This is a genomic window from Rhodoblastus acidophilus (genome assembly GCF_025961575.1).
GTDB classification, from domain to species: domain Bacteria; phylum Pseudomonadota; class Alphaproteobacteria; order Rhizobiales; family Beijerinckiaceae; genus Rhodoblastus; species Rhodoblastus acidophilus_C.
Genome location: NZ_JAOQNX010000038.1, coordinates 1 through 43526 on the forward strand (window position 1 = coordinate 1; position 43526 = coordinate 43526).

Consider the following 43526-nt stretch of genomic DNA (forward strand, 5'->3'; position numbering starts at 1 on the left):
GGTCTGGGGCGCGAACGCGCCGACGCCATGGTGCGCCTCGGCGACGTGGAGCGCGCCGGCGTGTCCTTCTCGCTCCATTCCGACATGCCGATGGCGCCGGGGCAGCCGCTGTTCCTGATGCATTGCGCGGTCAACCGCACAACCGCGTCGGGACGCGTCGCCGCGCCGGAGCAGCGCGTCAGCCGGCTGGGCGCGCTGAAGGGGGTTACGCTCGACGCCGCCCATTCCTTGCGCCTGGAAAACGAAATCGGCAGCATCGTTACGGGCAAACGCGCCAATCTCACCATCCTCGGCGACAATCCGCTGACGGTCGATGCGTCGGGGATCAAGGACATCGCCGTCTGGGGCACGGTGCAGGAGGGACGGGTGCTGCCGGTGAAATAGAAGGGCGGCTTGAACTTCACGCCGGGACGGTGAACGGCGCGCGGCCGCTGGCGAGGGCGTCGTCGAGCAGGTCGAGACGGTCCTGTCCCCAGAAAATCTCGCCGTCGAGCAGATAGCTCGGCGAGCCGAATACGCCGGCCGCCTGCGCGCTTGAAAAATTTGCGGCATAGAGCGCCGCGGCTTCCGGCGTTCCGGCGCGCAAAACCCAGGCGGGATCGTCGCCGCTTTCGCGCAGCGCGGCCGTGATTTCCTTGTCGTCGGCCATGTTGCGGTTCTGCTCGAAGATCGCGGCGAAGGCGCGGGCGATGAAGGCGCTGGGGTCGACCTCTTGCGCCATGGCGCAGATCACGTGGTCGGCGCGCGTGGGATCGAACGGCCAGAAACGCGGCCGCAGGTGAAAATTCAGGCCGCGCTTGTCACGCCAGCGTTGCAGCTCGACCATGCGATAGGCCTGGCGGAACGGATGGCGCTTGGGCAGGGGCAGGCCGCCGGTCTCCGGAAACAGCTCCATGAGAGCCACTGGACGAAAATCCAGAGCGAGCGCGTGTTTGGCCGCGAGCCGCAGCAGTTCGGAATGGCCGATATAGGCCCAGGGCGACAGCAGCGAGAAATAGACGGTCAGACGTCGTCCCATCGCATCCCCTTTCGAGATGCGGCAGTCTATCACTTCACCCGATGGAGCGGACAAGAAAAAGCCCGCTGGAGGCATGCCTCGAGCGGGCGCATTATGTTTGCATTCCAGTTGCCCTTCAGGCGGCGTTGGTCACCAGTTTCTGGTGGACGGCCCGCAGTTCCGCGATGGCCTGGTCGAGATCCGCGCGGCGCTCTTCGAGATGGCGCAGTTGCGACAGGACCATTTTCTCATCCAGCGCGAAATCGCCGGCCTTGGGTCCGCGTTCCTGTTCGGCTTCGAGCAGGTCGGCGATCTCGGTGAGGGTGAAGCCGAGATGCTTGCCCTTCAGAATCATCTGAAGACGCACTTTTTGGGCGCCGTCGTAGAAGCGCGCGCCGCCGCGGCGGATCGGCTTCAGCAGGCCGCGCTGTTCATAGAAGCGCAGGGCGCGAAGCGTGACGCCGTACAGGCGAGACACTTCTCCAATCGTGAGCATTTCCGGACTGTTAGCGTCCGCCTCGAAGGCGGAGCTGTGGAGCAGGGCGCTTGCGTTCATGGACGTGATCCTCGTGGTTATCGAATCGGTACGCGCTACACGTCAAGGTTGTACCGCAGGTTAATAGCGGTTGCAATCCCCTTTGGTAAGCATTTTCGCAAGGAGCCCGGAAATCCTGGGTTAACCGCTTGTTTACCCTAAACAGAGAAAGTTGCGCTGTAGGTTCGTCGATTGGCGCCGCTGGGGAAACCGCGAAGCCGGCGCGAGTCTCAGGCGGCGCGCCGGATTCTGTCCGGAAAACCAGAGTTTTGGGCGATGAGCAGAGCGGTACCCTGGAGCATAAAGGGCGTCGATTTCGACGCCCGCGAGGCGGCGAAGGAGGCGGCCCGCAGGGACGGGCTCTCGCTGGGCCAATGGATGAATCGCGCCATTGCGGAGCGCGCCGCCGAGACCGGAGCGGACGGTCAGGATTTCGACGCCGACGAGCGGCTGGAGGCGGTGGCGGCGCAGCTCGCGCGTCTGAGCCGGGAAGCCGAGTCAGGCGCGCGCGGGAAAAGCCAAGGCCGCGAGAGCCGCGACCCCGAAAGCCGCGAAACCGAAACGCGCGACCCCGAAAGCCGCGACATCTGGCGCGCGCCGGAGCGCGCCGAACCGCAGTCGCGCGAAGACCAGCCTGAGGAGCGCGCGGAGCCGCGTCGGCGCGCGTCCGACGATTGGCGTGATTCGCTTGCCGAGCCCGAACCGCGCAAGCGCCGGGCGCGCGCAAAAACCCGCGGCGCCGTCCGCGAGGCCATCGACGCCGAGGCGCTGCTGGACAAGGCCGTCGCCGCCTTCGAGAGCCGCACCGAGCGCGCCGAAGCCCGCGCCGCCCGCGCCTTCGCGCAGGTCGCCGAGCGCATCGACAGCGCCGAGAGCGAGCGCGTCGAAATGCTGACGCAGGTCGACAACCGCCTGGCCGAGCTGGAGACGCATCTCCGCAGGAAGCCGGATGTCGAGCCGCTGCGCGGCGCCCTCGGCCGACTCGAAACCCGCATCGAGGAACTGGCGCGCCGCGAGCCTGAGCCGCGCGACGACGAAACCCTGCGCAAACTGGATCGTAAATTGTCCAATCTCCTGTCCCGCGTCGAACGCGCCGAAACCGCCCCCGCCCCCGAGCGCGACGAGCATTTCGCCCGGCTCGAAAAAAGGTTCGACGCGCTGCTGGCGCGTCTCGACCGGCCCACGCCCGTTCGCACGGAGGCTGCGCGCGCCAACAGCCGGCGGCCCGACATGGAGCAGGCGATCGCCGAGATTTCGGCGCACCAGCGCGCGCTCGACGCCGCGCCCCGCGCTCCGCGCCCGCAGCCCGCGCCCGAAAAGGCCAGCGCGCCCGCCCCTGTGTTCGACGAACGCTTCGACGTTCTCGCGCAAAAGCTCGAGCGCATCGTCCAGGCCAGCGCCGCGCCGCAGGAGGATCGCCGCATCGACCGGCTGCAAAGCGGCATCGAGGCCTTGTCCAAGCGCATCGAGGACATGCGCGGCGAATTTGCGACGCTCAAGGCCGGCGCGCGCGACCAGGTTTCGCCTCAAGTCGAAAAGGCGCTCCGCGAGCTCTCGGTGAAGGTCGAGGCGCTGGCGAGCGTCGCCGCCGCGCCGAGCGCGCTCAAGGATGTCGCGGGATTGCGCGGCGAATTGTCGGGCCTGAGCCGTTCGCTGGGCGATCTCGCCCCGCGCGGCGCCGTCGCCTCGCTGGAAAGCGCCATGCGCGAACTGGCGAATCGCGTCGAGACCACCCGCTCCACTGTCGAGCGGGTCGCACAGAGCCGCGGCGGTCCCGATCCGGAGGATCTCAGCCGTCAGCTCGCGGAAATCAGCCGGGGGTTGAGCGACGTCGCCCCGCGCGGCGCCGTCGCCGGCCTGGAAGAGGCGGTGCGCGATCTCGGCGCGCGCGTCGACACCGCCCGCGAGATCATGGCGACCGCCAGCGAGCGCCATCTCGACGCCGCGCCGGATTTCGACGCGCTGCACCGGCGGCTGGCCGAAATCGCCAATGGACTGGGCGAGGTCGCGCCGCGCGACGCGGTGGTCGGGCTCGAGGAGGCGGTGCGCGACCTGAGCGGGCGCGTCGAATCGACCCGCGCCTTCATCGAGCGCGCCCCCGCCGGCGCCAGCGCCGCAGAAATCGAATCTCTGGGCCAGCAAGTCGCCGCGATGAGTCGTGCGCTAACCGATGTCGCGCCGCGCAGCCAGATCGCCGCGCTTGATCTCGCCGTGCGCGAGCTCGGCGCCCGGCTCGAGCGATCGCGCGACGAGGGTCTGCGCGACGCCGTGCTCGCGCCCATCGAGACGCTGGCCGCCGACATGCGGCGCGCGGTCGCCGAGATCGGCGCCTCGGCCAATCTGGACGGCGTCGGCCGGCAGATCGCCCAGCTCGAGGAAAAGATCGAGGAGTTGCGCCGGAATGGCGCCGAGCGCAGCGAATTCCTCAACGCCTGCGACCAGTCGGACGCGCTGCGCGTCAGCATCGCCGCGGCGCTCGAGCGGATGGAGCCGCTGGAGCGCATGGAGCGGCAGGTCGCGAGCCTCACCGATCGCCTCGAGGCCTTGTCGCGCCAGTCGAACGAGGTCCGCAACGCCCAGGAAAACGGGCTGGCGCGCAACGAGGCCAATTGGCGCGAGATCGGCTCGCGCCTCGACGATCTCGCCGTGCGCATCGACCGCGCCGCCGACCTGCGCCAGGACCCGCATCCGGGCGAGGAGCGGCGCTTCGACGAGATTTCGCGCCGGCTGGATTTCATGCATCAGGCGCTCGCCGAACGCATCGACGGCGCTTCGAGCGCCCCGCAGGGGCAGCCCGGCCTGGAGCCGCTGCTGCGCGCGCTCGCCGACCGCCTGGAAAACGCCATGGCGCCGCAGGCGGACGCGCGCGCCGTCGAGGCGCTGGAGCGCCAGATGGCGGAGGTCACCGAACGCCTCGAGCGCGGCGCCGCCCATGGCGCCATGCAATTGCAGCAGGCGCTCGCCGATCTGGCGGCGCGGTTGGAGGAGGGGCGCCAGAGCGACCGCGAGATCGCCCGCGACGTGGCGCGCGAAACCCTGCGCGAGGCGCTGGCCCATCTGCCGACCGCCGAAGGGCTCAGCGAGCAGGCCGCGCGGGAGATCGCCGACCTGCGCGAAAAGCACGAACATTCCGACCGGCGCGCCCAGCAGACGCTGTCGGCGGTGCACGAGACCCTGGAAAAAGTCGTCGACCGGCTGGCCATGCTGGAGGAGGACGTTCAGGAGACGCGCGCGGCGGTTCCGGCCGCGCGGGGGGACGCCGACCAGGCGGCGCGCGCCGCCGCTCCGTCGCCGCGCGCCGCCGCCTATGACTTCGACGATCCCGATTCCCTGCTGGTCGAGCCCGGCGCCGGACGGCCCGCCGCGGCGGGCCGCGCCGCGGCCGACGCGCTGAGCCTGAAACCCTCGCGCGACGACGAGGACGCGCTGTCGTCCGGCGCGAAAGGCGCCGCCAATTATATCGAGGTGGCGCGCCGCGCGCTTGCCGCCCGCGCCGCCGCCGACGCCCAGGCGCAGGCCGAGGCCCAGGCGCAGCGCGGTCCGCGCGGCGTCGGCGCCGCCGCCGAACGCGCCAAGGAAAAAATCGCGCGTCCGCTCCTGTCCGGCGAGAAGCGCGCCGGGGCGCGCCGGGGCATGCTGCTGGCCGCCGGCGCCTCCGTCCTCGCGCTCGGCGCGGTCCAACTCTACCGCATCGCCCTGGCGCCCGCCGACGTGCTGGCGCCGGTCGCGCCCGTGGCGGTCGACGTGGCGCCGGCCTCGCCGGCCGCGTCTTCGGCTCCCGCTCCGTCGTCTGTGGCCGCTCCGGCTGCGCCTGCCGCCCCGGCCGCCGCGCCGGCGCCCGACGCGTCCGCCCCCGCGTCGCCCCCGACCTTCTCGCCGCTGGCCCCCGCCAAGGCGCCGGGCGCCCGCACCAGCCTGCCCGATCCGCTCGCGGTCGGCTCCATCGGGCCGCGCACGTCCAATATGGCGGCGATCCAGGCCGGCGCGCAGGCCGCCAGCCTGCAGGAGCAGGCGGACAAGGGCGACGCCGCCGCGCAATTCGACCTCGGCGCCCGCTACGCCGATGGCCGGGGCGTCGACCGCGATCCCGCCGCCGCGCTGCAATGGTTCGAAAAAGCCGCCGCGCAGGGCCAGGCCCAGGCCGAATATCGGCTGGGCGTGATCTATGAAAAGGGATTGGGCGTCACCCGCGATGCGGCGAAGGCGCGCGACTATTACGAGAAGGCCGCCACCCAGGGCCATGTGCGCGCCATGCACAATCTCGCGGTGATCCAGGCTGAGGGCGTCGACGGCAAGCCCGACTATGCCGGAGCCGCGCAATGGTTCCGTCGCGCCGCCGAATATGGGGTCCGCGACAGCCAGTTCAATCTCGCCATTCTCTACGCGCGGGGCATGGGGCTGACCCAGAACATGACGCTGTCCTATGTCTGGTTCGCGGCCGCCGCGAATCAGGGCGACGCCGACGCGGCGAAAAAGCGCGACGAGGTCGGGGGGCGGCTGTCGGCCTCCGAATTGGCCGCGGCGAAGAAACAGGCCGCGGCGTTCAAGGCGCGCAGCGCCGATCCCGCGGTCAACGAGCCGCCGGTCGCCGCCGCGACGGGGCGCCCGCAGGCTTCGGCCAAGATTTAAGTCAGGTCAAAAATTTGGGGCCGCCTTTCCGAGGCGGCCCGTTTTTTCAAAAACTCAGCCCACGGCTTTTTCGTACTGGGCTTCGACATAGTCCCAGTTCACCAGATTGCCGAGCACGGTCTTGATGAAGTCGGGGCGCCGGTTGCGGTAGTCGATGTAATAGGCGTGTTCCCAGACATCGACGGTGAGAATCGGCGTCGCGCCGTGAATCAGCGGGTTTTCCGCATTCGGGGTCTTTGACACCGCGACCTTGCCGTCCTTGACCTCAAGCCACGCCCAGCCCGAGCCGAACTGCGTCACGCCGGCCTGCGCGAGATCGTCGAGCGCCTTCTCGACCGAGCCGAACGCTTCCACCAGGGCCTTTTCCACCTTGCCCGGGACCTTGCCGCCGCCGGCCGGCTTCAAATATTTCCAGAATTCGGCGTGGTTGTAGATTTGCGCGACATTGTTGAACACCGGCGCGCTCTTGCCGTGCGATCCCTTGATCACCTCCTCGATGGACTTGCCTTCCCACTCCGTGCCCTTGATGAGGTTGTTGGCGTTGGTGACATAGGCCGCATGGTGCTTGTCGTGGTGAAATTCCAGCGTTTCCGCGGACATGTACGGCGCCAGGGCGTCGTAGGCGTAGGGAAGGGGATCGAGCACAAAGGACATGTATTGCTCCTTAACGAGAAAGCGGACGTCTCAAGGTAGGGAGCGGGCGCGATTGAGGCAAGAATGAGGGCGCCGAAAGAAGCGGCCTGATCGCGCGCCGAGCTTAACAAATTTGCGGCTTTGTGCTCAATACGTGGTGTTTGAGTTGTCAAGAGAGGCGTCGCGCCGGTGAAAGTGGAACGCACGTTGGTCGCCCTGGGGCTCGTTCTGGCCGTCGCAGGGATCGTCGTCGCCGTCAACGGCTATGTTTACGTAAATGTCGATCGCGGGCCGCCCCTGATGATCTCGGGGACGTTGCTGCTCGGCATCGGCCTGACGCTCGCCGCGCTGGGCTTTATCTTGCGCGAGCTGCAAAAGATTTCCGCCGACGCGTCGAAGGCCGCCCTGCTGCTCGCCAAGGCCCGCAACGGCCTCGTCGCCGCCGAGCCGCCCGTGGCCGCCAAACCTTTGCCGCCGCTGTCGCCCTTCGAGCCGCCGGCCGCCGCGCCCGTCGCCGCGCCCTTGCCCAGCGAGCCGGAACCGGCGCCGGCCAAGATCGCGGAGCCCGAGCCCGCCCCGCCGAGCCCGGCGGACATGCTGCGGCGTCCGTCCTTTCCGCCGCCGCTCGCGCCGCGCCCGGAGCCGCCAAAGTCTTTGGCGTCTTCCCCCTTCTCCTGGATGCTCAAGCCCAATGCCGAAAAGCCCGCCGCCAAGGCGGAGGACGAGGATTGGCTCGACAAGGCGATCAGCGCGGAGGCCGAGACGGCGAACCGCCCCGGCAAGCAAGAGGAGACGCGCCAGGACGAGCCGGAGGCCTCGCCGGCGCGCGAGGTGCAGCAGGTGATCCGGCGGGAATTCGGGTTGAGCGCGGAAGAAGAAGCGCCCAAACCGCCAGCGCCCGAGCCGGCGCCGGAGCCGGAGCCCAAGCCGGAGGTCATCGGCAATTACGAGGCCCATGGCGCGCATTACACCATGTTCGCGGACGGCTCGATCGAAGCCGAGACGCAGCATGGCGTCTATCGCTTCGCCAGCATCGATGAGCTCAAGCGGTTCATCGAGGGCGAGGAAGAGGCGAAGGCCTGAGCGGTCCCGTCGCGCGAGGCGTTATGCGGCGCCGCCCTCGTCCTTCGAGACAGCCGCCATAGGGCGTTATAGACGCCCTATGGCGGCTTCCTCAGGATGAGGGCAATTTGTTGTGCCGTGTTTAAAACAGGCGGCGGTCAAGGCGGTCATTTGACCGCCTCTAGGGCGAAGGCGTAGCGCCAGGCGATGTCCTCGAGTTCGTCGAAGCGGCCGGACGCGCCGCCATGGCCTGCGTCCATGTTGGTCTTCAAAAGGATCGGGCCGCCGCCCGTCATGGTCGCCCGCAGCTTTTGCGCCCATTTGGCGGGCTCCCAATAGGTGACCCTGGGGTCGGTGAGCCCGGCCTCGATCAGCATCGGCGGATAGGCCTGGGCGCGCACATTGTCATAGGGCGAATAGGCGCGGATCAGGTCGAAAATCGCGGGGTCGCGCAGAGGATCACCCCATTCCTGCCACTCGACCGGGGTGAGCGGCAGGGTGTCGTCGCAGATCGTGTTGAGCACGTCGACGAACGGCACTTCCGCCAGTATGCCGGCGAAAAGCTCGGGGGCGAGATTGGCGACCGCTCCCATCAGCATGCCGCCCGCCGAGCCGCCCTCGGCGACGATTTTACCCGGCGCGGTCAGGCCGAGCGCGCAAAGATGGCGGGCGCAGGCGAGATAGTCCGAAAAGGTGTTGGGCTTGTCCTTCAGCTTGCCCGCCTGTTTCCAGCGGTCGCCCAACTCGCCGCCGCCGCGCACATGGGCGGTGGCGTGGATGAAACCGCGATCGATCAGGCTGAAAATGTTTTCGTCGAAGCGGTCCGGCAGGGCCACGCCATAGGCGCCATAGCCGTAGAGCAGCACAGGTCCGGGTTTTTGCGGACGATCCTTGCGCCAGACCAGGGCCAGCGGAATTTTTTCGCCGTCCGGCGCGGTCGCCCAGTCGAGCCGTGTTTCATAGCGCGAGGGATCGTGGCCGCTCGGAATGCGCATTTTTTTGACCAGTTTGCGTTCGCGGTCGCGCAGGTCGATATCGAAAATTTCGTCGGGATCGATCGGGGTCGAAAAGGTGATCCGCACGATCGGCTCGAAGAAATCGAAATTGCCTTCGAGCCGCAGATGGAACACGGGGGCGTCGAATTCGACCGCGAAGGCCGCGCCGCCCTCCGGCTTGGCCATCAGCCGGGGGCGGCAGGCCTCGCGCTCCAGCCAGGCCAGATGGTCGGCGAAGACGGTGGCGTTGAAAATCACTTTTCCGGGACGATGGGGGACCTCTTCACGCCAGTTGCCGCTGTCGAGTTCGTCGAGGCCGATGCTCAGGATTTTGAAGTCGAAGGCGCCGTCGGCGTTGGTGCGCATGTAGAGCCGGGTCAGGTTCGGCTCCACGTCATAGACGAGACCCGGACGGCGGGGCAGGACCTGTTTCGGCGGCGCTTCGGGGTTTTGCAGGTCGATCAGCCAGCTCTCGGAGCAATCGTGGTCGCTGAGGTTGACGATCGCATGCCGGCGCGAACGCGCGCCGCGCAGGTGAACGAACAGCGCCGGGTCGCTTTCCTCGAACAGGGTTCGGTCGTTGGCGGGGTCGTCGCCGATCCGGTGCAGGCAGATCGCGCTGGTGCGAAAATCGTCGTCGAGGCGGGTGTAGAGGAAGGTTTGCGAATCGCAGGCCCAGACCAATGTTCCGTCGGTGTTTTCAACGACGTCCGCGCCATCCGCGCCGGTGGCGAGGTCGCGCCAGGAAATCTTGTGCAGTTCCGAACCGCGCTCGTCGCGGCTCCAGGCGAGGAAGCGATGGTCGGGTGAATGCGCGGTTGCGCCCAGGCTGAAATAATCCAGGCCCTCGGCCTGGAGATCGCCGTCGAGGAGGAGGATTTCCTCCTTGCCCTTGCGGCAGACCAGAGGATGTTGGCCGTCTTCGCGAAAACGATTGTAGTAGAACCAGTCGCCGTCGCGGGCGGGCGGGTCCGAATCGGTCTCGTCGATGCGTCCGGCGAGCTCCTCCTCCAGCGTTTCGGCGAGCGGCGCCAGGGGCTTCAGCACGGCCTCCGCATAGGCGTTCTCCGCCTCGAGCACAGCGCGGATGTCCTTGGGCAGCACGTCGGGGTCCTGGAGCGACTCGCGCCAATTCGTCGCACGCAACCAGGCGTAGTCGTCGGTGAGCGTCTTCCCGTGAAATTCCGTTGCAGCAGGACGTGTTTCCACGCGGGGCGGCGCGATGTTCCGGCTTTCGGCAAAGGACGGCATTGTTTCGGTTCTCGACAGCGTTGAAGAAATGGCCGCGACAATGTCGCGATTCGGCTGATTCGCCAAAAGGCGCGCGCCGTGACGGCACAACTCGGCCGGCGAATATTTCGGCTCAGGTCATTCGCACGCAATAGCCGCGCGCCCAGGGCTTGACAGGACAGAAGATCGGGAAACCTTCCCGGCGTAGGCCTCATCATTCCTGTGGTTTATTTGCGAACCAGGCTGGAATTCTCTTGGTCTTCCGCGCCGCACAAACAACAACCGAAATAAATTCCCGAATGACCGAAAGAGAGATATTGCGCCTACCCTTTGCTTGCTCTATCTAGAAGAAGTTGGACGATATTCGCAGCAAGATCGAATCGTATTGGCGGCCTCGGGCGTCGCCATGGCCCCGTGCTGGGCGGTCTTCTCGAGAGAACTCTCGGTCCATCGCAAGGAAAGTTTACGACCAATGAGCGACGCACCCTCGAACAATTATATCGAACTGGCGGCGGACATCGTTTCCGCCTATGTCAGCAATAATTCCGTTCCCGCATCCGATCTGCCGTCATTGATCAACGATGTTCATTCCGCCCTTTTGCGCGTCACCAGCGGCGCGGCGCCCGTCATTACCGAGGCGCCCAAGCCCGCCGTTCCCGTGAAGAAGTCGATCACCAACGACTACATCATCTGCCTCGAAGACGGTAAGCAGTTCAAGTCGTTGAAGCGCCATCTGCGCACGCAGTACAATATGTCGCCGGAAGACTATCGCGAGAAGTGGGGCCTCGGCGCGGATTACCCCATGGTGGCGCCCAACTACGCCAAGGCGCGTTCGCATCTCGCCAAGCAGATGGGCCTGGGACAGCAGCGCCGCCGCGTCCGCTCCAAGTAATGCGGTCCAAGTAATTCGGTCCAAGTCATTCGGTCTGAATTTCGGACTGAAAGCCTGACGTCAAAATGGAGCGCGCTGCGCTCCATTTTTTTTGCGCCGTCTCGTTGTTTTACGCGCCGTCCTTCTTGGCGCGGGGCGCGCGCCAGGCCGGCGCGCGGTCGCCGCCGCGCAAGGTGTCCGCCGGTTCTTCGACGGCGCGCGCCGGGGTCATCAAACTGCTGGCCTTCGCCGCGAGCGCCAGGCAGGCCTCGGTATTGTCGCGGCAGGAGGCGAACGCGCGGTCCTTCGCCTGTTCGGCTCCGGCGGCGAGGCTGTCCCGCGCCGGCTGGGTCAGGCTCGCCAGGCTGACGCCTTCGCGATCGGAAATCTGGCTGACCACCAGACCGAGCCAGAACAGGCAGCGCAACAGGAACGACATTTCGCTCTCCCCGGACGAAGCGCCCGAACTTCAGGATGACGCCAGTCTAGCGCCGATACCTCGATATGAATTCAAAGCTTTTGCTCAAATTGCCGTTGCGCCTTTCACCCGGGATTCACCATCTGGCCGCAACACTTGGTTAACCATGATGGGAGAATGGGCCGCGGGAGCGCCGCCGCTTCGTGCGCGCGTTTAGAGTTCCCTTAGAGCCAGGGCGCAGATTGGCGGGACGAGGATCCAAATCCGCGTTTGACATCAGAGCGATCCATGCCGGTTTCGAGGCGCCACCCATGAGCGACCATCGCCATCCCCCCGCAACGGGCGGCCCTGCGCGCGTCGGAACGCGCGCCGCCGCGGAGGCCGCGGACTGGCGCCAGCGGCTGCTCGCCAATGTCAGCCACGAATTGCGCACGCCGCTCAACGCCATCATCGGCTTTTCCGAAATGCTGGCCAATGTCGACCTGTCGCCGCGGGACCCGGAGCAGCAGCGCGAATATGCGCGGATCATCAACGCCTCCGGCCAGCATCTGCTCAGCGTGGTCAACACCATCCTCGACATGTCCAAGATCGAGTCGGGGGTGTTCGCCATCGAGCCCGAACATTTCGACCTCGCCGCGCTGATCGATTTCTCCTGCGATTTGGTCAAGCTGAAGGCGCAGGAAAAGCGCATCGAGCTGCTGGCGGCCTGCGCGCCGCGAACCGGCGAGATCGTCGCGGACAAGCGCGCCTGCAAGCAGATCCTGCTGAACCTTTTGTCAAACGCGGTGAAATTCACGCCCGAGGGCGGGCGCGTCACCGTCTCCTCGCGTCGCGAGGGGGAGAGCGTCGTCATCAATGTCGCCGACAATGGCATCGGCGTCACGCCGGCCGAATTGCAGCGGCTCGGCGATCCCTTCTATCAGGCGCGCGCCACCTATGACCGGCCCTATGAGGGCGCGGGGCTTGGCCTGTCCATTGTGCGCGGGCTCGTGGCGCTGCATGGCGGCGCCATCAGCTTCGCCAGCGCGCCCAACGAAGGCGCGAGCGTCACCGTGCGCCTGCCGTTCGATTGCCGCGAGGCCCAGCGCGCCGACGCGCTGTCGGCGCGCATCGAAACCGTCTCGCGCCCCGAGGGCGCACAAAAAACCCGTTCGCTTCATTCCCATCATCAGGTGAAGAAAATTGCGTGAGATCGCCGCAGCCTCCGACTTCGATTTCGTCGCTTCCGAACCCGCTCCCGCCAAGCCGGCGCGCGCCTCCAAGACATCGCGCGCGAAAAAGGCGGGCGCGCCGAACTGGCTGAGCCGGCTGTGGACCTGGCGCACGCCGCTGTTCGGCGGCATCGCCTTCGTCGGCCTGTTGGCGGCGATCGGGGTCAACGCCATGTTCCTCCAGCACGGGCGCCATCCCGCCCCGCTGATGGGCTCGGTGCTGCGCATCGAACCGCCCAAGGCCGAACCGGCCCCGGCGCCCGCGCCGGTCGTGCGCGCCGAAGCCAAGCCCGCGCCGTCCGCCCTCGACGAGGTGCTTTCCGCTCCCGCTCCGGCGCCGCTGCAGAAGCCCGCTGCGGTGAAGCCGGCCAAGCCGGCGCCCGTGATGGCGGCGCCGCTCCCCGCCGCCAAGCCGGCGCCGGTCCTGGCGGCGCCGCTTCCCGCCGCTAAGCCCACGCCCGCCAAAACCGTTCAGGCCGCGCCCGCTCCGTCCGCCAAAGCTGCGGCCAAGTCCGAGGTCAAGGCTGGCGGCAAGTCCGACGCGATCGGCGCGCTGATGGACAAGTCGGCGGCGCCGGTTCCCGCCAAAGCCGTGACCTCGGCGCAGAAGGCGTTGAACAAGCTCGGCGCCCATGTTCCGGCGAGCGGCAAGTTCGACGACGCCACCCGCAAGGCCGTGGAAAAATTCCAGCGCGACAATGGCCTGCCGGTCACCGGCGAACTGACGCCCAAGCTGCGGCGCTTCCTCGCCTTGCAGGCGGGCCAGCCGGAATAGTGCGGCTTCGTTCCGACATCTGGGTTTCGGCCTATTTGCGCCGCTGCGCCGTCGAGGGCGCGGCGGCCTATTTGCGCCGGCGCGGCGCCGAGGCGGCGGGCGCGATTTTCGTCAAGATCGACCGGCTCGACGGATTATGCGCGCTTTTCGGTCCCGCGCCGCAGAGCGAGGTGGAGCAGGGGGACCGCCTGTTCGCCCGGATGCACCGCGAGGACTGGATCGACCCCGCCGACGCCGAGGCGCGGCTGACGCGCGAACAGAAATTCGATTCGGACCTGTGGATCGTCGAGATCGAGGACCGGCAGGGCCGGCATTTCTTGGATCTCGCGTGAGGCTTTACCCGCAGATCCAGACGAAGCCGATCGGCGTCGCCCGCCAGCAGGCGCCGACGCCATAGGGCCACCACCGCCCGCCATACCAGCGCCGGCCCGTCCCGTACCAGACGCCGCCGTAATAACGGCCGCCGACCCGATAGCGGCCGGCGACCGCGCCACGGCGAGCCACGGCGCCGCCACGGACCACCGTTCCACGGCGGACCACCGCGCCGCGGCCCGCATAGCGCATGCCGCCGCCGCCCCGATGGAAGCCGCCGCCGCGATACCCGCCAAAACCGCGTCCGCCGCCGCCGCGGCCGCGCGCCAAGATGATGTCGGACTCCGGCGCCGCGGTCACGGGCTGCGCGAGAATCGGCGCGGCCAGGACGGGAGCGATGTCCGCCGTCGCCAGGGCGAAGGCGAAGGCGAAAGAGGCGAATTTACGGACAAGCATGGCGCGACTCCGCTCGACAAGGATGCGGACGACGATACTGTAGGCGAGGGATCAGGCGCGATCACTCTGTCGTGAGTCCGGATCCGGCTCCGCGGCGTCCATGTTGCTGATCCAGGCGGCGAGCAACTCCCAGATCACCGCCAGCACGATCGGGCCGAGGAACAGGCCGGTGATCCCGTGCGACAGCGTGCCGCCGATCACGCCGATCAGAATCACCAGCATCGGCGTGGTGAGACCGCGCGCCATGATCAGCGGCCGCAGCACATTGTCGATCAGATTGACCGGGACCATGTAGGCCGTGAACAGCAGCGCCGTGCTCGTGTCCAGGGCCGACCAGGCCCACAGGATCGAGGGAATGATGATGACGCTCGGTCCGATCTGCACGATCGCCAGGACGAGGCAGGCGGAGGTGAGCAGGCTCGCGCCGGGGAAGCCGGCCATGGAAAAGCCGGCGCCGGCGAGCAGGGCCTGAAGCGCCGCTATGCCGACGACGCCGCGCGACACCGTGCGAATCGTCGAGGCGGCGAGGGCGAGCAGGCGTTCGCCGCGATCCGCGGCGAGCCGGCGCGTGAATTTCTCCGCCGCCGCGACAAAGGCGGGGGCTGGCGCGAACAGGAAGCCGGCGACGATCACGGCGGCGAAGAATTTGAGCATGCCGACGCCGGCGCCGGTGGCCATGTCCAGCAGGACCGAGCCGACCGGCTTGAGTTGCGGCGCGATCTTGGCGAAGGCCTCGCGCAGGTTGGTCGAGGCGAGGTCCCAGAACTGGTAGAGCGGTTCGCCGACGACCGGCCATTCCTTGACCCGCGGCGACGGCGAGGGGACCGTCCAGGTGTCGGAGCTGGAGGCGAGGGCGCGCAGGCTGTCGACCAGGTCGAGCGCCAGCCATGTGGCGGGGCCGATGATGACGATCAGGCACAGGAGCGTCAGCAGCGCCGCCGCCAGCCTGCGCCGGCCGCCCAGCGCGCGCACGATCCGTTCGTAGCCTGGATAGAGCGCCACGCACAGGATCACGCTCCAGATTCCGATGGTCAGGAACGGGCTGATCAGGACGTAGGTCCAATACAGCAGCAGGGCCAGCACGCCCAGCTTGGCGGCCAGTTCGGTTCCCGCGCGGGTCAGGCCGTCGAGGCCGGACGCATTTTGACCTTCAGCGCTCATGCCCGATCACCTCATGTCTGCGGATGGGCGGCAAGCCGCCCTCACGTTTTGGTCGCGCCGCGCGCGGCGAGATAATCGCGCAAATCCTTCGACGTGTCGGGCTCCGCCTGCGTGGCGCGCGGGGCTGGCGCGGCGCGGCGTCCCTGCTGGCGCGCCGCGCCGGCGGCCAGCCGGGCGTCGCCCGAGATCGCGCCGATCACGCGGGCGGCGTCGCGGCGCGGCAGGCTTTCAAACAGCTTCATGTTGCGGTCGAACGCCGCGCTCTCCATCGCCACTTTGGGGAAGGCGATGAGAAAAATGCGCGCCGCGATCTCGCGGGGCAGGCCCATGGCGATGAAGGCGATGGTCAGGGCGTCGCCGCTCTCCTCCTCGACCAGGCGGCGGGCGCAGAGCGGGTCGATGCCGATGATTTCCGAGAGCAGCAGCGCGAAGGCGCCGCGTTTTTGGCGCAGGGCCGCGCCTTCCAGCCGCGCGCAGGAGTCCGTGTCGAGCTCCGGCGTCGCGTCGGGGCGGCCGACCGCCGCGACGCCCGCCTGCCGGGCGCTGCGCAGCAGTTTTTCGCGCTGGGCGGAGTCGGCGGCCAAATAAAGCGGCAGGTGATCCACCCCCAGGTCGCCGCGCGCCAAAAGGGCGCGGGCGAGGTCGAGATCTTCGCGGCCTCGCGAAATCAGCAGACGCAGGTCCTCCATGGCGAGCGGCGCCGCCGCATTGGCGGCGAGCGCGCGCGCCACTTCGCGTTCGGGGCGTCCGGCGAGGAGGGCGGTGATCTCGCGGTCGAGATCGGCGCGCGCGGCGAGCGCGCAGGCCTGGTCGCAGGCGCCGCTAGCGGCGATCTGGCGCAATTCCGTCCAGGGGATCTGGCGGTTGTTGGTCAGCACCTCCTGGGCGGGCGCCCCGCCGCGCGCCTGGATGCGGCGCAGCACGTCCGGCGGCGCGTCGGGGCAGCGCGACAGCTTTTGCGCCACGATCCGGAGCGTGGCCTCGTCGGCGTCGTCGATCAGCCGGACGGCCATTTCCTGGAACAGCCGGATTTCCTGCGCGGTGTGGCTGGGATGCAGGACGAACAGGTCCGTGGTGACGCGCAGCAGCACCGGGCGCATTTCGGCCGGTTTGGTTTGTTCGGAGGCGGCGAGGTCGCGCAAGCGCGCGTAAATATCGGCGGGGGGCATGGCTCGATCCGCAAAATTCGGGATTCGTGGCGATGCTAGGCTGCGTTTATTGACACAACATTAACCATAAGCCTGTTTAATGAAGAAGTGTCTCAATTCGGGAACGAAGGGTTAACCCTTTCGGTTTTCGATGGATGCGCGCCGGAAAACGGCGCGGAATTTGCAATACCAACAATGAGCGGGGCGAATTCAACGACTGGCGCGCGCCGCATCAGCAGAGGAGCAGCGATGGGCCAGATTATCCCTTTTCGATGCGCGAGGCGCCGCCGCGCGCCGCCCCCGGCCGAAACGGCCTCCGGCCCCGGCGCGGAAATCCTGTTCTTTCTCGGCGTGCGCTATTGCCGGGATGAGAATGGCGGCAAACCTCAAAACGGCGGCAAGCCTCAAAACGGGGGCAAGCCGAACAGCCCGAATTCACGGACGCGCCGCAAGAAGCGGGCTTGAAAACTTCACAAATTCGCCTGTTGCGCCGTCATGAGGGCGGCTTTTCCTCTTTGCATTCGAATCCGGCGCGTTGCGCGCCAATCCCCTCCGCCTCGCCCTGGCGCAAGGCCAGCAGCCTGAACAGCGCAAATCCCTTTGGCGAGGGCGCCACCAGCCGCAATTCGTCCGCTTCCGCCGAAGCCCGCGCCGCCTCGTCGAGATCCTCGCGCGATTCGTCGATGGCGTCGGCCTGCGCCCGCGTGACGATCAGGATGTTGAAGCGCCCGTGCGGCGTCTGCGCGTCCGACCCCGAATAGATGATCGCGCCATTGTCGAGGCGCACCGACACCGACAGCGGATGATCGCCGTCGGCCTGGGCGCGCAGGCGCAGCGGGCCTTCGTTCAGATCGAACCGGCAGGCGGCGAGGAAGGCGAAGGGATCGGAAAACGGCGGCCCCGGATTGTCCGGCGTGGCGCGCGGCAGCAGTCGGACCTCGCCGAGCGGCAGGCTTTCGGCGAGGCGGCGATAGGCGGAATTGGGCGCGAGGCTCGGCGTCGCCAGCAGGGTGATCAGATGAACGGCGACCACGCCGAACACCAGCCCGAACCCCCAGGGGACCAGCGCGACCAGGCGATCGATGCGCTCCTCCCGCGTCTTCACGAGCAGGCCTCGCGGGAAATGGTCGGCAGGCTGAGGCCCTCATAGGCCTTGGACAGCGTGCTGGCGCCCGCCTGGTAGAGGCGCAGGGCCAGAAAGAAATTTGGGTCGTCGCCGAGCGGCAGCCAATTGCCCGGCCGCGCCTCGCGCGCCGCCTCGATGACGAAATCGCCGCTGCTCGACCGCAGCAGGCCGGCGGAGGTCAGGCCATAGCGATCCGCGACATTGGGCTGCGGCCGTCCATCGATCCGGTAGGCCGCGAGCGTCCACACCCGCGCCGGCAGGTCGGTTCCGGCGAGCCGGTAAGCGCAGCGCGAGTCGAGCGGGGCGCCCTGGTCGTCGGCGCGGGCGACGAACAGCAGGCCTTCGTTGACGCCCATCGGCGCCAGGCCTTCGGAGGCGATCGCCGCGCGCTCGTAGGGGTCGATGTCGGCGCCGCCGAGATGCGGCCAGGTGGTCCAGGGGCCGAGGCGCACGCTGTCGAACCCCGGCTCGCCGCGCAGGGCGTAGGCGGTGGCGGCGAGTCCCAGTCCCAAGGCCGCAAACACGACAATGATCAGCGCGCGCAATGAATCGGATTCCCAAAACGACTGCCCGTTTCGAAATAGCCGTCCTCTGGAAAAAGTCGAGCGATTTCGGCGAGTGGGTTCAGTTTGTGCGCGCCGGGGGATTTGCGCTTGCAGGCGTCTTGAGTTCGGCGTCGGGCCCGCGCCACAGGCGGGAGACGCCGGCCATGGCCTTGTCCGGCAGGCTCGCCGCCGCCTCGCCCCAGCCGGCCGCCTTTTCGCGCAAGCCCTTTGTGTCCGGCCAGCTCGGCCGGGGGACGGCGAGGCCGAAGACTTTCCAGTCCTCGTTATGCGCAGGCTCGGCGGCGGGCGCGGCGGGCTGGGCCGGGCGCGCAACCGCGCGCGGCTCGGCGCGGCGCGTTTCGGCGGGACGGACCGGAGGACGCGCGGGGGGCGCCGCCGTCGGCCCCGGCGCCGGCGCCGCCGAGGCGGGCCGTCCGGGATCGGCGGCCGGGGCGAAACTGTTCAGGCTCGACAGCGCCGCGAGTTGCTCGGGATAATAGGCGTAGGAGCGCGTTGCGCTTTCGCCATGGGCCGGTTCGGCATAGGCCAGGGGCGCCGTCGCGGCGGTCGTTTCCGGAGCTTGCGCCGGCGCGAAGAAAAAGACCAGTGGCGCGGCGAGCGCGACGGCGCCCGCCAGCAGCAGCGGCGTCCGGAAGGCGAGAGGATGGGCGCGGAGGAACATGGCGGCTCCGTGTCGTCGGGGCGGCGATCAAGCCCGAGCATTGCGGCGAAAGCGCGTCGGAAATAGGCTCTTGTCGAGAATGGAGGGTTCACGCGCCGTTCAGAGTCGCGTGGCCAATGTGTGGCATGGGCGGAAAAACGGCGGGGATTGGCGGATTTCTGCTCGGCGGCTTGCTTGCGCTGGCGGCCGGGCCCGCTTGCGCGCAGGCCCATTTCGGCGGCGGCGGCTTTCCCGGCGTCCATTTCGGCGGGCCGCGCTTCGACGGGCCGCGCTTCGACGGGCCGCGCTTCGACGGGCCGCGGCCGCACGACCCCATGGGCCGCGACGATGTCATGCCGCCGCCGCATCAGCCCGCCGGCCCGCCGCCTCCGGATGCGTCCTTCGAACCCGGCGGTCCGCCGCCGCCGGAGCCTCCGGGGCCGCCGCCGCCCGGACCCGCTCCGGCCCGCAAATGTTTCAGCCCCGCGGAATCCCGCGCGCGAGTGGCGCAGTACGATCTGCGTCCGCCCTTCGAAATGATGCGGCGCGCGGCGGTGCTCGCCGACGCCCAGGCGCTCGGCGGCAAGCTGTGCCGCTGGGCCGACCTCGACATCTACGATATCAGCCTGCTGCGCCCTGACGGACGGGTGGTTCATGTGTTTCTCGACGCATCGACCGGCCACGAAGTCAGCGCGCCCAAACCGCATTGAAGGGACGCAGTCTTGCGCCTGCTCGTGATCGAAGACGACAAGGATCTCAACCGGCAGATCGTCGCCGCGCTCGAAGCCGCCGGCTATGCCGTCGATTCCGCCCGCGACGGCGAGGAAGGCCATTTTCTCGGCGACACCGAGCCTTACGACGCCATTGTGCTCGACCTCGGCCTGCCCAAGCTCGACGGCATTTCCGTGCTGTCGCGCTGGCGCGGGGCCGGGCGCGTCATGCCGGTCCTGATCCTCACCGCCCGCGACGGCTGGACGGAAAAGGTCCAGGGTTTTGATGCCGGCGCCGACGATTACGTCCCAAAACCGTTCCATATGGAGGAGCTTTTGGCGCGGCTGCGGGCGCTGTTGCGGCGCTCCGCCGGCCACGCCAGCAACGAGCTGGTCTGCGGCCCGGTGCGGCTCGACACCCGCGCCAGCCGCGTGCTGGTCGACGGCCTGGCCATCAAGCTGACCTCGCACGAATTCCGGCTGTTGTCCTATCTGATGCACCATACCGGCCGGGTCGTGTCGCGCACCGAGATCGTCGAGCATCTCTACGATCAGGATTTTGATCGCGACTCCAACACGATCGAAGTGTTCGTCGGCCGGCTGCGCAAAAAGCTCGGGGTCGACGTGCTGCATACGGTGCGCGGCCTCGGCTATGTGATGAACGCCGCCGGCCCCGACGCCGGAAAAAACTGACGAAGGAGAGCGTTTGCGCGCCGGTTTCTCACGCTCCATCGCCGCGCGGCTGTTCTGGTCGGCGGTGTTCGCCTGCGTGGTGGTGCTCACCCTCGCCGGCCTGGCGCTGACCGCGCTCTACCGGCAGACCGCTCAGGTCGCGCTGGACGAGCAGTTGAACATCTATCTGAGCGCGCTGGTCGCCGACCTCGTCAATCCGCGCGAGGACAACGAGCCCGGCCAGCTCGGCGCGCCGCAGTTCCAGCTCGCTCTGTCCGGCTGGTACTGGCAGATCACCAAGATCGGAAGCCTGCCGCCGGAGATTCGCACCTCGCGCTCTTTGTTCGCCGCTTATCTCGCCCCTCTGCCGGATTCGGTTGCGCCGGATTCGACGGGGCGCCGGCGCGGCGAGATCGCCGGGCCGGAAAACAAGCCGCTGCGCATGCTGGAGCGCCGGATCGACGCCGGCGACCAGGGGCGCTACATCGTCCAGGTCGCCGCGACCACGGCGAGCATCGAGCGGCAGGTCAGCCAATTCGACTGGGCGCTGGGCGTCACCTTCTTCACGCTCGCTTTGCTGCTGGTCGCCGCCATGGCGGCGCAGGCGCGCTACGGCCTGCGCCCGCTGCTGGCGCTGCGCGGCGACGTGATGGCGGTGCGGCGCGGGCAGGCCGACCGGATCAGCGGGGAATTCCCCACCGAAATCGCGCCGCTCGCGGCGGAATTGAACCTGCTGATCGCCACCAACCGCGAGATCGTCGAGCGCGCCCGCACCCAGGTCGGCAATCTCGCCCATGCGCTGAAAACCCCGCTGTCGGTGATCGTCAACGAGGCGGAGGCGGAATCGTCGCCGCTGGCGGAGAAAGTGGCCGAGCAGGCGCTGGTGATGCGCCATCAGGTCGGCTTCTACCTCGACCGCGCCCGGGCGGCGGCGCGCGCCGGCGCCATCGGCGTCGCCACGTCGGCCGCGCCGGCGCTCGCGGCCATGGCGCGCGCCTTCGCCAAGATCTATGCGCGAATCGATCTTTGCGTCGAGTGTCCGGAGGATCTGCGTTTTCTCGGGGAGAAGCAGGATTTCGACGACATGCTCGGCAATCTCGTCGACAACGGCTGCAAATGGGCGCGCCGCGAGGTGCGGGTGGTGGTCGAGCCGCCGGAGGACGCCGGCGCGGAGCGGCTGTTCCTGCGCGCCGTCATCGACGACGACGGGCCCGGTCTTGCGTCGGAAGGCCGCGCCGAGGCTTTGCGACGGGGGCGCCGCCTCGATGAAAGCAAGCCCGGCTCGGGTCTTGGCCTGTCCATCGTCAAAGAGCTGGCCGAGGCCTATGGCGGCCGGCTGGAGCTGACGGACTCGCCGCTTGGCGGCTTGCGCGCGGTGCTGCTTTTGCCCGCGGCGGCGTGACGGGCGAACGCCTCCGGCTGGCGCGGGCGCCACATCAGGGATTTTTCAACGCTCTTGCCGCAGAGTTTAACTTTCGCGTTGCGGCGCCGCTGACTATATTGCGGCGCCGAAGCCGCATTCGGTCTTAGGAGGTTTTATCGTGCATCGCCTGGCGCGCGCGGGTTTCGCGCTGATCGCTCTCGTCTCGCTGTCCGCTTGCAATTCGGGCTTGTCCGAAGGGCCGGCGGTCGCCGCCGTTTCCGCCCCCGCGCCCGCCGCCCAGCCTGCGGCGCCGCCCGCGCCGCCGCCCTATGTCGGCCTGGCCGACGGCTCGCTCGGGCAAAAACTCGACGCCGCCAGCCGGTCGGCCGCCAACAAGGCGGAGATCGCCGCGCTCGCGTCGGGCGACCGCAAGACCTGGCGTGGCGAGAACGGCGCCTATGGCTATGTCGCGCCCGGCGCCGCCAACGGCGATTGTCGCGATCTCACCCACACGATCTATGTCAACGGCCGCCCGAATGTCGGCAAGGGCACGGCCTGCAAGGCCGGCGACAGCTGGAAGCTCAACGGCTGAACACTTCTGGCGCCGCCGCGCGAGGCGGCGGCGCCTTCCGATCACCAACCGCTGTAATAGCCGCCGGGGCAGGTGCAGCCGCCGCCATAATAGCCGCCATAGGCGGCGGGGGCGTAGCCGTAGCCTCCCCAGCCCCAATCCGAAGCCGCCGCCGCGGCCCCAAGTCCGATGCCCAGGCCGGCGAGGCCCAGGCCGACGCCCGGTCCCCAACCCCAGCCGCCGCCGCCCCAACGGCCGCCGCGCCAGCCCGCGCCGCGCCAGCCGCCATTCCAACCGGCGCGGTTCCAGCCTCCGCGGTTCCAGCCGCCGCCCGTCGCCCATCCGCCGCCTCGGAAGCCGCCGCCCTGGAAGGCCGCGCCCCGGAACCCGCCGCCGCCGAAGCCGCCGCCGTGGAAACCGCCGCCGTGGAAACCGCCGCCGTGGAAACCGCCCCCGTGGAATCCGCCGCCGCCCCGGAAGGCGAGGGCCGGTTCGCTGGCGACAAACGCGCCGGCTGCGGTGAGCGCTGTCGTGAACGCCAAAACTTTGATCGATGATTTTCCGCGCATGAATGCTCTCCCGAGGTTTGTGCCTCGGCGCCGCAACGCGACGGCGCGCCCTATGGTTCCGAAGCGCGCCGGACGATCATTGCAGTTGCGCGCGAATCCTCTGCAGCTCGGCCTTGCGCTGCTCGCTCACCTGCGGCCAGGACAATTTCAGTTTATCCATGGAGTCGAGGATGATCTGCGAGACGATCAGCCGCGCATTGGGCTTGTCGTCGGCGGGCACGACGAACCAGGGGGCGCTTTTCGTGCTGGTTTCGCTCAAGGCGCGCTCGTAGGCGCGGCGGTAGTCGCTCCAAAAACCGCGCTCGACCAGATCGGCCTGGGAGAATTTCCAGTTTTTCTGCGGCTCGTCGATGCGGGCGAGAAAGCGCTTGCGCTGCTCCTCCTTGGACAGGTGCAGGAAAAACTTCAGCACATGGATGTTGTTGGCGCCCAGATGCCGCTCGAAGCCGCGGATCGAGCGGTAGCGCTCCTCCCAGAAGGCGTCGTCGGCTTGCGAGGGGTCGCGCCCCTCGGTGGCGAGCAGTTCGGGATGCACGCGGACGATGAGCACGTCCTCGTAATGCGAGCGGTTGAAAATGCCGATGCGGCCGCGCTCCGGCAGGGCGCGATAGGCCCGCCACAAGAAATCATGCTCGAGTTCGGCGCCGCCCGGGTGCTTGAAGCTGGTGACCTCGCAGCCTTGCGGGTTGACGCCCGACATGACGTGCCGGATCACCCCGTCCTTGCCGGCGGCGTCCATCGCCTGGAAGATGATGAGCAGGGCGTGGCGGTCGTCGGCGTAGAGCTTTTGCTGCTGGTCGCTCATCCGGGAAATGTGCCGGGCGAGCTGCGCCTGATAATCGTCTTTCGAATCGTAAAAATCGTCGACGCGCGTCGGCCATTTCTTCAGCTCGACGGCATGGTCCGGCTTGACGCGAAAATCGTCGGGGTCGATGTCCTTCATATCCGCCTCATGGAATCAGCACCGCGGCGCCTTCGAAGGCGCCGGCGCGAAGGTCGGCGAGCGCCCGATTGGCCTCGCGCAGCGGGTAACGCGTGATCTGCGTCCGCAAGCCCAATTCGGGGGCGAGTCGTAAAAATTCGACGCCGTCGCGGCGGGTGAGATTGGCCACCGAGACGAGCTGGCGCTCCTCCCACAGCAGGGCGTAGGGAAAGCTTGGAATGTCGCTCATGTGGATGCCGGCGCAGACCACCGCGCCGGCTTTTCGCACCGCTTTGAGCGCCAGAGGGACCAGCGCGCCGACGGGCGCGAAAATAATGGCGGCGTCGAGTTTTTCCGGGGGCGTTTCGCTCGCGCCGCCCGCCCAGACGGCGCCTAAACTTTTGGCAAAATCTTGGGCGCGCGCGTCGCCGTCCCTGGTGAAGGCGAAGACGGCATGGCCCTGTTTCGTTGCGGCTTGCGCCAGAATATGGGCGGCGGCGCCAAATCCATAGAGGCCCAAATTCTGCACACGCCCGGCGCTGCGCAAGGCGATCTTGAAGGCGCGCCAGCCGATCAGCCCGGCGCAGAGCAGCGGCGCCAGTTCCGCCGAATCTCCCTTTTCGCCGAGCGGGAAGGAAAAGCGCGCGTCGGCGAGGCAATGGGTGGCGTAGCCGCCGTCGCGTGTGTGGCCGGTGAATTCGGGGGCGTCGCAGAGGTTTTCATGGCCGGATCGGCACGGGCCGCAGGTCTGGCAGGAATGGCCGAGCCAGGGGACGCCGACGCGTTCGCCGAGCGAAAAGCCGGTGACGCCTGGGCCCAAAAGATCGACGCGGCCGACGATTTCATGGCCGGGGATGATCGGCAGATGCGGATCGGGCAGTTCGCCGTCATGGACGTGCAGGTCGGTGCGACAGACGCCGCAGGCCTCGATTTTCACGCGAATCTGGCCGGGGCCGGGCAGGGGATCGGGGCGCTCCTCCGCCTGCAGCGGTCCGCCGATTTTTTTCAGGACCATTGCGAACATGGTCGATTTCCAAATGCAGACGGCGGGATTTCACTCCCGCCGTCCAAAACTGTCAAACCGGGGCCGGGCTCAGGCGAGGATCCAGCCGAACACGGCGCTCGCGGCGAGGCCGATCACGACCAGGCCCCATTCGAGCCAGCCCCAGTCGCGCACCAGTTCGCGCGAGTCCGCTTGCGGCTGGGCCTGCGCCAGCAGGCGATTGTTGATCGGCACGACGATGAAATAGAAATAGGGCCAGCTCGTCGCCGCGATCAGCGCCCCGACCAGCCAGCGGATGTCCTGGCCCTGGCCGAACGCCGCCAAAGCCGCGACCGCGCCGATGAGGGCGAGGCCGCCGAGCAGGGCGAAGCCGCGCCGGTCGCTCGGCGCCCACTCGCGGATCATGGAGGAATCGTCCAGGGCCAGCCGCGCGGGCTGCTCCACCAAAGCGATGTAGAGGGCGGCGCCGGTGAAGGCGGCGGCGAAAGCGAAAGCGAGCAGTCCGGCGAGCATTTCGGGCTCCAATGGTGCGCCGTTGGCGGCGACATATCCGCGTAGCTCATAGCTCGTTTGCGCAGAAGACGAAAGCCTCGCGCATATCCCGCGCGCTATTAAGGAAAGGTTAGCACTAACACTGGCATGATTGGTGCTTGGAAGAAGTGTCTCATCCGCTGGTCTGACCGGGCTGCGGAACAGCAGTCCGGCCGGCGCGTTCAACGTGACTTCAAGGAGTTGACGATGCCGCTTACCCGTTGCGTCTACTGCGCTCTGCCGACACGCATCCACTTCGCCTGGTGTCAGGAGAGCGGCGCCAAGGGCAATATGCCGCCCGAGGCTCTGCGCCCCGGCGCCATCGTCGTCGAGGCCCGCGAGTTGCGATTCTGCAAGCCGGTGGCGGCGAGCAAGAGCCGTCGCTGAGAGGGTTAAGCAAGCGTCAGCCATCTGGTGCGGCGACAAGGCACAACCTCAGTCTCCGATCCTAATTGCTGATCCAGGCTTCCAACGTGCCTGGCCTCACCTTACCCCCGTAGCCAGGCACAAGCTTGGGGGTAATGTCTCCCGACGTGGATGCCGTTATCGAAGCTGCGGCTCGTATTGCAAGTTTCTCGTCTGCTTGAAAAAAGTATCGGAGTTCAGACGTCTTGGGAGCCTTGTCGCCAACGACTTCGACTTGCGATACTACATTCAAGCCTGGAAGCGCCTTGCGCAAGTCCGCTCCTGCGCGTGAGATCGCGTCGATCTGTTCCTTTTTTTCGACTTGAAAAAACAGTCGTCCAGCGATTCTCGACGTATCCATGTCTGTGCAGACGAAAGCAGAAATATAATTTGGCGTAAAGGCTTCGCCTTCATGCGGTTTTATAGTGACAGCGGCCGTCACTGCCAGCCAAGGCGAATGCACACTTTCCACGAAGATCTTCGATAGAGGATCTTTGGCATCGTAAGTCAACACAATTTTTGTGTTCGCCAGTGGTAGGGCCTGTGCATCGAGCCTCCTGACGATGTTTTCCTTGTCTATTGATCTTGTGCGGATCACAATGCTCTTCAACATTTTGGCAGCAGGACCGATTCTCGCCAGGACCGCGTACGCGGCTGCTAGTTCAGACGCCGTTTGTGCTCGGTTCTGTGCCTGATCGTCTCCTGTACACCAGAAAACGTCGGTCGTGAGCGTCGGCGCGCCGGGAGCGCTCGCGCTTGTATCAATCACCACACGGGCACCGGAACGGTCATCCGATTGAGCGTGTGAACCAGAGTTCGCTAGAGCGAACAGCAGGACTAAGAGCACGAATGTCCGAATCATTTCGTCTCCCCGCAACTCGTGAGGCATCCCTCCGGCGGCGGCGGATTCAGTGAACCGGTCGTGTCGGGGAGTTGTTGAATTTTCGAGTTGATTGTTTTTTCCTTAACCGACCTGATGACTCGAGCGACGAGAGGATCGATGCGTCCTTCCGCTTTGAGGTGCTCCTCGAACGCAAGCGCGAACGGGCTGCCGCCGCTTAATCCGTCACTTGCTAATTCGCCGTAGGCGGTAGAATAGAGAAGTTTAATGCCGAGGGCGGGTCTGGGGTACGCGCGGCTCGCATTGAAATATGCCTCCGCTATCTTGGGGTCGGCTTTGGCCAATTGATCTACGGGAGTCTCTCGGCAGGCGTCGACGACAATAAAAATGCTTCCATCTCCGGCATCTCCAACCTGCGAGATCAAGTCCGAGAACAAGCGCACGCCACCATGGAAGATGCTGCTTCCCGCGTTGACCGTAGCCACCCTGGCCGCTTTTTGCGGATCGAGGAACGAATCCACTCCGAACAAATATGTTTCATTCCGCACCTGCACGCCATGGCCTGCGTAGTATATGAATCCCAGTGCGTGATCATCTGAGAGATAAATGTCCTTAAATTGTGCGATCGCGTCGCTCAATTGAGAGCGAGTCGCGTCACATATTTGAATCATCTCAGATTGCTGCCAATTAGCGCTTTCGAGGACTGCTGCGATCCTCGTGACATCGTTGCACGGATTTGTCAGTTTCTTAAAGGCCTTAAGGCCTTGCGTCGGAACTTCCTGTCTGTAGCCTGAGTTACCGATTAGCAATGCGATCCGGGTCGTAGATTTCGTCTCCTCTCGGACAGCCCGTTCCTGGGATGAAGCGGTATGGCCGAAAAGTAATGTGCAAGCACCGACCATTGCGACATGAGGCAAGAAGCGCATGAATGAAATCCGCGTGATCAATCTGTTTCGGTTGGATCGAACGCTCGCGACTGTTCATCCGTCCACTTGAGTTCCTTATTCAACTGCTGGTCGAGCAGTAGGTCAATTGTTCCTCGTTCCGCCTCTGGATTTTCATCCTCTAGTATTGAGCGGGTCTGCAACTTGATACGTTCGACGGCGTCCAGGTATGTCCAGCGATTTGGGGCCCACATTTGGCCCGCGTTCAGGAGAGCGCGATTGTCGGAACGAATGACGCCGCAGTCATGAGGAACGATCCTGCTTGCCGGGCAAAATTCATCGGTGCAGTTATTAGGTGCGTCCGCTGGGCAATATTCGCCGAAGAAAGCGTTCCGGAAGGCGAAGCCAGCATCGGGCTTGCCCTTGCCTTGCGCGGAAAAATAGCGGAAGCCCACTACGTCACTGGAAAACGCCTTGCTGCGTGTCAAGTCAGGTTTGAGAAACCCGAGAAAAACGACGGCATGGCCAGATTTTTTGCGATTGAGGTTTATGAAATCGCCCGGTTCCAAATCTCGGAAGCGTTTTTCTTCACCTAACCCAAATTTCGCAAGTGTATGCCCCGTTCCTCGCGATCCCGTTCCATCGAACATAAATATGTTTGCCCTGAGAGAGGTAACGTTGCCTCTGGTCCATGCTGTGAGCGGAATTTTTTTGTAAACCGTTTCGTCCTGATGAGTTTGTGCATATATATTAATAGCGTTCACGATAACTTCTGTCACGCCGGCAACGCACATCGTCAAGGCTGGTCTGGTTGCCTTTATGATTCCATCATTGCTGTACTTGATGTTGTGCGTAAATGCGCTGTTTATGTCGTAGCCTCCGCCTCTGTTGTTTTTATAAGAATCCATTACTGATTTCACGATGTAATCGTTGAAAACTTCTGCGCATTGTGATTCGCTCGCGAAAAAAACAAAAGCAAAAGAGGCGGTCGTGATCTGTAGAAAATTCATCTTGATCATTCCCCTGAGGACGTAAAATTATTTCGATCATATTTCATCGAATATGGTTCCTCAAGTTCCGCGGGTGATCAATTTAATTTGAGAGAGGAATTGGGTCTATTGGTAAATACCAGAAATAAAACAAAATTGTCTTTTTGAACGCCAGTGCCGCGTTGCGGGTACGGGTTTCATAAGCGTGCAAATGCTAGGCTCACCCCGCCGTTGCATTGCGCGTAAAATTCGGCCAGTTAGGGCTGCAATCCCACAAATGGTCGAGCCGATGAAACGCGCCCTTTCCGTCACCCGCGAAGACAATTTCCCCGAATGGTACCAGGCCGTGGTCGATCAGGCCGATCTCGCGGAGACCTCGCCGGTGCGCGGCTGCATGATCATCAAGCCCTGGGGGTGGGGCGTGTGGGAGCTGGTGCAGCAGGCTTTGGACAAGCGCATCAAGGACACCGGCCACGAGAATTGCTATTTTCCGCTGTTCATCCCCATGAGCTTCATCGCCCAGGAGGCGAGCCACGTCGAAGGGTTCGCCAAGGAAATGGCGGTGGTCACCCATCATCGCCTGAAGGCGGTCGACGGCAAGCTGGTGGTCGATCCGTCCTCCGAACTGGAGGAGCCGCTGGTGGTGCGCCCGACCTCCGAGACGATTATCGGCGACGCGTTCCGGCGCTGGATCGCCAGCTATCGCGACCTGCCGGTGCTGGTGAACCAATGGGCCAATGTCGTGCGCTGGGAAATGCGCACCCGCCTGTTCCTGCGCACCGCCGAATTCCTGTGGCAGGAGGGCCATACCGCCCACGCCAGCCGCGACGACGCGATGGAAGAGACGCTGAAAATGCTCGATATCTATCGCGAACTGGCCGAAGAGATTTTGGCCATGCCGGTGGTGGTCGGCGAAAAGCCGGAGAACGAGCGGTTCCCGGGCGCCGACGCCACCTATTCCATCGAAGCCATGATGCAGGACGGCAAGGCGCTGCAGGCGGGCACGTCGCATTATCTCGGCCAGAACTTTGCGAAAGCCCAGAACATTCGCTTCCAGTCCGCGACCGGCGAACTCGAATTTGCGCACACCACCTCCTGGGGCGTGTCGACGCGGCTGATCGGCGGCGTCATCATGACCCATGGCGATGACGACGGCCTGCGCCTGCCGCCGCGCATCGCGCCCAAGCAGATCGTGATTGTCCCGATGTTGCGGGAAAAACCCGAGGACGCCGATCTGCTCGCCTATTGCGAAAAGCTGAAGGGCGAGTTGGACCAGCTTTCTGCGTTTGGCCTGCCGCTGCGCGCGCATCTCGACAAAAAACCGACCCGGTCCGCGAACAAGCGTTGGGACTGGCTGCGCCGCGGCGCGCCCATCCTGCTCGAAATCGGCCCGCGCGATATGGCCGGCGACAATGTCACCCTGATTCGCCGCGACCGTCTGCGCGACGGCGACAAGGTGATATCCACAGGTTTCGCGCGCGAAAAATTTCTGGCGGAGGCGTCGGGCCTGCTGGCGGAAATCCAGCAAAACCTGTTCGCCGAGGCCAAGGCGCGGCTCGAGGGCAATATCCGCGCCGACCTGAAAACGTTCGACGAGATCGCCGCCTTTTTCGGCGCGGCCGGCGAAGATGACGAGAAATCAGGCTTCAAGGGTTGGGTGCGCGCCCCCTGGGCGCGGCCGACCGGCGCCGAACTCGAGGCGGTGGAGGCGCGTCTCAAGGCGCTCAAACTCACGCTTCGCAATGTTCCGGTCGGTCAGGGCGCGCCCTCCGGCCCCTGCGTGTTCACGGGCAAGCCGGCGCTTGAAGAAATCATCATCGCCCGCGCTTATTGAGGGCGATGTTTACAAATTTGCCATGGCGGCCTAGGGGTTTGTCATAAAACGGTCGTAAATCGTTAACTTGCGCGGGGACGCCATGCTGGGCTGGATGAGGGCGCTGATGCCCAAGGAGGATCGATTCTTCGATCTGTTCGAGGCCCATTCGCGAATCGGCGTCGAGGCGGCCGAATGTTTTCGCCGCCTGCTCGACGGCGGAGATGGCGTGCCCGCTTTGTGCGAGCAGGTGACGCGATTTGAACATGACGCCGATGACGTCTCGCGCGACGTGCTGCTCGCGCTGCGGCGCAGTTTCATCACCCCGTTCGACCGCGGCGACATTCACGGCCTGATCAACGATCTCGACGACGCCGTCGACCAGATGCGCCAGACCACCAAAGCGATTTCGCTGTTCGACGTCAAAACTTTTACGCCCGACATGGTGCGGATCGGCGACCTGATCGTCGACGCCGCCAAGATCGTGCGCGAGACCCTGCCGCTGCTGCGCTCGATGAACGCCAATGCCGCGCGGATCAACGCCGCCGCCGAAAGCATTGTGAAGATCGAGGAGGAGTCGGACCTGCTTTATCTCAACGGCCTCAAAGTGCTTTACCAGGCCAACAAGGATGGCCGCGCCATGGATTATATCGTCGGCTCGGAAATCTACTCGCATCTCGAGAAATGCGTCGATTGTTTCGAGGCCGTCGCGCACCGGATGAGCGGCATTCTGCTCGAACATTTGTGAGCCCGCCATGGAAGGCGTCTCTTTCGCCCTGATCGCGCTGATCGGCGTCGCCCTGCTGTTCGATTTCCTCAACGGCCTGCACGACGCCGCCAATTCCATCTCCACCATCGTGTCGACGCGGGTGTTGCGGCCGCAATATGCGGTGGCCTGGGCGGCCTTCTTCAATTTCATCGCCTTCTTCTTCTTCGGCCTGCATGTCGCCAGCACGGTGGGCAGCGGCATCGTCGACCAGCATATTGTCGATGACCGCCTGATCTTCGCCGCTCTGTCCGGCGCGATCATCTGGAACATCGTCACCTGGCTCGTCGGCATTCCCTCCTCGTCCTCGCATGCGCTGATCGGCGGGCTGGTCGGCGCCGGCGTCGCCAAGGCGGGGACGGACTCCATCGTCTGGGCGGGCTTGAGCAAGACCGTGGCGGCAATCGTGATTTCGCCGATGACCGGCTTCTTCCTCGCCGCCTTCCTGGTGCTGCTGGTGACCTGGATTTGCGCGCGGCGCTCGCCTTTCGCCGTCGACAAGACGTTTCGCGGGCTGCAATTCGTCTCGGCCTCGCTCAATTCGCTCGGCCATGGCGGCAATGACGCGCAAAAAACCATGGGCGTCATTTCCGTGCTGCTGTTCGCCCATGGCATGAGCGGCCCCACTTTCACGGTGCCGTTCTGGGTCGTGCTGTGCTGCCAGGCGGCCATGGCGCTCGGAACTTTGTTCGGCGGCTGGCGAATCGTCCACACCATGGGGTCGAAAATCACCCGAATCACCCCGGTGCACGGGTTCTGCGCCGAAACCGGCGCGGCGCTCACCCTGTTCACCGCCACTTCGCTCGGCGTGCCCGTCTCGACCACGCATACGATCGCCGGCGCCATTGTCGGCATCGGCGCGGTGCGGCGCACCTCCGCCGTGCGCTGGAGCGTGGCGCAGAACATTGTGGTCGCCTGGGTGTTGACCCTTCCAGCGGCAGGGACGACGGCGGCGCTCGTCTATTGGCTCGCGGGGGTGTTCGGATGACGACCACGAAGCCGGGCAAGCCAAACAAGGCGAAGAAAAAGTCCGGCGCGGTCGTGGATGGGGCGCCGGCCCGGCAGGTGGCGGCGCTGCCCTGGCGGTTGACGGAGCGGCTGGAGGTCATGCTGGTGTCGTCGCGGGAGACGCGGCGCTGGATCATCCCCAAGGGGTGGTTGATGGCGGGCCGCGGCGCTTCGACCGCCGCCGCCATCGAGGCTTTGGAGGAGGCGGGCCTGCTCGGCGCCATCGACGAGGTCCCCTTCGGCCAGTTCACCTATGTGAAAAAAATGTCTCGCGGCGAATCGAGGCCTTGCGAGGTCGACGTGTTTCCGCTGCGGGTCACCCGCCAGCGCGCGGACTGGCCGGAGAAGGACCAGCGCGAAACCCGCTGGTTCCCGGCGGAAGAGGCGGGAACCATCGTTTCCGATCCCGAACTCGGCGCTTTGATCGCGCGATTCGCCGCGGCGCGGCGGGGCGATGGACAAGCGTGAGCGCGCCCGTTGAGGTAAGACAAGCTTAACCACAACGGTCAATTGCTTCGGGTTCCGGTAAGGTTCGGGTAACCATTGCCCCATTAACTGCGCCTCGACAGGCGTGACCTTGCGTTGCGCAGAAATGAATGCAGGCGCTGGTTCGTTTCTATTCCTGGACAGGTGGCAGCGTCGAACTGGAGTGGATTCGCGTCGCGGCGTGGAATCCACAAGCAAGATGAAGTAGAGACCACAATCTTGTGGCTGCATTGCCTAACTTGGCCTTTCGGTCGCCGCAATTCAGCCGCATTCAACACGGGCGAGGCCCGAACTTGTTGCCGAACGGCCACAAGCCCCCATCGAATACCCAAAATCGTAACTTTTTCAGTTGCGGCCACGGGAAACCGGGGACATGTTGCCGCCGCGTTTCGCAAAAACAAAACAAAGAGGCATCTATGCGTAATGTTCTGCTTTCCACCGTCGCCCTGATGGCGCTGACCGGCTCGGCCCTCGCCGCCGACCTGCCGTCGCGCAAGGCGGCTCCGGTCTATGCTGCGCCGGTTCCGGCCTTCTCCTGGACCGGCTTCTACGTCGGTATCGAAGGCGGCGCGGACTTCCTGTCGACCAATGCTTCGGGCTTCGGCACGAACAACCAGAGCGCCGGCCTGATCGGCGGCTTGGTCGGCTACAACTATGAGTTCCCGAACCGCTTCGTGCTCGGCCTCGAAGGCGACGGCGGCGGCGTGCTCGGCGCCAAGAAGACCTACGCCAACCCGATCTTCACCACGGATTCCTCCTACTTCGCCGACATCCGTGGCCGCGTCGGCTACGCGATCGCTGACCGCGCGCTGCTCTTCGCCGCCGGCGGCGTCGCTTTCGGCGACACCACCTTCAACAACGTCTCGCAGGGCCGCGTCGGCTACACCGTTGGCGGCGGCGTCGACTACGCCTTCACCAACAACCTGATCGGCCGCGTCGAATACCGCTACACCGATCTCGGCCGTCAGAGCATCAACAACGTCAGCATCCGCCAGGACTCCAACGCTGTGCTCGTCGGCCTGATCTACAAGTTCGGCGCTCCGGACCTGGGCCCGGTCGTCGCCAAGTACTGAGCTTTTTCACACTGAAATGCGTCGCGCCGGTTGAATCCGGCGCGGCAGCGAAACGCACATCGCGCATCCTGGGGAACACCCGGATGCGCTTTTTTTCGCGGTTTTCGGTTTCCTCTTTTCCGGCGCATGCTCTAAACCCCCGGCATGACCGAACCCGAAACCAAGCGCATTTCCTTCGTCTCCTTGGGCTGCCCGAAAGCCCTGGTCGATTCCGAGCGCATCCTCACGCGGCTGCGCGCCGAAGGCTATGCGATCTCTAGAAATCATCACGGGGCCGACGCCGTGATCGTCAACACCTGCGGCTTCCTCGACAGCGCCAAGGCTGAATCGCTCGCCGCCATCGGCGAGGCCCTGCGGGAAAATGGCCAGGTGATCGTCACCGGCTGCATGGGCGCCGATCCCGGCCCGATCCTCGAAGCCTATCCCAATATTTCCGCGATCACGGGTCCGCAGGATTATGAGAGCGTCATGGTGGCGGTGCATAAGGTCGCGCCGCCCGTTGCGAATCCCTTCGTCGATCTGCTGCCGGAGCAGGGGGTCAAGCTGACGCCGCGGCATTATGCATATCTCAAGATTTCCGAGGGTTGCGCGAACTCCTGCACCTTCTGCATCATCCCGAAATTGCGCGGCGATCTGGTTTCGCGCCCGGCCGCCGAAGTGTTGCGCGAAGCCGAAAAGCTGGTGAAGGCCGGGGTGAAGGAACTGCTGGTGGTCTCGCAGGACACCTCCGCTTACGGGCAGGATCTGCGCTACGCCTCGAGCGTGTTTCATGACCGGGAGGTCCGCGCGCGCTTCTTCGATCTCGCCCGCGAACTCGGCGATCTCGGGGCCTGGACGCGGCTGCACTATGTCTATCCCTATCCCCATGTGGACGAGGTGATTCCGCTCATGGCGGAGGGCAAGGTGCTGCCTTATCTGGATATTCCCTTCCAGCACGCCGCGCCCAATGTGTTGCGCGCGATGAAGCGGCCCGGCAATGTCGAGAAGACGTTGGATCGCATCAAGGCCTGGCGGGAGGTCTGCCCGGATCTTGCGTTGCGCTCGACCTTCATCGTCGGCTTCCCCGGCGAGACCGACGCCGATTTCGAACTGCTGCTCGACTGGCTCGACGAAGCCAGGCTCGACCGCGTCGGCGCCTTCAAATATGAGGCCGTCGCCGGCGCCCCCGCCAATGATTTGGGACTGCCCGTCGTTCCTGAGGAGGTCAAGCAGGCGCGCTGGAAGCGCTTTATGGAGCGCCAGCAAAAGATTTCCGCGCGGCGGCAGTTGGCCAAGGTCGGAAAGCGCCTGCCGGTGATTGTGGACCGGGTTTTTGCCGGGGGCGGGGAGGGGCGCACCAAGGCCGATGCGCCCGAAATCGACGGAAAGGTGTTCTTGTCGTCGCGGCGGCCTTTGCGCGTCGGCGATATCGTCACCGCGAAGATTGAGCGCGCCGAAGCTTACGATTTGCACGCGGCGGTGGTCTGAACCCCGCAGAGGCGGGAGAGGCGAAGCTCAGCGTTTCTCCCGCCGGTGCAAAAACGCCAGCCGCTCGAACATATGCACATCCTGCTCGTTCTTGAGCAGCGCGCCGTGCAGCGGCGGAATCAGCTTGGATTGGTCGGATTCGCGCAGCTGCTCCGGCGAAATATCCTCGGAAAGCAGCAGCTTCAGCCAGTCCAGCAGTTCGGAGGTCGACGGCTTCTTCTTCAGCCCGGGAACCTCGCGCATCTGGAAGAACAGCCGCAGCGCTTCTTCCACCAAAGCCTTCTTCAGATCCGGGAAATGCGCGGCGACGATGGCCTCCATCGTCTCGCGGTCGGGAAATTTGATGTAGTGGAAGAAGCAGCGACGCAGAAAAGCGTCGGGAAGCTCCTTCTCATTGTTCGAGGTGATGATCACCAGCGGCCGCTGTTTCGCCCGCACGGTCGCGCCGGTCTCGTAGACATGGAACTCCATGCGGTCGAGTTCGAGCAGCAGATCGTTGGGGAATTCGATATCGGCCTTGTCGATCTCGTCGATCAGCAGGACGGTCCGCTGCTCGGCGTCAAAAGCCTCCCAGAGCTTGCCGCGCTTGATATAGGCGCCGATGTCGGCGACGCGGGGGTCGCCCAGTTGCGAGTCGCGCAGGCGCGACACGGCGTCATATTCGTAAAGCCCCTGCTGCGCCTTGGTGGTCGACTTGATGTGCCAGGTCAGGAGAGGCGCCTTCAGCGCCGCCGCGACTTCCTCCGCCAGCACCGTCTTGCCCGTGCCCGGCTCGCCCTTGACCAACAGCGGCCGCTCCAGCGCGAGCGCGGCGTTGACCGCGACCTGGAGGTCGCGGGTGGCGATATAGCTGTCCGATCCAGTGAAGCGCATGGGGAGTTCCGCGGTGACGTCCCCGCGATTGTGGCGCCGCAGCATGCGGACGGCAAGCGCCGGAAGCGACGAATCCGAGGCCCCTCGCCTACGGTTAAACGTAAGCAAAGTCTTAAAAATTCTCCTCCCAAAGGAGGAGGGGGGCGGAACAAAGTGGCAAAAGCCCGGCGGGGGGCGGAAATTTCTGTGACATTTCTACAACGGGCGGTCTCCGAATAGCATGTTTTGCCCCGTTTGCGCCTGGTTTGGAGTGGTTCCGTCTTCTTCGGGCAGGGGCGGTAGATTATTGTATGGCTCTCGGAAGCTCCCGGTCGCGCCACATGGCTAACCCGCGCTGCGACCGGGTGAAGAAATTCAAATCCGTCACTGAAGCCCTCGGGAGGGGTATTCAAATGAAACTCACCGCCAAATTCGCCGGAGCTCTGCTCGGCGCAATGACCTTCTCGGGCGCCGCGCTCGCCAGCATCGCCGGCCCGACCACGCCTCCGGGCGAGCGCGCCGGTCTCGACCTCGCCTCGCCGCTGCCGGAAGGCGTCTATTTCGTCAACATCGCTTCGGTCGGCTCCTGGCGTTCGGTGAAGGCCGGCAGCAACGGCTTCGACTATAACGTGCCGATCGTCGCCTGGTCGACCCCCTGGACCATCGCGGGCGGCCGCATCCAGCTCCTCGGCGCCATGCCGGAAGTCACCGCCAACTCGCCCACCGGCGGCCTCGGCGGCTTCTCCATCCGCGGCCTGTACAACCCCTTCGTCGCGGGTCAGATCGCCTGGAACATCGGCAACGGCTTCTCCGTGTCCTATCTCGCCGGCGCCTATATCGGCATCACCGGCACCGACCTGTTCTCCGGCGGCTACAAGCTCGCTGCGAACCCGTTCAACCAGACCACCTTCCACCAGATGCTGTCTCTGGCCTGGCACGGCGATGGCTGGAACGCGACCGCCAACTTGATCTACAACCTCGTCGGCAACAGCAGCTCGGTCAACGCCGGCGCGCCGGTTCTGCCGGTTCCGACCCACAACGCCTCCTTCTTCAACTATGACCTCGGTCTGACCAAGACCATCGGCAAGTGGGAAGTCGGCATCATCGCTTACGGTTCGGTCGCCAACACCGGCACGTACAATGACCCGAACTACGGCATCAACACCCCGATCGCCTGCTCCGGCTGCTCGCAGTTCGCGCTCGGCGGCTTGGTCGGCTACAACTTCGGCCCGGTGATCACCCAGGCGACCGTCGCGACCGACCTGTACGTCCACGACAACACCGCCGGCACCGTGCCGGGCTACGGCTGGCCGCAGAAGGAAACCCGTGGCGTTCTGCGCACGATCATCCCGCTGTGGAACCCGGAAGCTCCGAAGGCCGTCGTCGCCAAGTATTGAGATTTGTCTCACGCGGTCGGGCCTCGCGCCTGACCGCCCCGCTCCTGACCGCCGATGGCTTTCCATCGGCGGTTTTTGTTTGTGACGGCGACCGCCCGCGACCTTCGCCGGCGGTTTTGTTTTGCGCTGTTACGGCGCATAATCGCGCCATGCTGATCTCCTTCTTCACGGCGCTGCGCGAGGCGCAGGTTCCGGTGTCGCTGCGGGAATATCTCACCCTCTGCGACGCGCTCGCGCGCGACCTCGCGCAAAAGTCGGTCGAGGATTTTTATTATCTCGCCCGCGCCGCGCTGGTGAAGGACGAGCGCAATCTCGACAAGTTCGACCGCGTGTTCGGGACCGTGTTCAAGGGCCTCGAGCCCGGCGAAGACATTTCCCAAAAAGCCAACATTCCCGAGGACTGGCTGCGAAAGCTCGCGGAAAAATATCTTACCGACGAGGAAAAGAAGCAGATCGAGGCGCTGGGCTGGGACAAGCTCATGGAGACGCTGAAGCAGCGCCTGGAGGAGCAAAAGGGCCGCCACCAGGGCGGCAACAAATGGATCGGCACGGCGGGAACCTCGCCCTTCGGCGCCTATGGCTATCACCCCGAGGGCATTCGTATCGGCCAGGACGGCAACCGCAATTTCCGCGCCGTAAAAGTGTGGGACAAGCGCGATTTTAGGGACCTCGATGGCGACGAGGAGCTGGGTCCGCGCAACATGAAGCTCGCCCTGCGCCGTCTTCGCAAACTGGCGCGCACCGGCGCCGCTGAGGAACTCGACCTCGACGGCACCATTTCCGCCACCGCCCGCCAAGGTTTTCTGGATCTACGCCTGCGCCCCGAGCGCCGCAACGCCGTCAAGGTGCTGCTGCTCCTGGACATTGGCGGCTCCATGGACTGGCACGTCGCCCAGGTCGAACAGCTGTTTGCCGCCGCCCGCTGCGAGTTCAAGCACCTCGAACATTTTTATTTCCACAATTGCCTCTACGAGGGCGTGTGGAAGAGCAACACCCGCCGCCACGCGGAAAAAACCTCGACCTGGGACCTGCTCCATACCTTTCCGCACGATTACAAGCTGATTTTCGTCGGCGACGCCGCGATGAGCCCCTATGAGATCGTGATGGAGGGCGGCTCGGTCGAGCACATGAACGAGGAGCCGGGAAAAGTCTGGCTGGAGCGGGCGCTCGCCTGCTGGCCGCAGGCGGTCTGGCTCAATCCCACGCCCGAGACCCATTGGCCCTATACGCAGTCGATCGGCATGGTCCAGCGCATCATGGAAAACCGCATGTTCCCGCTGACGCTGGAAGGCCTGGAAGCGGCCATGCGCGAACTGACGCGCTGACCCGGACCTGACGAAGCGCCGCGCCAAAGCCCGAGCGACGCGCCAGCGCCAGCGCCAGCGTGCATATTTCCATCGCCGGAAAGAGTCTATTAACCAGCTTTTTCAGCAGCTATACTCAGAATAAATACAAATTGCCTCAAAATCGTCCCATGATTAATTCCTAAAACTCAAATCGATACGCTTGTATTTGAGAAACACATTTTTGACTCTGTCTCGAACACACTCACTAATCTCCGTTCACCATTTATTTTTACACCGCAACAACCTTTACAGCGCTAAATCGCCCCAACCCGGCCGCGCGGCTGGAAAATGGAGTGAGTGTGATGAAAAAGGTCTTGGTCGCCGCCGCCGGTGCGATGGCGTACGCCTCCATGGCTCAGGCCGCCGATTTGCCCTACCGGAAGGAAGCGCCCGCGGCTTATGATTACGCGCCCGCCTTCAGCTGGACCGGTTTTTATGCGGGCGGCACCGCCGGGATCGGTTTCGGCGGCTTCAACGGCGTCGAGCAATATTTCGGCACGAGCCCGATTGGCGGCCTCTACGGCTTCACCGCCGGCTACAATTACCAGTCGGGCAAACTGGTCGTCGGCGCCGAGGCCGATTTCGCCTTTGGCCATGTCGGCGACTCCGCCACGCCGCCCATGGGCGGCTCCTCGACGGGCGTCGCGCGCGATTTCTTCACCGCCCGGGCCCGCGTCGGCTACGCCATTGTCGACCGCGCCCTCATCTACGGCACCGGCGGCTACGCCGGCGCCGACATCCGCGCCATGATCTCGTCGCCCTATTCGAACCCGGTGCTGGGGCTCGACCAGTCCAGCATCGCCAATGGCTGGACCCTGGGCGGCGGCGTCGAATACGCGATCACGCCGCACTTTTCGCTCAAGGGCGAATATCTCTTCGCCTCCATGGGCAACAACACGTACTTCAGCGGCACGCGCGCCAGCATCAACGGCGGTCTCAACCTGAATGTGCTGCGCGCCGGCGTGAACTACCACTTCTAACTGAAGCTTCGGGGCCAGGAACGCGTTGCGCGCAACGCGATCCAGTCCCCACATCCGACAAACCGGCGCGATCCCAGGGATTTGCGCCGGTTTTTTCATCTGCGGGGCGCTATTTCGCAGCCCCGAGGTAATCGTGGACGACCTTGCCGAGCCCAAGCGTGAGGTCGGCGAGAATATGCGTGGCGGAAACCACCTCCAGCACCGGCAGTTCCGCGAGCGGCGCCAGCGCGTGGGAGATCAGAGTCAATTGCCCCGGCCCGGTCCAGGCGCCCTTCAGCTCGATATCGGTCAGATAATATTCGACGATCTCGCAGATGCGCGGCGTTCCGTCGACATGCGGGATGATCTTGAGCAGGAAGTTGGGCGCTTCCAGCGAGGTTTTGACGGCGGCGAGATCGGCCTGTTTGTGCTTGTAGCCCATTGTGCCCACGGCGATGCGCAGCGGACCGAAATAGAGTTCGCCGATCAGCGTGTCGATCTGCGCGTGCAGTTTCGGCTCCGCCAGTTTCTTCGGAAAGCCCCAAAGCTCGCGGCCGCCGGCGATCGGCGGATGGTCGTTGAGGAACATGCAATGGGTGTAATTGCCCTTGCGTCCGTTGAAGGAGACCGGGATCACCTGCCCGCTCTCGGTGTAATCGCCGAAGCCGGTGGAATCCGGCATGCGGATGAACTCGTATTTGACCAGCGGCTCCTCGACCAGCAGCGGCTCGGGCACCAGCGCCCGCAGCTTTTCGAGATCGGTGCGATAGGTGATGACGAGATATTCGCGGTTGAAGAACCGATAGGGGCCAATGGGATAGGCGGGGTTCGTCAACGGCATCGCGAAGGCGCGGGCGAGAACTTCGGCTTCCTTCATGAACGCCTCCCAACTGAAGCAGCAGCATTTGGAGCGCGAATGCGGCTCCGCGTCCAGAGGGTTTTTGCGCAAGGCCCGCCGGACGCGCCTTTTGCGGGCGCGGGACGAGAATTGCGTTATGATCGCCGCTCAAGTCTGTGCCGATTCGAGGAGGCGAACATGACTCGCGCGATGATGTCCGTATTTTTGACCCTTGTCGCGGTGAGCCCGGCTCTTGCCGCCAGCGACCCGATCGAGGGCAAGAAGATCGCCAAGCGCTGGTGCGCGACCTGCCATGTCATTTCGCCGGAGCAGCAGACCCGGGCGAGCGCCGACGTCCCGAGCTTTTGCGACATCGCGCAGCGCAAGAGCGGCGAGCAGCTGAAAACCTTTCTCATCGATCCGCATCCGAAAATGCCGGACATGAGCCTGACGCGCCAGGAGATCGCCGATATCGTCGCCTATATCGAAACGCTCAAGCCTTAAGGCGAGGGATTGCCGCGCAATTGGTGGATGGCGTCGATCTCCCGCAAAATCTCCGGCGGCAGGGCGTGCGGCGCATCGAGAATGATTTTTAGCTGCTCCAGCGTGGTCGCGCCGATAATGTTGGCGGTGACGAAGGGCCGCGAGGTCACAAAGGCGATCGCCAGATGCACGGGGTGCAGCCCAAATCTCTTGGCCAGCGCCAGATAATCCTCGATGGCCGCGTCCACGCCCGGTTTCTGGTAGCGCTGGCCCCGATCGAACAAGGTGCTGCGCGCGCCCGGCGGCCGGGCGCCATGCAGATATTTGCCGGTGAGAAAACCCTGGGCGAGCGGCGAATAGGCCAGCAGCCCCACCTGTTCGCGGAAGGCGAATTCGGCGAGGCCGATTTCGAAGGTGCGGTTGAGCAGATGATAGGCGTTCTGGATGGACGCCGGACGCGGGCCGCCCTGCGCCGCCACGCGCAAGAACTGCGACAGCCCCCAGGGCGTCTCGTTGGACAGGCCAAAATGGCGAATCTTTCCCTGGTCGACCAGGTCCTGCAGGGCGCCGGCGGTTTCCTCGAAGCTGACGCCATCGGGTCCGCCGCGATCCTCATAGGCGTTGGAAAGCCCGTCGAACAGCACCATGGGCCGGTCGGGCCAGTGCAGCTGATAGAGGTCGATATAATCGGTCTGCAACCGCTTCAGCGAGCGCTCGACGGCATAAAAAATGTTCTTGCGGTCAAGCCGGGCCTCTTCGCCGCCGCGAAACCAGGGCATGGCGGTGCGGCCGACGATCTTGCTGGCGAGCACGATTTTTTCCCGCGCGCCCCTTTCGCGCAACCATTCGCCAATGATCGTTTCTGTCGCGCCATGCGTCTCCGCGCGGGGCGGGATGGAATACAATTCGGCTGTATCGAAGAAATTGACGCCATGGGCGACGGCGTAATCCATCTGGGCGAAGGCGTCGGCGCGGTCGGTCTGCTGGCCATAGGTCATCGTGCCCAGGCAGATTTCCGACACGTTGAGGCCGGTGCGGCCGAGCGGGCGGGTGTGCATGATCAAAGTCCGAAGTGAATCACGGCCTGGCGCAGGCAGGCGGTGAACAGGGTGAGATCGCCGAGCGGCAGTTTGGTTTCCGCGCGCAGCACGGATCGGCCTTGGCTCTTGAGCGCGCAATCGAGCATGAGATTGTCGGCATTGCCGAAATTCTCGATCTCGAAGCCGTGGGCGTCGCACAGCCCGCCTTCCGGCGTGTGATGCGCGCCAAAGGCCGCGCTGGCCCGGCCGCAAAAATCGACGGGATCGCCGCTATAGGCGAACACCGGCTTTGCCTGCGCCACAAACACGCCAAGCTCGAAGGCCGTCCCCGCATCGGCGCCGATGCCGCGAAATGGCGACAGGTTGAAGATCGCGGCGTCGGCCTGCTCGATCAAGGCGAGATTGGCGGCATAGATGCGCGCGTCACGGTTTTCCCCTTCGACAATCTCGTTGTCGAGCGGGTAAAGCCCGATGAAGCCGAATTCCGCGCACAGGGCTTTCTTGCGCAAGCCGACCTCGATGGCGTCGGGGAGAAACACTTCGGGACCGGCGAGATAGAGGGCGCGAGGCATGGACCGTCCTTGAATGACCGCGTCAGTCTAACCGATCTCAAGGCCCCGCTCACGCCAAAACCGCCGCAAACAGTCGCTTGCAGCGGGTCCGCATTGCCCGCGCGCGCCGCCGCGCCTAGATTCGCGCGAAAAGGAGATGCACATGGTCAAGGCGATCCGCATTCACGAAACCGGTGGCCCCGAAGTGCTGCGCTATGAAGAGGTGGAGCTGCCGCCGCCGGGCCCCGGCGAAGCGCAGGTGCGCCAGCATGCGGTGGGCGTGAATTTCATCGACGTCTATTTCCGGACCGGCCTTTATCCCGCGCCGACGCCGTTCACGCCGGGCAATGAAGGCGCCGGCGAGATCGTCGCGGTCGGCCCCGGCGTCGAAAATTTTAGAATCGGCGACCGCGTCGCTTATGCCGGCACGATCGGCGCCTATGCGCAGACGCGCAACATCGAAACCAAATTCCTGGCGCCCCTGCCGGCGGAAGTTTCCTATGAGACCGCCGCCGCCATGATGCTCAAGGGGCTGACCGCCGAATATCTGCTGTTCCGCTCCTACAAGGTGCAAAAGGGCGATGTGATTCTCGTCCATGCGGCGGCGGGCGGCGTCGGCCTGATCCTGTGCCAATGGGCGAAAGCTTTGGGCGCCAGGGTCATCGGCACGGTGGGGAGCGAGGACAAGGCGAAGCTCGCCCGCGAAGCCGGCGCCGATGACGTCATCCTCTACCGCCACGAGGATTTTGCCGCGCGAGTGAAGGAAATGACCGGCGGCGCGCTGTGCCACGCGGTTTACGACGGCGTGGGCAAAGACACGTTCCCGGGATCGCTCGACTGCCTGCGTCCCTTCGGAACTTTTGTGAGTTTCGGCAATGCCTCCGGCCCGGTGCCGCCGTTCAACCTCGGCCTGCTCTCGCCAAAGGCCCTGTTTGTGACTCGCCCGTCCCTGTTCGCCTTCATCGCCGAGGAGACGCGGATGCGCGAGATGGCGGCGCGGCTGTTTGAGGTGGTGGCCTCCGGCGCCGTCAAAATCCCGGTCCATTCGGCGCGGCCGCTGTCGGAAGCGGCGGAGGTCCACCGCGCCCTGGAGGGTCGCGCCACCACCGGCGCGACCGTGCTGATCCCTTAGAGCGCGTTCGGCGGCTTCAGATTCAATGGGGGATTCCCAACTGGCTTGAACAATGCGATTCTTTCTTCGTGATTGCGAGGGAGGAATCCC

At 65.2% G+C, this 43526-nt stretch carries 45 protein-coding genes; 23 read left to right on the plus strand and 22 right to left on the minus strand.

The annotated features are described in order from the left end of the window. A partial coding sequence (locus M2320_RS20435) for an amidohydrolase family protein (RefSeq protein WP_264598867.1) occupies nt 1-384 on the plus strand: 384 nt, incomplete at its 5' end. 16 nt (nt 385-400) lie between these two features. Here the strand turns inward: M2320_RS20435 and M2320_RS20440 are convergent. Together M2320_RS20440 and M2320_RS20445 are read right to left on the minus strand one after the other, a co-directional pair. Then, a complete protein-coding gene (locus M2320_RS20440; protein WP_264598868.1) occupies nt 401-1018 on the minus strand; it encodes a 2-hydroxychromene-2-carboxylate isomerase in 618 nt (205 codons plus the stop codon). 115 nt (nt 1019-1133) lie between these two features. Continuing rightward, the gene (locus M2320_RS20445) at nt 1134-1553 is read right to left on the minus strand and encodes a MerR family transcriptional regulator (RefSeq protein ID WP_184427139.1); all 420 of its coding nucleotides are present in this window, start codon (nt 1551-1553) and stop codon (nt 1134-1136) included. A 255-nt stretch (nt 1554-1808) separates the two neighbouring features. On the opposite strand from M2320_RS20445, the gene M2320_RS20450 reads away from it, so the two are divergent. Further along, entirely contained in the window at nt 1809-6161 is a 4353-nt protein-coding gene (locus tag M2320_RS20450) for a hypothetical protein (RefSeq protein WP_264598869.1), read from the plus strand. Between the two features lie 54 nt (nt 6162-6215). Here M2320_RS20450 and M2320_RS20455 read toward each other — a convergent pair whose 3' ends face one another. Then, on the minus strand, nt 6216-6815 hold the full coding sequence (locus M2320_RS20455) for a superoxide dismutase (protein WP_184427141.1): 600 nt from the start codon (nt 6813-6815) through the stop codon (nt 6216-6218). Nucleotides 6816-6983: 168 nt separating this feature from the next. Between M2320_RS20455 and M2320_RS20460 the strand changes: the two genes are divergently transcribed. Next, nucleotides 6984-7877 carry a hypothetical protein gene (locus M2320_RS20460; protein ID WP_264598870.1) on the plus strand — a complete coding sequence of 298 codons (894 nt, stop codon included), beginning with the start codon at nt 6984-6986 and terminating at the stop codon, nt 7875-7877. 146 nt (nt 7878-8023) lie between these two features. Here the strand turns inward: M2320_RS20460 and M2320_RS20465 are convergent, their stop codons facing one another. Continuing rightward, entirely contained in the window at nt 8024-10102 is a 2079-nt protein-coding gene (locus M2320_RS20465; protein ID WP_264598871.1) for a S9 family peptidase, read from the minus strand. Between the two features lie 451 nt (nt 10103-10553). Between M2320_RS20465 and M2320_RS20470 the strand changes: the two genes are divergently transcribed. Then, the gene (locus M2320_RS20470) at nt 10554-10973 is read left to right on the plus strand and encodes a MucR family transcriptional regulator (protein WP_184427144.1); all 420 of its coding nucleotides are present in this window, start codon (nt 10554-10556) and stop codon (nt 10971-10973) included. A 109-nt stretch (nt 10974-11082) separates the two neighbouring features. Here M2320_RS20470 and M2320_RS20475 read toward each other — a convergent pair whose 3' ends face one another. Continuing rightward, a complete protein-coding gene (locus M2320_RS20475; protein WP_264598872.1) occupies nt 11083-11391 on the minus strand; it encodes a hypothetical protein in 309 nt (102 codons plus the stop codon). Nucleotides 11392-11681: 290 nt separating this feature from the next. Between M2320_RS20475 and M2320_RS20480 the strand changes: the two genes are divergently transcribed. From M2320_RS20480 to M2320_RS20490, 3 genes are read left to right on the plus strand one after another with little or no spacing between them, the layout of a single operon-like run. Continuing rightward, complete coding sequence (locus M2320_RS20480; protein ID WP_184427146.1) at nt 11682-12560, plus strand: sensor histidine kinase; 879 nt, start codon at nt 11682-11684, stop codon at nt 12558-12560. Continuing rightward, nucleotides 12553-13356: a peptidoglycan-binding domain-containing protein gene (locus M2320_RS20485; protein WP_264598873.1), complete on the plus strand. Its 804-nt coding sequence runs from the start codon at nt 12553-12555 to the stop codon at nt 13354-13356. The genes M2320_RS20480 and M2320_RS20485 overlap by 8 nt, the downstream gene beginning before the upstream one ends. Next, nucleotides 13356-13688, plus strand: coding sequence for a DUF1491 family protein (locus M2320_RS20490; protein ID WP_264598874.1), 333 nt, complete (start codon nt 13356-13358; stop codon nt 13686-13688). Before M2320_RS20485 ends, M2320_RS20490 begins: the two co-directional genes overlap by 1 nt. A gap of 4 nt (nt 13689-13692) precedes the next feature. Here the strand turns inward: M2320_RS20490 and M2320_RS20495 are convergent, their stop codons facing one another. The 6 genes from M2320_RS20495 to M2320_RS20520 form a co-directional block, all read right to left on the minus strand. Then, the gene (locus tag M2320_RS20495) at nt 13693-14124 is read right to left on the minus strand and encodes a hypothetical protein (RefSeq protein WP_264598875.1); all 432 of its coding nucleotides are present in this window, start codon (nt 14122-14124) and stop codon (nt 13693-13695) included. Between the two features lie 51 nt (nt 14125-14175). Further along, nucleotides 14176-15285 (minus strand): AI-2E family transporter, encoded by a 1110-nt coding sequence (locus tag M2320_RS20500; protein WP_264598876.1) that lies wholly within the window; start codon nt 15283-15285, stop codon nt 14176-14178. A gap of 41 nt (nt 15286-15326) precedes the next feature. After that, nucleotides 15327-16454, minus strand: a complete 1128-nt coding sequence (locus M2320_RS20505; RefSeq protein WP_264598877.1) for a DUF2336 domain-containing protein — start codon at nt 16452-16454, stop codon at nt 15327-15329. Between the two features lie 472 nt (nt 16455-16926). Next, nucleotides 16927-17538, minus strand: coding sequence for a DUF1254 domain-containing protein (locus tag M2320_RS20510; RefSeq protein ID WP_184427152.1), 612 nt, complete (start codon nt 17536-17538; stop codon nt 16927-16929). Further along, on the minus strand, nt 17535-18104 hold the full coding sequence (locus tag M2320_RS20515) for a DUF1214 domain-containing protein (protein WP_264598878.1): 570 nt from the start codon (nt 18102-18104) through the stop codon (nt 17535-17537). The genes M2320_RS20510 and M2320_RS20515 overlap by 4 nt, the downstream gene beginning before the upstream one ends. A gap of 79 nt (nt 18105-18183) precedes the next feature. Continuing rightward, complete coding sequence (locus M2320_RS20520) at nt 18184-18786, minus strand: hypothetical protein (RefSeq protein ID WP_264598879.1); 603 nt, start codon at nt 18784-18786, stop codon at nt 18184-18186. Between the two features lie 125 nt (nt 18787-18911). On the opposite strand from M2320_RS20520, the gene M2320_RS20525 reads away from it, so the two are divergent. The 4 genes from M2320_RS20525 (at nt 18912) to M2320_RS20540 (ending at nt 22102) form a co-directional block, all read left to right on the plus strand. Next, a complete protein-coding gene (locus M2320_RS20525) occupies nt 18912-19475 on the plus strand; it encodes a PepSY domain-containing protein (protein WP_264598880.1) in 564 nt (187 codons plus the stop codon). 12 nt (nt 19476-19487) lie between these two features. Next, a complete protein-coding gene (locus tag M2320_RS20530; protein WP_184427156.1) occupies nt 19488-20168 on the plus strand; it encodes a response regulator transcription factor in 681 nt (226 codons plus the stop codon). Nucleotides 20169-20181: 13 nt separating this feature from the next. Further along, on the plus strand, nt 20182-21549 hold the full coding sequence (locus M2320_RS20535) for an ATP-binding protein (RefSeq protein WP_264598881.1): 1368 nt from the start codon (nt 20182-20184) through the stop codon (nt 21547-21549). A 139-nt stretch (nt 21550-21688) separates the two neighbouring features. Further along, complete coding sequence (locus tag M2320_RS20540; RefSeq protein ID WP_264598882.1) at nt 21689-22102, plus strand: hypothetical protein; 414 nt, start codon at nt 21689-21691, stop codon at nt 22100-22102. A gap of 41 nt (nt 22103-22143) precedes the next feature. Here M2320_RS20540 and M2320_RS20545 read toward each other — a convergent pair whose 3' ends face one another. The 4 genes from M2320_RS20545 to M2320_RS20560 form a co-directional block, all read right to left on the minus strand. Further along, complete coding sequence (locus M2320_RS20545; RefSeq protein ID WP_264598883.1) at nt 22144-22650, minus strand: hypothetical protein; 507 nt, start codon at nt 22648-22650, stop codon at nt 22144-22146. A gap of 76 nt (nt 22651-22726) precedes the next feature. After that, complete coding sequence (locus tag M2320_RS20550; protein ID WP_264598884.1) at nt 22727-23593, minus strand: ADP-polyphosphate phosphotransferase; 867 nt, start codon at nt 23591-23593, stop codon at nt 22727-22729. 7 nt (nt 23594-23600) lie between these two features. Continuing rightward, a complete protein-coding gene (locus M2320_RS20555) occupies nt 23601-24596 on the minus strand; it encodes a zinc-dependent alcohol dehydrogenase family protein (RefSeq protein ID WP_264598885.1) in 996 nt (331 codons plus the stop codon). A 69-nt stretch (nt 24597-24665) separates the two neighbouring features. Next, nucleotides 24666-25088: a DUF1772 domain-containing protein gene (locus M2320_RS20560; RefSeq protein WP_184427160.1), complete on the minus strand. Its 423-nt coding sequence runs from the start codon at nt 25086-25088 to the stop codon at nt 24666-24668. A 225-nt stretch (nt 25089-25313) separates the two neighbouring features. On the opposite strand from M2320_RS20560, the gene M2320_RS20565 reads away from it, so the two are divergent. Continuing rightward, nucleotides 25314-25493, plus strand: coding sequence for a hypothetical protein (locus M2320_RS20565; RefSeq protein ID WP_264598886.1), 180 nt, complete (start codon nt 25314-25316; stop codon nt 25491-25493). 61 nt (nt 25494-25554) lie between these two features. Here M2320_RS20565 and M2320_RS20570 read toward each other — a convergent pair whose 3' ends face one another. From M2320_RS20570 to M2320_RS20580, 3 genes are read right to left on the minus strand one after another with little or no spacing between them, the layout of a single operon-like run. After that, nucleotides 25555-26373, minus strand: a complete 819-nt coding sequence (locus M2320_RS20570; protein ID WP_264598887.1) for a hypothetical protein — start codon at nt 26371-26373, stop codon at nt 25555-25557. Then, nucleotides 26370-27278: a caspase family protein gene (locus M2320_RS20575; protein ID WP_264598888.1), complete on the minus strand. Its 909-nt coding sequence runs from the start codon at nt 27276-27278 to the stop codon at nt 26370-26372. The genes M2320_RS20570 and M2320_RS20575 overlap by 4 nt, the downstream gene beginning before the upstream one ends. A 17-nt stretch (nt 27279-27295) precedes the next feature. Then, nucleotides 27296-28255, minus strand: a complete 960-nt coding sequence (locus tag M2320_RS20580; protein WP_264598889.1) for a hypothetical protein — start codon at nt 28253-28255, stop codon at nt 27296-27298. Nucleotides 28256-28514: 259 nt separating this feature from the next. Between M2320_RS20580 and proS the strand changes: the two genes are divergently transcribed. From proS to rimO, 6 genes are all read left to right on the plus strand, one after another. After that, nucleotides 28515-30059 (plus strand): proline--tRNA ligase, encoded by a 1545-nt coding sequence (gene proS, locus M2320_RS20585; RefSeq protein WP_264598890.1) that lies wholly within the window; start codon nt 28515-28517, stop codon nt 30057-30059. A gap of 82 nt (nt 30060-30141) precedes the next feature. Continuing rightward, the gene (locus tag M2320_RS20590) at nt 30142-30786 is read left to right on the plus strand and encodes a DUF47 domain-containing protein (protein ID WP_184427164.1); all 645 of its coding nucleotides are present in this window, start codon (nt 30142-30144) and stop codon (nt 30784-30786) included. Nucleotides 30787-30793: 7 nt separating this feature from the next. After that, on the plus strand, nt 30794-31792 hold the full coding sequence (locus M2320_RS20595) for an inorganic phosphate transporter (RefSeq protein ID WP_264598891.1): 999 nt from the start codon (nt 30794-30796) through the stop codon (nt 31790-31792). Next, nucleotides 31789-32280 (plus strand): NUDIX hydrolase, encoded by a 492-nt coding sequence (locus tag M2320_RS20600; RefSeq protein WP_264598892.1) that lies wholly within the window; start codon nt 31789-31791, stop codon nt 32278-32280. Before M2320_RS20595 ends, M2320_RS20600 begins: the two co-directional genes overlap by 4 nt. A gap of 434 nt (nt 32281-32714) precedes the next feature. Continuing rightward, the gene (locus M2320_RS20605; RefSeq protein ID WP_264598893.1) at nt 32715-33371 is read left to right on the plus strand and encodes an outer membrane protein; all 657 of its coding nucleotides are present in this window, start codon (nt 32715-32717) and stop codon (nt 33369-33371) included. Nucleotides 33372-33515: 144 nt separating this feature from the next. Next, nucleotides 33516-34838 carry a 30S ribosomal protein S12 methylthiotransferase RimO gene (gene rimO / locus M2320_RS20610; protein ID WP_264598894.1) on the plus strand — a complete coding sequence of 441 codons (1323 nt, stop codon included), beginning with the start codon at nt 33516-33518 and terminating at the stop codon, nt 34836-34838. Between the two features lie 27 nt (nt 34839-34865). Here rimO and M2320_RS20615 read toward each other — a convergent pair whose 3' ends face one another. Then, nucleotides 34866-35711: an AAA family ATPase gene (locus M2320_RS20615; RefSeq protein WP_184427178.1), complete on the minus strand. Its 846-nt coding sequence runs from the start codon at nt 35709-35711 to the stop codon at nt 34866-34868. Nucleotides 35712-36103: 392 nt separating this feature from the next. On the opposite strand from M2320_RS20615, the gene M2320_RS20620 reads away from it, so the two are divergent. From M2320_RS20620 to M2320_RS20630, 3 genes are all read left to right on the plus strand, one after another. Beyond that, nucleotides 36104-37087, plus strand: coding sequence for a transporter (locus tag M2320_RS20620; protein ID WP_264598895.1), 984 nt, complete (start codon nt 36104-36106; stop codon nt 37085-37087). 149 nt (nt 37088-37236) lie between these two features. Next, on the plus strand, nt 37237-38412 hold the full coding sequence (locus tag M2320_RS20625) for a vWA domain-containing protein (protein ID WP_264598896.1): 1176 nt from the start codon (nt 37237-37239) through the stop codon (nt 38410-38412). A 323-nt stretch (nt 38413-38735) separates the two neighbouring features. Beyond that, a complete protein-coding gene (locus M2320_RS20630; RefSeq protein ID WP_264598897.1) occupies nt 38736-39413 on the plus strand; it encodes an outer membrane protein in 678 nt (225 codons plus the stop codon). A gap of 109 nt (nt 39414-39522) precedes the next feature. On the opposite strand, the gene M2320_RS20635 is transcribed toward M2320_RS20630, so the two are convergent. Next, on the minus strand, nt 39523-40269 hold the full coding sequence (locus M2320_RS20635) for an acetoacetate decarboxylase (RefSeq protein ID WP_264598898.1): 747 nt from the start codon (nt 40267-40269) through the stop codon (nt 39523-39525). A gap of 159 nt (nt 40270-40428) precedes the next feature. Between M2320_RS20635 and M2320_RS20640 the strand changes: the two genes are divergently transcribed. Next, a complete protein-coding gene (locus tag M2320_RS20640) occupies nt 40429-40734 on the plus strand; it encodes a c-type cytochrome (protein ID WP_264598899.1) in 306 nt (101 codons plus the stop codon). Here the strand turns inward: M2320_RS20640 and M2320_RS20645 are convergent. Beyond that, nucleotides 40731-41771, minus strand: a complete 1041-nt coding sequence (locus M2320_RS20645; protein ID WP_264598900.1) for an aldo/keto reductase — start codon at nt 41769-41771, stop codon at nt 40731-40733. The two genes, M2320_RS20640 and M2320_RS20645, sit on opposite strands and share 4 nt — an antisense overlap. Nucleotides 41772-41773: 2 nt before the next feature. Further along, nucleotides 41774-42325, minus strand: coding sequence for a nucleoside 2-deoxyribosyltransferase (locus M2320_RS20650; RefSeq protein WP_264598901.1), 552 nt, complete (start codon nt 42323-42325; stop codon nt 41774-41776). A gap of 142 nt (nt 42326-42467) precedes the next feature. Here M2320_RS20650 and M2320_RS20655 point away from each other — a divergent pair, with 142 nt between their 5' ends. Continuing rightward, on the plus strand, nt 42468-43436 hold the full coding sequence (locus M2320_RS20655; protein ID WP_264598902.1) for a quinone oxidoreductase family protein: 969 nt from the start codon (nt 42468-42470) through the stop codon (nt 43434-43436). Nucleotides 43437-43526: the final 90 nt, after the last annotated feature.

Excerpts from the sequence above, each read along its gene's own strand:
- M2320_RS20545 (WP_264598883.1), bottom strand. The coding sequence starts at position 22,650 with ATGCGCGGAAAATCATCGATCAAAGTTTTGGCGTTCACGACAGCGCTC.
- M2320_RS20590 (WP_184427164.1), top strand. The coding sequence starts at position 30,142 with ATGCTGGGCTGGATGAGGGCGCTGATGCCCAAGGAGGATCGATTCTTC.
- M2320_RS20580 (WP_264598889.1), bottom strand. The coding sequence starts at position 28,255 with ATGATCAAGATGAATTTTCTACAGATCACGACCGCCTCTTTTGCTTTT.
- M2320_RS20455 (WP_184427141.1), bottom strand. The coding sequence starts at position 6,815 with ATGTCCTTTGTGCTCGATCCCCTTCCCTACGCCTACGACGCCCTGGCG.
- M2320_RS20650 (WP_264598901.1), bottom strand. The coding sequence starts at position 42,325 with ATGCCTCGCGCCCTCTATCTCGCCGGTCCCGAAGTGTTTCTCCCCGAC.
- M2320_RS20470 (WP_184427144.1), top strand. The coding sequence starts at position 10,554 with ATGAGCGACGCACCCTCGAACAATTATATCGAACTGGCGGCGGACATC.
- M2320_RS20565 (WP_264598886.1), top strand. The coding sequence starts at position 25,314 with ATGCCGCTTACCCGTTGCGTCTACTGCGCTCTGCCGACACGCATCCAC.
- proS (WP_264598890.1), top strand. The coding sequence starts at position 28,515 with ATGAAACGCGCCCTTTCCGTCACCCGCGAAGACAATTTCCCCGAATGG.
- M2320_RS20560 (WP_184427160.1), bottom strand. The coding sequence starts at position 25,088 with ATGCTCGCCGGACTGCTCGCTTTCGCTTTCGCCGCCGCCTTCACCGGC.
- M2320_RS20635 (WP_264598898.1), bottom strand. The coding sequence starts at position 40,269 with ATGAAGGAAGCCGAAGTTCTCGCCCGCGCCTTCGCGATGCCGTTGACG.
- M2320_RS20625 (WP_264598896.1), top strand. The coding sequence starts at position 37,237 with ATGCTGATCTCCTTCTTCACGGCGCTGCGCGAGGCGCAGGTTCCGGTG.
- M2320_RS20575 (WP_264598888.1), bottom strand. The coding sequence starts at position 27,278 with ATGCGCTTCTTGCCTCATGTCGCAATGGTCGGTGCTTGCACATTACTT.
- M2320_RS20495 (WP_264598875.1), bottom strand. The coding sequence starts at position 14,124 with ATGCTTGTCCGTAAATTCGCCTCTTTCGCCTTCGCCTTCGCCCTGGCG.
- rimO (WP_264598894.1), top strand. The coding sequence starts at position 33,516 with ATGACCGAACCCGAAACCAAGCGCATTTCCTTCGTCTCCTTGGGCTGC.
- M2320_RS20450 (WP_264598869.1), top strand. The coding sequence starts at position 1,809 with ATGAGCAGAGCGGTACCCTGGAGCATAAAGGGCGTCGATTTCGACGCC.
- M2320_RS20480 (WP_184427146.1), top strand. The coding sequence starts at position 11,682 with ATGAGCGACCATCGCCATCCCCCCGCAACGGGCGGCCCTGCGCGCGTC.
- M2320_RS20570 (WP_264598887.1), bottom strand. The coding sequence starts at position 26,373 with ATGATTCGGACATTCGTGCTCTTAGTCCTGCTGTTCGCTCTAGCGAAC.
- M2320_RS20475 (WP_264598872.1), bottom strand. The coding sequence starts at position 11,391 with ATGTCGTTCCTGTTGCGCTGCCTGTTCTGGCTCGGTCTGGTGGTCAGC.
- M2320_RS20505 (WP_264598877.1), bottom strand. The coding sequence starts at position 16,454 with ATGCCCCCCGCCGATATTTACGCGCGCTTGCGCGACCTCGCCGCCTCC.
- M2320_RS20605 (WP_264598893.1), top strand. The coding sequence starts at position 32,715 with ATGCGTAATGTTCTGCTTTCCACCGTCGCCCTGATGGCGCTGACCGGC.
- M2320_RS20555 (WP_264598885.1), bottom strand. The coding sequence starts at position 24,596 with ATGTTCGCAATGGTCCTGAAAAAAATCGGCGGACCGCTGCAGGCGGAG.
- M2320_RS20520 (WP_264598879.1), bottom strand. The coding sequence starts at position 18,786 with ATGTTCCTCCGCGCCCATCCTCTCGCCTTCCGGACGCCGCTGCTGCTG.
- M2320_RS20465 (WP_264598871.1), bottom strand. The coding sequence starts at position 10,102 with ATGCCGTCCTTTGCCGAAAGCCGGAACATCGCGCCGCCCCGCGTGGAA.
- M2320_RS20620 (WP_264598895.1), top strand. The coding sequence starts at position 36,104 with ATGAAACTCACCGCCAAATTCGCCGGAGCTCTGCTCGGCGCAATGACC.
- M2320_RS20615 (WP_184427178.1), bottom strand. The coding sequence starts at position 35,711 with ATGCGCTTCACTGGATCGGACAGCTATATCGCCACCCGCGACCTCCAG.
- M2320_RS20440 (WP_264598868.1), bottom strand. The coding sequence starts at position 1,018 with ATGGGACGACGTCTGACCGTCTATTTCTCGCTGCTGTCGCCCTGGGCC.
- M2320_RS20640 (WP_264598899.1), top strand. The coding sequence starts at position 40,429 with ATGACTCGCGCGATGATGTCCGTATTTTTGACCCTTGTCGCGGTGAGC.
- M2320_RS20525 (WP_264598880.1), top strand. The coding sequence starts at position 18,912 with ATGGGCGGAAAAACGGCGGGGATTGGCGGATTTCTGCTCGGCGGCTTG.
- M2320_RS20550 (WP_264598884.1), bottom strand. The coding sequence starts at position 23,593 with ATGAAGGACATCGACCCCGACGATTTTCGCGTCAAGCCGGACCATGCC.
- M2320_RS20595 (WP_264598891.1), top strand. The coding sequence starts at position 30,794 with ATGGAAGGCGTCTCTTTCGCCCTGATCGCGCTGATCGGCGTCGCCCTG.
- M2320_RS20630 (WP_264598897.1), top strand. The coding sequence starts at position 38,736 with ATGAAAAAGGTCTTGGTCGCCGCCGCCGGTGCGATGGCGTACGCCTCC.
- M2320_RS20655 (WP_264598902.1), top strand. The coding sequence starts at position 42,468 with ATGGTCAAGGCGATCCGCATTCACGAAACCGGTGGCCCCGAAGTGCTG.
- M2320_RS20600 (WP_264598892.1), top strand. The coding sequence starts at position 31,789 with ATGACGACCACGAAGCCGGGCAAGCCAAACAAGGCGAAGAAAAAGTCC.
- M2320_RS20445 (WP_184427139.1), bottom strand. The coding sequence starts at position 1,553 with ATGAACGCAAGCGCCCTGCTCCACAGCTCCGCCTTCGAGGCGGACGCT.
- M2320_RS20645 (WP_264598900.1), bottom strand. The coding sequence starts at position 41,771 with ATGCACACCCGCCCGCTCGGCCGCACCGGCCTCAACGTGTCGGAAATC.
- M2320_RS20500 (WP_264598876.1), bottom strand. The coding sequence starts at position 15,285 with ATGAGCGCTGAAGGTCAAAATGCGTCCGGCCTCGACGGCCTGACCCGC.